The 48,692-nt window shown below is 61.9% G+C and carries 44 protein-coding genes; 17 read left to right on the forward strand and 27 right to left on the reverse strand.

Annotated elements, in window-relative coordinates; all coding sequences use genetic code 11:
- Positions 1–241 precede the first annotated feature (241 nt).
- Positions 242–1,279 (reverse strand): tetraacyldisaccharide 4'-kinase, encoded by a 1,038-nt coding sequence (gene lpxK / locus ASD32_RS00005; RefSeq protein WP_060635872.1) that lies wholly within the window; start codon positions 1,277–1,279, stop codon positions 242–244.
- A gap of 321 nt (positions 1,280–1,600) precedes the next feature.
- Here lpxK and ASD32_RS00010 point away from each other — a divergent pair, with 321 nt between their 5' ends.
- The gene (locus tag ASD32_RS00010; RefSeq protein ID WP_082546569.1) at positions 1,601–2,683 is read left to right on the forward strand and encodes a flagellin; all 1,083 of its coding nucleotides are present in this window, start codon (positions 1,601–1,603) and stop codon (positions 2,681–2,683) included.
- A gap of 15 nt (positions 2,684–2,698) precedes the next feature.
- Here ASD32_RS00010 and ASD32_RS00015 read toward each other — a convergent pair whose 3' ends face one another.
- From ASD32_RS00015 to ASD32_RS00035, 5 genes are all read right to left on the reverse strand, one after another.
- Positions 2,699–3,406 (reverse strand): HAD family hydrolase, encoded by a 708-nt coding sequence (locus tag ASD32_RS00015; RefSeq protein WP_060635874.1) that lies wholly within the window; start codon positions 3,404–3,406, stop codon positions 2,699–2,701.
- 22 nt (positions 3,407–3,428) lie between these two features.
- A complete protein-coding gene (gene waaA, locus ASD32_RS00020; protein WP_060635875.1) occupies positions 3,429–4,742 on the reverse strand; it encodes a lipid IV(A) 3-deoxy-D-manno-octulosonic acid transferase in 1,314 nt (437 codons plus the stop codon).
- Positions 4,743–4,842: 100 nt separating this feature from the next.
- Positions 4,843–5,079, reverse strand: coding sequence for a DUF4170 domain-containing protein (locus ASD32_RS00025; RefSeq protein WP_060636222.1), 237 nt, complete (start codon positions 5,077–5,079; stop codon positions 4,843–4,845).
- Between the two features lie 60 nt (positions 5,080–5,139).
- Complete coding sequence (locus ASD32_RS00030) at positions 5,140–5,949, reverse strand: 3'(2'),5'-bisphosphate nucleotidase CysQ (protein ID WP_060635876.1); 810 nt, start codon at positions 5,947–5,949, stop codon at positions 5,140–5,142.
- A gap of 54 nt (positions 5,950–6,003) precedes the next feature.
- Positions 6,004–7,350, reverse strand: a complete 1,347-nt coding sequence (locus tag ASD32_RS00035) for a TldD/PmbA family protein (protein ID WP_060635877.1) — start codon at positions 7,348–7,350, stop codon at positions 6,004–6,006.
- A 171-nt stretch (positions 7,351–7,521) separates the two neighbouring features.
- Here ASD32_RS00035 and ASD32_RS00040 point away from each other — a divergent pair, with 171 nt between their 5' ends.
- Both ASD32_RS00040 and ASD32_RS00045 read left to right on the forward strand, forming a co-directional pair.
- Complete coding sequence (locus tag ASD32_RS00040) at positions 7,522–9,381, forward strand: monovalent cation:proton antiporter-2 (CPA2) family protein (protein WP_060635878.1); 1,860 nt, start codon at positions 7,522–7,524, stop codon at positions 9,379–9,381.
- Between the two features lie 249 nt (positions 9,382–9,630).
- Positions 9,631–10,824, forward strand: a complete 1,194-nt coding sequence (locus tag ASD32_RS00045; protein ID WP_162252613.1) for an alpha/beta fold hydrolase — start codon at positions 9,631–9,633, stop codon at positions 10,822–10,824.
- 57 nt (positions 10,825–10,881) lie between these two features.
- Here ASD32_RS00045 and ASD32_RS00050 read toward each other — a convergent pair whose 3' ends face one another.
- From ASD32_RS00050 to ASD32_RS00060, 3 genes are read right to left on the reverse strand one after another with little or no spacing between them, the layout of a single operon-like run.
- On the reverse strand, positions 10,882–11,751 hold the full coding sequence (locus tag ASD32_RS00050; protein ID WP_060635880.1) for a patatin-like phospholipase family protein: 870 nt from the start codon (positions 11,749–11,751) through the stop codon (positions 10,882–10,884).
- Between the two features lie 19 nt (positions 11,752–11,770).
- Positions 11,771–12,328, reverse strand: coding sequence for a 16S rRNA (guanine(966)-N(2))-methyltransferase RsmD (rsmD, locus tag ASD32_RS00055; RefSeq protein ID WP_060635881.1), 558 nt, complete (start codon positions 12,326–12,328; stop codon positions 11,771–11,773).
- 6 nt (positions 12,329–12,334) lie between these two features.
- Entirely contained in the window at positions 12,335–14,317 is a 1,983-nt protein-coding gene (locus ASD32_RS00060; protein ID WP_060635882.1) for a pseudouridine synthase, read from the reverse strand.
- A gap of 76 nt (positions 14,318–14,393) precedes the next feature.
- Here ASD32_RS00060 and ASD32_RS00065 point away from each other — a divergent pair, with 76 nt between their 5' ends.
- A complete protein-coding gene (locus ASD32_RS00065; protein WP_060635883.1) occupies positions 14,394–14,843 on the forward strand; it encodes a nucleoside deaminase in 450 nt (149 codons plus the stop codon).
- Between the two features lie 15 nt (positions 14,844–14,858).
- Here the strand turns inward: ASD32_RS00065 and ASD32_RS00070 are convergent, their stop codons facing one another.
- The 7 genes from ASD32_RS00070 to chrA form a co-directional block, all read right to left on the reverse strand.
- A complete protein-coding gene (locus tag ASD32_RS00070) occupies positions 14,859–15,335 on the reverse strand; it encodes a GNAT family N-acetyltransferase (protein WP_060635884.1) in 477 nt (158 codons plus the stop codon).
- 6 nt (positions 15,336–15,341) lie between these two features.
- On the reverse strand, positions 15,342–15,959 hold the full coding sequence (locus ASD32_RS00075; protein ID WP_060635885.1) for a hypothetical protein: 618 nt from the start codon (positions 15,957–15,959) through the stop codon (positions 15,342–15,344).
- Positions 15,960–16,094: 135 nt separating this feature from the next.
- Positions 16,095–19,010: an isoleucine--tRNA ligase gene (gene ileS, locus ASD32_RS00080; RefSeq protein ID WP_060636223.1), complete on the reverse strand. Its 2,916-nt coding sequence runs from the start codon at positions 19,008–19,010 to the stop codon at positions 16,095–16,097.
- Between the two features lie 552 nt (positions 19,011–19,562).
- Positions 19,563–19,802 carry a BrnA antitoxin family protein gene (locus tag ASD32_RS00085; protein ID WP_060636224.1) on the reverse strand — a complete coding sequence of 80 codons (240 nt, stop codon included), beginning with the start codon at positions 19,800–19,802 and terminating at the stop codon, positions 19,563–19,565.
- A gap of 12 nt (positions 19,803–19,814) precedes the next feature.
- Complete coding sequence (locus ASD32_RS00090; protein ID WP_060635886.1) at positions 19,815–20,813, reverse strand: bifunctional riboflavin kinase/FAD synthetase; 999 nt, start codon at positions 20,811–20,813, stop codon at positions 19,815–19,817.
- A 49-nt stretch (positions 20,814–20,862) separates the two neighbouring features.
- Positions 20,863–21,711 carry a TIGR01459 family HAD-type hydrolase gene (locus ASD32_RS00095; RefSeq protein ID WP_060636225.1) on the reverse strand — a complete coding sequence of 283 codons (849 nt, stop codon included), beginning with the start codon at positions 21,709–21,711 and terminating at the stop codon, positions 20,863–20,865.
- A gap of 124 nt (positions 21,712–21,835) precedes the next feature.
- Positions 21,836–23,212: a chromate efflux transporter gene (gene chrA, locus ASD32_RS00100; RefSeq protein WP_060635887.1), complete on the reverse strand. Its 1,377-nt coding sequence runs from the start codon at positions 23,210–23,212 to the stop codon at positions 21,836–21,838.
- Between the two features lie 169 nt (positions 23,213–23,381).
- On the opposite strand from chrA, the gene groES reads away from it, so the two are divergent.
- The 3 genes from groES (at position 23,382) to ASD32_RS00115 (ending at position 26,420) form a co-directional block, all read left to right on the forward strand.
- Positions 23,382–23,678, forward strand: coding sequence for a co-chaperone GroES (groES, locus tag ASD32_RS00105; protein ID WP_060635888.1), 297 nt, complete (start codon positions 23,382–23,384; stop codon positions 23,676–23,678).
- Positions 23,679–23,744: 66 nt separating this feature from the next.
- Complete coding sequence (gene groL / locus ASD32_RS00110) at positions 23,745–25,388, forward strand: chaperonin GroEL (protein WP_060635889.1); 1,644 nt, start codon at positions 23,745–23,747, stop codon at positions 25,386–25,388.
- A gap of 606 nt (positions 25,389–25,994) precedes the next feature.
- Positions 25,995–26,420 carry a hypothetical protein gene (locus ASD32_RS00115; protein ID WP_244490068.1) on the forward strand — a complete coding sequence of 142 codons (426 nt, stop codon included), beginning with the start codon at positions 25,995–25,997 and terminating at the stop codon, positions 26,418–26,420.
- A 15-nt stretch (positions 26,421–26,435) separates the two neighbouring features.
- Here ASD32_RS00115 and ASD32_RS00120 read toward each other — a convergent pair whose 3' ends face one another.
- Together ASD32_RS00120 and ASD32_RS00125 are read right to left on the reverse strand one after the other, a co-directional pair.
- Positions 26,436–27,653 (reverse strand): FAD-dependent oxidoreductase, encoded by a 1,218-nt coding sequence (locus ASD32_RS00120; protein ID WP_060635890.1) that lies wholly within the window; start codon positions 27,651–27,653, stop codon positions 26,436–26,438.
- A 127-nt stretch (positions 27,654–27,780) separates the two neighbouring features.
- On the reverse strand, positions 27,781–28,488 hold the full coding sequence (locus tag ASD32_RS00125; protein ID WP_060635891.1) for a glutathione binding-like protein: 708 nt from the start codon (positions 28,486–28,488) through the stop codon (positions 27,781–27,783).
- A 138-nt stretch (positions 28,489–28,626) separates the two neighbouring features.
- Here ASD32_RS00125 and ASD32_RS00130 point away from each other — a divergent pair, with 138 nt between their 5' ends.
- Together ASD32_RS00130 and ASD32_RS00135 are read left to right on the forward strand one after the other, a co-directional pair.
- Positions 28,627–28,890, forward strand: a complete 264-nt coding sequence (locus tag ASD32_RS00130) for a ribbon-helix-helix domain-containing protein (protein WP_060635892.1) — start codon at positions 28,627–28,629, stop codon at positions 28,888–28,890.
- Positions 28,891–28,895: 5 nt separating this feature from the next.
- Positions 28,896–29,219 (forward strand): type II toxin-antitoxin system RelE/ParE family toxin, encoded by a 324-nt coding sequence (locus ASD32_RS00135; protein ID WP_060636227.1) that lies wholly within the window; start codon positions 28,896–28,898, stop codon positions 29,217–29,219.
- Positions 29,220–29,234: 15 nt separating this feature from the next.
- On the opposite strand, the gene hisG is transcribed toward ASD32_RS00135, so the two are convergent.
- From hisG to hisS, 3 genes are all read right to left on the reverse strand, one after another.
- Entirely contained in the window at positions 29,235–29,933 is a 699-nt protein-coding gene (gene hisG, locus ASD32_RS00140) for an ATP phosphoribosyltransferase (RefSeq protein WP_060635893.1), read from the reverse strand.
- Complete coding sequence (locus ASD32_RS00145; RefSeq protein ID WP_060635894.1) at positions 29,930–31,087, reverse strand: ATP phosphoribosyltransferase regulatory subunit; 1,158 nt, start codon at positions 31,085–31,087, stop codon at positions 29,930–29,932. The genes hisG and ASD32_RS00145 overlap by 4 nt, the downstream gene beginning before the upstream one ends.
- 190 nt (positions 31,088–31,277) lie before the next feature.
- On the reverse strand, positions 31,278–32,888 hold the full coding sequence (hisS, locus tag ASD32_RS00150; protein ID WP_060635895.1) for a histidine--tRNA ligase: 1,611 nt from the start codon (positions 32,886–32,888) through the stop codon (positions 31,278–31,280).
- Positions 32,889–33,470: 582 nt separating this feature from the next.
- Here hisS and ASD32_RS00155 point away from each other — a divergent pair.
- Together ASD32_RS00155 and ASD32_RS00160 are read left to right on the forward strand one after the other, a co-directional pair.
- Positions 33,471–33,872: a hypothetical protein gene (locus ASD32_RS00155; RefSeq protein WP_060635896.1), complete on the forward strand. Its 402-nt coding sequence runs from the start codon at positions 33,471–33,473 to the stop codon at positions 33,870–33,872.
- 140 nt (positions 33,873–34,012) lie between these two features.
- Positions 34,013–34,231: a hypothetical protein gene (locus tag ASD32_RS00160; protein ID WP_060635897.1), complete on the forward strand. Its 219-nt coding sequence runs from the start codon at positions 34,013–34,015 to the stop codon at positions 34,229–34,231.
- 38 nt (positions 34,232–34,269) lie between these two features.
- On the opposite strand, the gene ASD32_RS00165 is transcribed toward ASD32_RS00160, so the two are convergent.
- On the reverse strand, positions 34,270–34,899 hold the full coding sequence (locus ASD32_RS00165; protein WP_060635898.1) for a DNA-3-methyladenine glycosylase I: 630 nt from the start codon (positions 34,897–34,899) through the stop codon (positions 34,270–34,272).
- 293 nt (positions 34,900–35,192) lie between these two features.
- Between ASD32_RS00165 and ASD32_RS00170 the strand changes: the two genes are divergently transcribed.
- Together ASD32_RS00170 and ASD32_RS00175 are read left to right on the forward strand one after the other, a co-directional pair.
- Entirely contained in the window at positions 35,193–35,954 is a 762-nt protein-coding gene (locus ASD32_RS00170; RefSeq protein ID WP_060635899.1) for a L,D-transpeptidase, read from the forward strand.
- A gap of 168 nt (positions 35,955–36,122) precedes the next feature.
- A complete protein-coding gene (locus ASD32_RS00175) occupies positions 36,123–36,812 on the forward strand; it encodes a L,D-transpeptidase (protein WP_060635900.1) in 690 nt (229 codons plus the stop codon).
- A gap of 413 nt (positions 36,813–37,225) precedes the next feature.
- Here the strand turns inward: ASD32_RS00175 and glcF are convergent, their stop codons facing one another.
- The 3 genes from glcF to ASD32_RS00195 form a co-directional block, all read right to left on the reverse strand.
- On the reverse strand, positions 37,226–38,533 hold the full coding sequence (gene glcF / locus ASD32_RS00185; protein WP_060635902.1) for a glycolate oxidase subunit GlcF: 1,308 nt from the start codon (positions 38,531–38,533) through the stop codon (positions 37,226–37,228).
- 223 nt (positions 38,534–38,756) lie between these two features.
- Positions 38,757–39,959, reverse strand: a complete 1,203-nt coding sequence (gene glcE, locus ASD32_RS00190) for a glycolate oxidase subunit GlcE (protein WP_060635903.1) — start codon at positions 39,957–39,959, stop codon at positions 38,757–38,759.
- Positions 39,956–41,395: an FAD-linked oxidase C-terminal domain-containing protein gene (locus tag ASD32_RS00195; protein ID WP_060635904.1), complete on the reverse strand. Its 1,440-nt coding sequence runs from the start codon at positions 41,393–41,395 to the stop codon at positions 39,956–39,958. Before ASD32_RS00195 ends, glcE begins: the two co-directional genes overlap by 4 nt.
- 136 nt (positions 41,396–41,531) lie before the next feature.
- Here ASD32_RS00195 and ASD32_RS00200 point away from each other — a divergent pair, with 136 nt between their 5' ends.
- Positions 41,532–42,428 (forward strand): LysR family transcriptional regulator, encoded by an 897-nt coding sequence (locus tag ASD32_RS00200; protein WP_060635905.1) that lies wholly within the window; start codon positions 41,532–41,534, stop codon positions 42,426–42,428.
- Here ASD32_RS00200 and ASD32_RS00205 read toward each other — a convergent pair.
- Positions 42,413–43,855: a DUF6880 family protein gene (locus ASD32_RS00205; protein ID WP_060635906.1), complete on the reverse strand. Its 1,443-nt coding sequence runs from the start codon at positions 43,853–43,855 to the stop codon at positions 42,413–42,415. The two genes, ASD32_RS00200 and ASD32_RS00205, sit on opposite strands and share 16 nt — an antisense overlap.
- A gap of 40 nt (positions 43,856–43,895) precedes the next feature.
- Positions 43,896–45,179, reverse strand: coding sequence for a DUF3422 family protein (locus ASD32_RS00210; protein WP_060635907.1), 1,284 nt, complete (start codon positions 45,177–45,179; stop codon positions 43,896–43,898).
- 188 nt (positions 45,180–45,367) lie between these two features.
- On the opposite strand from ASD32_RS00210, the gene ASD32_RS00215 reads away from it, so the two are divergent.
- From ASD32_RS00215 to ASD32_RS00225, 3 genes are all read left to right on the forward strand, one after another.
- Positions 45,368–46,156: a FadR/GntR family transcriptional regulator gene (locus ASD32_RS00215; RefSeq protein ID WP_156382978.1), complete on the forward strand. Its 789-nt coding sequence runs from the start codon at positions 45,368–45,370 to the stop codon at positions 46,154–46,156.
- A 283-nt stretch (positions 46,157–46,439) separates the two neighbouring features.
- On the forward strand, positions 46,440–46,949 hold the full coding sequence (locus tag ASD32_RS00220) for an NUDIX hydrolase (protein ID WP_060635908.1): 510 nt from the start codon (positions 46,440–46,442) through the stop codon (positions 46,947–46,949).
- A gap of 105 nt (positions 46,950–47,054) precedes the next feature.
- Positions 47,055–48,560 (forward strand): inorganic phosphate transporter, encoded by a 1,506-nt coding sequence (locus ASD32_RS00225; RefSeq protein ID WP_060635909.1) that lies wholly within the window; start codon positions 47,055–47,057, stop codon positions 48,558–48,560.
- The last annotated feature ends 132 nt before the right edge of the window (positions 48,561–48,692 follow it).

Raw genomic sequence — 48,692 nt, forward strand, 5'->3', positions numbered from 1 at the left:
AGCATGTCTCCGAACACCTGTCAGGGATGTCTCCGGGCTTTACACTTGTGGCGGGGATCCAGTGACCCGACGTCTGTCGGGTCAAAAGACCCTTTCAGCTCAAGGACTTGAGCTGGCTGGATCCCCACCACAAGGGCGGGGATGAGGGGAATTTGGCGATAGGCTCAATTTCCCAAGTGACCTGCAGAGTTATCAGATAATATCTTGTCAGCAGTCTAAAGCCTCGTACGAGGCGCCACATCTATGCAGGCGACTTGCGCAGGTTGCGGGTGCGCGCGGCCTTCACCGCCGCATCGATGATCTTGCCGGGTGAGCCGGGGTCGTCGAAACGGACCTCCACCTCGATCACCCTGCTTTTTTCCATCAGTTCGCCGGCGCGGCCATGCTCCGGTTCCAGCCGCACCATGTCCTTGGCGGTGGTTACCAGCTGGTAGCCCTTGGCAGAGGCATGATCGAGCAGGTCGGCAATTTCGTCGCTGGAAAAATGGTGGTGATCGGGGAAGCTGCGGGTTTCGGCGATCACGGCGCCGGTCTCGCGGATCGTGCGGAAGAATTTCTCCGGATCGGCAATCCCCGCCCAGCCCAGAACCTCCACATCCTTCAGACCGCCATCATCCAGATGCTCGACATTGGCGGCATAGATCTGCTTGCCGGCGCGGGCGCAGCGGCGGATGAGGGCGTCGGCACGATCACCGTTGCCGATCTTCAGGATTGCGGAAGCATGGCGGATCTGCTGGGGGATCGGCGCCCTGACCGGACCGGATGGGATGAGGAAGCCGTTGCCGATACCGCGGCGGCTGTCGATCACCAGAAGGGAAAAATCGAATGTCAGCCGGGCGCTCTGGAACCCATCATCCATGATGATGATATCGGCGCCTTCGGCCACCAGGCGGCGTGCGCCCTCGACGCGCTTGCGGCAGATGACGGCCAGGCCTTCGCGGGCAAGCAGCAGCGGCTCGTCGCCGACGTCGCGGGCGCGGTGATGGGTGGGATCGACCACGGTGGTGACATCGAGCGAGCCGCCATAGCCGCGGCTCAGAAAGCCGGGCTTCAAGCCGCGCCGGCGCGCAGCCCGTGCCAAGGCGATCGCGGTCGGGGTCTTGCCGGCGCCACCGACGGTGAAATTGCCGACGCAGATGACCGGAACCGGCACGGAAGCGCGGCGCGCATGATCCATGCGCGAGCCGGAAATACGTCCATAAATCCAAGAAAAAGGCCAGAGGCCATAGGCGCGCCAATCCGCCTTGGTCCACCAGAATGGCGGTGCATCAGAAACCATCAGTCCTTCCAGGCCTCCCCGCGCCGGCCGGTGTCTCCCGGTTTTCGCAACGTTGCGCGCGGCACATTTTTCGTCCTGCCGAAAACAATTTTTCCGCAGAAAAAACCGTCGCAGCCGGCGACACAAAACGTCAGATTGCCGGCAATTGCAAGCCGCGAGCGCATCGGCTGGCGTCTTTGCCAAGGTGTGCGTCACCGCAAGACGTTACCGGAAGAGCCGTAGCACCCCCCGCGCTATACCGAGTATTAACCAGACTGCGGCACTCTCGGTTAACCAGATCTGGTGTCTTTCCGTTTTTTGTTTTTCGTAGCGGACCTGAAAATGAACATAAGTTTCAACTCGGCGGCCACCGCCGCTTTGGCGGTTCTGCGCCATAATGACAGCACCCATGCCAAGATGCAGGATGTCATTACCACCGGCATGCGCATATCGGAAGCCGCCGACAACGCGGCCTACTGGTCGATCGCCACCGACATGCGCAACACCACCAAGGCCACGAGCACCGTCATCGACGCGCTGGAACTGGGGGCTGCCCTTGTCGATGTGTCCTATCAGGGAATGGAGGACCTCATTTCCATCACGTCCGAGATCAAGACCAAGATCATGGCGATGAAAGAACCGGGTGTGGACCGTTACAAGGTCAGCTCGGAAATCTACGAGCTGGAAAAACAGTTTCTGTCCACCACGCAGTCTTCGTCGTTCAACGGCCGCAACCTGCTGGCGCCAGGCGATCTGCACTATACTGAGAAAAGCTATGTCGATGGCAACGGCAAGACGCTGAACTATATCGAGATGAGCCCTCCCGACACCAATGTCGCCTTTGGCGGCATCGTTGCGAGCTATACCAAGGGCAAGGTCGGCATCATCAACATCTATGGCGACAGCAACCTCAACGTCTTCGGCCCGGCCAGCTACAAGAATGCCGATGGCAGCACCTCGGCGCAGAACGGCTTGGCCGACACGCCACAGGCAGACGGCATGACCGGCGGCGTGCCGCATCCGGATCCGGCCAAGATCACCGCCTGGCTACCGGCCTTCAACGGCCGCACCCAGATCGGGATGGGCACCGACGATATGTTCAGCGCCTCGCATATGGGGGAAGTGCCCGACGATCTCGTCGAAACCGCCACCGATCTGCTGCTGAAGCGCTATGACGATATCCATTCGACCCTGACGGACCGGGCAGCGACGCTCGGATCGCTCAGCATGCGCATCGACATGCAAACGGATTTCAACAGGACGCTGACATCGACGATCCAGAAGGGCATCGGCCGGCTGGTGGATGCCGATATGAACGATGCCTCGACCAAGCTGAAAGCGGTGCAGGCACAGGTGCAGCTGGCCGTCCAGGCGCTGAATATCGCCAACAACGCGCCGTCACTGCTGATGCAGCTATTCCGCTAAGCAACAGCGCGCGCGTTACACCAAAACAGTCTCAAGCTCGGTGATGTCGTTGAGGCAGTGATCGGATGCGGCAGCCAGCGATTGTGGCGAGCCGGTGCCGGTGAGGACCGCAACTGTCAGGCCGGCGCCGGCGTTGCGGCCCATGTGCAGGTCGTGATTGTTGTCGCCGACGACCGCGATCTGGTGGGGCTCAAGCCCGGTCGCCGCGCAGAAACCATGCACCATGCCGGGCTGCGGCTTGGTGCCGAAGCCGCTGTCATAGCCTGCGACATAATGAAGATAACCGTCGAAACCGAAGCGTTTTGCGGTTTCCCGGATCGAGCGTTCGTTGTCGCTGGAGGCAACGCCGAGGCGGTAGCCCTTGGCGTGAAGGCCGGCAAAGAACGTGGCAAGGTCGGTCACCGGCACCGCATAGGCGGCCGAATTGGAAAACAATCCGTCAAGCTTCACCGTCAGCGCCTCGACCGTAAAGGGGGCGCCGGCCGCGACCATGCCGGTGGCGATCTCGATCGTATTGCCTGCGGCCAGCAGGCTGTCGGGCGTGACATGGCCGGTATCGGGATCCATGCCGCCGGCCACCAGCAGGCGTCTTGCCAGAACCGCATCGCCATTGGCCGCGATGCTGGCGACCTCGTAATTGACCGGAACCCAGCTCTTTACGTAATCGAGCAGCGTTCCGTCCTTGTCGAAGAGGATACCGGAAATGGTTCTGTCGGCCGTCATGAATATCTCACCGGAAAAAGTGTCAGTTATCGCCGCGTGGCTGCAGCCGTGCCTTCACCGTCAGCGGGTTGATATAGGGTTCAAGCCCCCGGATCGTCGCCGACAATGCTCCGCGCATTTCATGCACGGTTTCGAGCCCGGCATCGATCATCTTGCGACGCACTTCGTCGTTGACGAGAAGATAATTGACCCCCTTGGCCAGCATCTCGACATCGCGGATGATCTTGGCGCTGCCGTTCTTGGCGAGCATCTGGTAGGTGTCGCGGAAATTCTGGACATTGCCGCCCGACAGGATGGCGCAGCCGAGCATGGCCGGCTCCAGCGGGTTCTGCCCGCCTTCGGCAAACAGCGAGCGGCCGACGAAGGCCACCTCGGTCAAACGCAGGTAGAGCCCCATCTCGCCAATGGTATCGCCCAGGAAAATATCGGTTTCCGGGGTGATCGGATCGTTGCGGGTGCGCCTGGCGACCGTCAGTCCCTTGGAGGTCAGCATCGTCTCGATCGCGTCGCAGCGCTCGGGATGGCGGGGCACGATCACGGTCAGGAGGCCGGTGCGTTCCTTCAGCGCGCGGTGGACGATGCCTGCGGCATTTTCCTCGCCCTCGAATGTGGAAATGGCGGCCCAGGTCTTGCGGTCGCGGATCTGCTGGCGGTAATGTTTCAGCGCGTGATTGTCATACGGCGGCGCATCGGTATCGACCTTCAGATTGCCGGAGACCATCACCGGCAGGGCGCCCAGCGTGCGGAAACGGTCGGCATCGGCGTCGGATTGCGCAATGACCAGCGCCAGGTTTTCAAACAGCGCGTCGGCAAGCCACAGGCGCTTTTTCCAGCGGCCGAAGGTGCGGTCCGACAGGCGGCCATTGACCAGAACCTGCGGAATATGACGGTTCCCGAGCTCCATCATCGTCATCGGCCAGATCTCCGATTCCGCGATGATCGCCAGATCCGGCTCCCAATAATCGAGAAAGCGGCTGACGGCCGGTTTGAAATCGAGCGGCACGTATTGATGGGTGACACGCGCGCCCAGCCGGTCGGCAACGATGCGGGCCGATGTCTTCGTGCCGGTGGTCAGCACCACGGAGATGCCCCGGCGCGAAACTTCATGGATCAAGGGAATGATGGCCGTCGTCTCGCCGACGCTGGCGGCATGGAACCACACCAGCGGCCCATGCGGGCGGGGCGCGCTGGCATGGCCATAGCGCTCCTGGCGGCGGGCGCTGTCTTCCTTGCCCTTGGCGGCGCGGGCAGCCAGATAGCCCCAGACCAGCGGATAGACCGCCGTGCCGATCCAGCGATAGCTTGACAGAGCCAGCCGGGCGAGCATGCGGCTCATAGGGTCAGGTCCTGCGCACAGCAGCCAGCGCAAAAGCCGTCTGTAAAGGCGAAGGCAGCCTCTTCAGCCGCGCGGCCTGCCTGTCCGAAACGCCCTGGCATCAAGCCTGTTCCGGATCCAGAAGCCGGTGCATGTGGACGATGAAATAGCGCATATGCGCATTGTCGACGGTCAGCTGGGCCTTGGATTTCCATGCCGTCAGGGCCGTGTCGTAATCAGGGAAGATGCCGACGACATCGAGCTTTTCGAGATCGCGGAACTGGACGCCGGTGAGTGTCGTCAATTCACCGCCGAACACGAGGTGCAGCCGCTGTTTTACTTCCGAATTCTGAGCCATCAGACCATCCAATTTTCTTGCCGTATTTTGCTTGTGGTTTGCGGCATTCAGCCGGAAAGGTCAATGGCCCTCCAGCCCCTGAGACGCCGCAATCAATGCCGGTAAAGCGGGCCTTGCCGCCGCGCAGAGCACGGTATGACGAACATTGGGGCGATTGTAGGAAAGCGGCTGTCCATCAAGCCCGAAAAGCGCCCCGCCTGCCCGCTCCAGGATCAGGTCGGCGGCTGCCAGGTCCCAATCATGGGAGTTTTTCTTGACGATCGTGCCATCGATCCGGCCATCGGCGATCATCGCAATCCGGTAGGCGAGCGACGGCACATGCGGAATGCGCGACACGCTGGCGCGATACCCCTGTTCCAGCAAGCCGACCGTCTCCTCGGCAAGCGCTATCCGCAGGACGTCCGCACCGGTTGGCCTGACGCTGATCGGCTCACCGTTCTTCAGCGCGTCACCGGTTAAGACCGCCTGAAACAACTCGCCAAGCGCCGGCGCGAAGAGGACGCCCGCCACCGGACGGCCAAGATGCACGACGGCAACGCTGACGCACCAGACATCCTTGCCGGCAATGAAGGCTCTCGTGCCGTCGATGGGATCGACCACGAACACGGTATCGCAGCCGAGCCTTGCTGCATCGTCATCGGTTTCTTCCGACAGCCAGCCGTAATTCGGCCGCGCGGCCAGGAGTTTTTCCTTGAGGATATCGTTGGCGGCGAAATCCGCCTCGCTGACCGGCGAGCGGCCGCCATTCTTCCACTGGACGTCCGGATCCTTGCGGAAATAGGACAGCGCCTTTTCACCCGCAGCGTTCGCCGCCATCGTGATCAGGGTGAGATCGCTGCTCCAGTCATCCGGCGAAAAGCGGGCGTTCATCTTGGTCTTCCATTTCCCGCAGCATCGGCCGCGTTAAAGCTATCCGGACGGGCCTTATTTGCCCGCAAGCGTCATGCCCTCGATGGCAAGCGTCGGGGCAGCGACGCCGAACTTGCGGTCGATATCGTCGGCAAGCGTGATGGCGAAGAACATCTGCTTCAGATTGGAGGCGATCGTGACTTCGGATACCGGGAAGGTCAATTCGCCATTTTCGATCCAGAATCCGGAGGCACCACGGCTATATTCGCCGGTGAGCATATTGACGCCCTGGCCGATCAGTTCGGTGACGTAGAAACCGGTTCCGACGCTGCGGATCAGCTCTTCGCGTGAGATATCGCCGGGTTCCAGCGCAAAATTCGTTGAGGACGGCGAAACGGCCGTGCCGCCACGCGCGCCACGCCCGTTGGTTTCCAGACCAAGTTCGCGTCCGGTCGAAGTGGAGAGGAACCACTGCTGCAGCACACCATCCTCGATCATCGACAATTTCTGCCCGGTGACCCCTTCGCCGTCGAACGGACGCGAGGCGGACCCCCGCACCACCAGCGGATCATCCGTCACGGTGATGCCGGCCTTCATCACCGGCTTTCCCATCATGTCGCGCAGGAACGAGGTCTTGCGGGCAACCGAGGCACCGTTGATCGCACCGGCAATATGGCCGGCAAAACCCCGCGACATGCGCGGATCGAAAATAACCGTGACATTCTTCTGGGTCGGAACCTGGCGTGGACCGATGCGGGCAACCGCCTTTTCGCCGGCGGTGCGGCCGATCTCGGCTGCGGATTTCAGGTCGGCGAAATAGAGGCGGCTGTCGAAATCGTAATCGCGCTCCATCTTGGTGCCGTCGCCGGCAATGGCGCTGACGGAGCGTCCGAACCGGGTGCCCATATAGGCGCCGGAAAAGCCGTGCGACGTGACCAGAACCAGACCGCCCATGCCGGCGGATGCGCCGGCGCCGCTCGAATTGGTGACGCCCTTGACTGCAAGTGCCGCTTCTTCAGCTTCCAGCGCTGCGGCGGTCAGGGTTTCCGTGGAGACCTCCGCCGGATCGTAAAGCTCAAGTTCGGGATAGGAGCGTGCCAGGCGTTCGCTGTCGGCGAGGCTGGCATAGGGGTCCTCGGGCGAGGCCTTGGCCATCGCCACGGCACGCTCGGCCAGAACCTTCAGGTCAAAGCCCGGATTGGCCGAAACGCTGGCGACACGGCGGCCGACGAAAACCCGCAGTGAAAAATCATCGCTTTCCGAGGCGTCGGTACCCTCGACCTTGCCAAGCCGCACGGAAACGGAGCGGGAGCGGCCCCGCACGACCACGGCATCGGCCTGATCGGCACCCGCCTTCAGCGCCAAATCGATGAGCGCGGCCGCCCTTGTCTGCAGAACACCGGAATCGATAATATCGGACATGATTTAGCCTTTCATTCCCGCTCCATTTATTGTGCAGTAGGACCGGCATCAAGGGCATATCCTGATTCTTGACCGCCGCCCCCGACCAAATGCCAAATTTAGGGCAAACTCCTGCCCAGCCAGACACGCCAGAGCTGCAACCCTGCGGCTGCGCGCCAGGAAAGAACTGTTATGTCGACGTCACCCGCTCTTACATCACAGGCTCTGCTTCTGCTCGGTGGCGCTGTCGTCGCAGCGCCGATCTTCAAGAAGCTCGGGCTCGGCACCGTCCTTGGCTATCTGGCGGCCGGCGTCATCATCGGCCCGCTGCTGCACCAGATCAGCGACGGCGAACAGATCCTCGGTTTTGCGGAACTGGGCGTCGTATTCCTGCTGTTCGTCATTGGCCTGGAGCTGAAGCCCTCGCGCCTGTGGCAGATGCGGCGCGACATTTTCGGTCTCGGCAGCGCGCAGGTGCTGGTAACAGGCGCTTTGATCTCCGCCATCGTTTTCTTCGCCGGGCTGCTCGACTGGAGCGGCAGCGTCATCACCGGTTTCGGCCTGGCGCTGTCCTCGACCGCCTTTGCGCTGCAGATCCTCGATGAGAATGGCGACACCAATACGCGCCATGGCCAGCGCGCCTTCTCGGTGCTGCTGCTGCAGGATCTGGCGATTGTGCCGCTTCTGGCGCTGATCCCGCTGGTTGCCCTGCAGGCGCCGGAAGATACGACGCCGCCGCTGCAGGATTTTTCCGTGGCCGTCGGCGCCATCCTGATCATGGTGGTCGCCGGGCGCTATCTGCTCAATCCGCTGTTCCAGGTGATCTCCCGCACGGGCGCGCGCGAGGTGATGATCGCCGCCGCCCTGTTCATCGTTCTGGGCGCCGCCACGCTGATGCAGCTGGCCGGACTTTCCATGGCGATGGGGGCGTTTCTGGCCGGCGTGCTTCTGGCGGAATCGTCCTACCGGCATGAACTGGAGGCGGATATCGAGCCGTTCCGCGGGCTTCTGCTTGCCCTGTTCTTCATGGCGGTCGGACTGTCGCTCGATCTCAAGGTCATCGTCGACAACTACGTGCTGATCCTGATCGCGGTCCCCTCGCTGATGCTGCTCAAGGCTCTGGTGATCTACACCATCTGCCGGCTGACCGGCTCGCCGCACAATGATGCTGTGCGCATCGGCCTGCTTCTGCCGCAGGGTGGCGAATTCGGTTTCGTGCTGTTTACGGCAGCAGCCAGCGCCGGCGTGTTTCCCGATAGCTGGGCATCGCTTCTCATCGTCATCGTCACCCTGTCCATGGCGCTGACGCCGGCAGCCTCCGCGCTTTCAGGGCTTCTCATGCAGGAGCAGGACGAGGCGACCGAAGAGATGGAAGAGGATTTTGAAGGGGCTGGCGCCGACGTGCTGATGATCGGGTTTTCCCGCTTCGGCCAGATCGCCTCGCAGATCCTGCTCGCCGGTGGCCGCGAAGTGACAATCATCGATCATTCCGCCGCGCGTGTGCGCCAGGCTGCGACCTTCGGGTTCCGCATCTATTTCGGCGATGGGACGCGGCTGGACGTGCTGCGCGCCGCCGGCATCGAGCGCGCCAAGATCGTTGCCATCTGCACGCAGAAGCAGGAGATCACCGACCGGATCGTCGATATGGTGCAGGCGGAATATCCCAATGCCCGGATTTTCGCGCGCGCCTATGACCGGCTGCACACGCTGTCGCTGCGCGCTCGCGGCGTCGATTACGAGCTGCGCGAGACCTTCGAGTCCGGCCTCGTCTTCGGACGCAAGACGCTGGAAGGATTGGGGATTGCCGATAACGAGGCTGAGGCCATCATGAACGATATCCGCCGCCGCGACGAGGCCCGCCTGGTGGTGCAGGAAGCCGAGGGAATCAGCGCCGGACGCGACATGCTGCATTTCGAACCGGTAAAGCCGGAGCCGCTGATCAAGCCCCGGCGCGAGACGGCACCCTCGCTTGCCGCCGACGACGATATCCTGCCGTCAGCCCCGCCGGTAAAGCCGAAACCGGCAGCCGAGGTTCTTGCCAAGGCGGATTGATAAAACAGGGGCCCGCGACAGCCAGCCTCGGGAGAATGATCGCCGCCGTCTCATATTATATACAACTTTAAAATGGTATTCGCAGGGAGCACCTTGCGGCACTGAAAGTGTTGCAAATGCGGCTGATACCGTAATTGACAAACTCTTTTCAACCCGTATTTCTTTTCCCGCATTGCAACCATGGGAGGAGATTCGGTGCATATAAAGATGGGAAAACGTTCAAAAACCGGCGCAATTTCGAAAATGGTCATGGCCGCAGCTCTGGCCTGTCCATTGACGGTGCGAGCAGCAGACCCGCCGAAATTTCCGCAGACGCTTGCGCAGGCGATCGAAGCCGAGAAGCGCAACGAGATGCCGCCGACCGGTTTTTACGACCAGCCCGTTGCGCTTGAAGCCGGACGGGCGGGCGCGCTTCTCGCCAAGGAAAGCGTCACGGGTTACGCATTGCCGCCTGGCACCGGTGCGACCCGCATTCTCTATCAATCCCTCCAGGGCGGCAAGGATGCGGTGACCTCTGGCGTGGTGCTGACCCCGGCTGGCACACCGCCTGCCGGAGGCTGGCCGGTCATCGCCTGGGCGCATGGCACAAGCGGCATGGCGCGCCAATGTGCGCCCTCGGCGATGAAGGACGTCTATTACGGCGCAAAAGGCCTGACCGACATGCTCGCCGCCGGATTTGCCGTCGTCGCCACCGACTATTCCGGGCTCGGGGCGCCGGGTGCGCATCCCTATATGAACAAGGCCGATCACGCCGAAGACATCATCAACGCGCTTCCGGCGGCACAGGCGGCTGTCCCGGCCCTTGGTAAAAAATGGGTGGTTTCCGGCCATTCGCAGGGCGGGCTTGCCGCATGGGGTGTTGCCGAAGCGCTGAGGGTGAAGCCGGACGAAAACTATCTGGGCGCCGTATCGATCGCGGCCGCAACGCATCTTGGCTGGTTTCTCGATCATCCGGAGGCGACCAAGGGCGCGGGGTTCTATCTCGGCTGGCACGCCTACGGCGTGGCGCAGCGTTATCCCGGCGACTTCAAGCCTGCCGACATGCTGTCGCAGACCGGTCAATCGCATTACAAGGACATCACCGAAAACGGCTGCCTGTACTATGCGGCCCTCACCTATGCCGGCGTCGAGGCACCGCAGATGCTTAAGCCGGAATGGCGTGAGAACGGCCCGGTGCGAAAATTCTTCCTTGAAAACTCCGCCGGGGAAACGCCGATTGCAGGACCGATCCTGGTCATTGCCGGCGAAGGCGACAATGCCGTGCCGGTGGAGGCCACCCGCGACGCGGTCAAGAAAGCCTGCGCGCTGAAACCGGAGCTGGAATATCGCAGCTTTCCCGACCTCGACCATCTCGCCGCAATGACCAAAACCACCAGCGTCCAGATCGACTGGATCAAGGACCGGTTTGCCGGAAAGGCAGCGCCCAGCAATTGCGAGGGCTGATCAGCGATCTCGTTTTCCCGGCCGCCATGGAGGGGGCCGGGAAAATGCGGCAAGCGCTTACAGCTTCATCCGGGCTTCGATGGCGTGGCCGAGCGCCGTCTTCAGCTGATCCTTGACGGCGGCCGTTGCCGTCAGCACTTCCTGTGCCCTGAGAAAATCCATGACCCGGAAGCGGTTGACCTCCGGGCGCAACAGGATATCCGGCGGGTGTGCCTTCATTTTCATGGCGATGATTGACTGCATCATCAGCTGGCTGGCGCCGAACAGGCTGTCGATCCGGCTTGGCATGGTTTCGCCGTCGCCGTCCGGTCCGCCGACCACATCGACGGCGATGACGATATCGGCGAGCCCTTTTAGAAGATCGAACGGCACGGGATTGCAGATGCCGCCGTCGATCATCACGCGGCCGCCGATGCGCACCGGCATGAACATGGCCGGGATTGCCGCCGATGCGGCAAGCGCCTGATGCAGGTCGCCGCTTTTGCAGACATGCTCTGACTGACCGTAATAATCGGTCGCGGTGACCTGCAGCGGGATGGCGAGACCGGCAAATTCTTTTGGGATTGCCGGCGGCAGGAAGGCAGGCAGGATGCGTTCGAGATTGAACTGGCCGAAGCGGAAACCGCCCACGACCGCCTGTTTGAAACTGGCCGGGCGCACGCTCCAGAGCCGGTTGACGATCTCCTTGCGGCGGCCAACCGTGGCAAGCGTATGCTCACGGATCTCAGCGCCGCTGATGCTTGCCGCCATGGCTGCGCCCATGATGGCGCCGATCGACGAGCCGGCGATCACGGTGGGACGGATGCCGAGTTCGTCCAGCGCCTCGATCACATGAATATGGGCAAGCCCGCGCGCACCGCCGCCGCCGAAGGCGATGGCGACGGTCGGGTCCGCCGGTTTTTTCGATGTTTCGAGGCCTTGCGTCATGCTCAGCGTCTTTCCGGTGTCACACGGCGCGGTAACGGTAGAAATGCATCCGGGTTTCTCCGAACTGGCGGTCTTCGACCAGTTCGAAACCGTCCTGAAGGACCGGCGAAATATCGGCCCGCTCTTCCAGGATCGCCAGCGCCCCCGGCACCAGCCAGCCGCCCGCTGCCGCCGATGCCAGCGCCTTTTCGCCGAGACCCTTGGCGTAGGGCGGATCGGCAAACAGGAACTGGAACGGCTCGACGGTGCCGGCGGCACCGAGATCGGTGGCATCGCGGCGGAAGACGCGCGCCCGGCCGGTCAGGTCGAACGCTTCGATATTGGTGCGCAGCAGGCCCCTGCCCTCGGTGCCCATTTCAACGAACAGGGCGTGACGGCAGCCGCGCGACAGGGCTTCCAGCCCCACCGCGCCGGTGCCTGCAAACAGATCGAGAACCCGGCCCTCAAGCGCATCCGGATAGGCATGGCTTAAAATATTGAACAGGCTTTCGCGTGTCCGGTCGGTGGTCGGCCGGATGTCGTTGGAGCTCGGCGTTGCCAGCCCGCGACCGCGAAATTCGCCAGCAACGATCCGCACCGGCGCTTAGTTCCCGCGTCCGCGTGGCTTGCCGCCGGCCGGGCGTCCGCCCGCAGGCTTTCCACCGCCGCCACCCGGCTTGCGGGGACCACCGGTCTTTGCGCCGAACGGCTTTGCGCCACCCGGCTTGCCGCCGAAGGATTTGCCGCCGGCCGGCCGGTCACCCGAAGGCTTGCCGCCGAACGGACGGTCACCCTGCGGGCGGTCGGAACGCGGCGGACGATCACCGAAATCCCGTGGCTTGCGGTCGCCATCCTCACGCGAGAACGACTTTTCGCCGAAGGGCTTGCGCGGGCGCTCGCCTGCCGGACGGTCGCCTGCAGGCCGGTCGCTTCTCGGCCGGTCGGAGAACGACCGTGCGCCTTCAGTGCGCGGCTTGCGGTCACCGAACGGCTTGTCGCCACCTTCGCGGCGCGGCGGGCGATCTCCCTGAGGCCGGTCGCCACGCGGAGCGCGGTCACCGAAGCTGCGGGCGCCACGATCGTCGCCGCCCGAACGCTTGCGGTCGCCGCCCCGGCCTTCGTCGCGGCTCGGCTCGTCGGTGGCGCGGATCCAGTCATTGTCGTCTGCGTCACGCGTGACGATCACGCGCGGGCCGCGATCGGGACGATCGTAAACGGAGGCCTTCTTGCGGTCCGGATCGAACTTCCGGTTGGATTTCGTCGCCAGGCCGTCCTTGGTCTTGCCATACCGCTTGACCGCCGGTGCGCCTTCCGGACGCTCACGGCGCACGGGCTTTTCAGCGGTGTCGGCAGCCTGCGCGTCCTTGGCTTTCTTTTCCGGCAGAGGCCGGGCGCCCGGCGCCATCCAGACATTGGCCTTGCGGGCGCGGAAACCCGGTTCGCGCTTCGGGCCGTCGAATTTTGCCTCGGGCGCATCGCGGCCGCCACGGTCATTGCGCTCTGGGCGGGCGGAGCCGCGATCGTCGCGCCGGGTCGTGTCCAGGCGCGACAAGGCACGCTCGCGCTTGTCGCCGGCCTTTTCCTTGAAGGCGCCGCGCTCGCGGGCTTCCGGCTTTCCGGCCGCCCATTCGTTCTTCTGCGGCTTTTCCTCTTCGGCGGCTGCAGCATCGAAGATCGGCGCATCGAAATTCGCCTTGGCATCTTCGATCAGGCGCGGACCGAGCTGGTCGCGCAGCGTGCGGCCACGGATTTCCTGCGCCTGGCCTTCCGGCAGTTCGCCGAGCTGGAACGGGCCGTAGGAAATGCGGATCAGCCGGTTCACGTCGAGGCCGAGCGCGCCCATGACGTTCTTGATTTCGCGGTTCTTGCCTTCGCGCAGGCCCATGGTGATCCAGACATTGGACCCTTGAACCTTGTCGAGCGTCGCGTCGATCGCGCCATAGAGCACGCCATCAACGGCGATGCCGTCCTTCAGCTTGTCGAGCGCTGCCTGGTCGATCGTGCCGTGGGCGCGGACGCGGTAGCGGCGCAGCCAGCCGGTGGCGGGCAGTTCCAGCACGCGGGCGAGACCACCGTCATTGGTGAGCAGCAGCAGGCCTTCGGTGTTGATGTCGAGGCGGCCGATGGACAGGACGCGCGGCAATTCTTCCGGCAGATTGTCGAAAACCGTCGGGCGGCCTTCCGGATCGGAATTGGTGGTCACCAGGCCGGACGGCTTGTGATAGAGCCAGAGGCGGGTGCGCTCGATGCCGCGGATCGGCTGGCCGTCCACTTCGATGTGATCGGCAAGCGTTGCGTTGACGACCGGGCTGTCGAGCAGCTTGCCGTTCAGCGAAACGCGGCCTTCCATGATCATGCGCTCGATATCGCGGCGCGAGGCGACGCCTGCGCGCGCCATGATCTTGGAAATGCGCTGCGGCACATCGGCGCCGACGGTTTCGGTTGCTGCCGGCCGTGGCTTGCGCGGCTTTTCCGTATCGGTGCTATCAACCGCCGAATGATCGGCAGCGGTCTTGCGCGCGCCGGGCTTCTTGTCGGACCGTGCGGGTTTGCCGCCAGGCCGCTGGGGCTTGTCTTTGAATGTCATTTGTGTTGCCTGCCTTTTGGGCTGTCCTATCAGGTCACGGCCCTTGGGTTAAGAGAAATTATCATGGGTCGCAACGATGGCTGAAACGAGCCGGTTTATGGATTTGGCCTTGGACGAGGCCAGAATGGCAGCCGCCCGCGGCGAAGTGCCTGTGGGCGCAGTTCTTGTCTTAAACGGCACGATCATCGCCAGTGCCGGTAACCGCACGCGCGAGCGCAACGATGTTACCGCGCATGCCGAAATCGAAGTGATCCGCGCGGCATCCAGCATGATCGGTGCCGAGCGGCTGAACGGCGCCGACCTCTACGTGACGCTGGAACCCTGCACCATGTGCGCGGCCGCCATTTCGTTTGCCCGGCTGCGCCGGCTTTACTATGGAGCGGAAGATCCAAAGGGCGGCGGCGTCGATAACGGCGTCCGCTTTTTCAGCCAGCCGACCTGCCATCACGCACCCGATGTCTATTCCGGACTGTCCGGACAAAGTGCTGCGGATATCCTCAAGGAATTCTTTGCCGGGCGGCGCTGAGGGTCACCTCAATTTCTACCCGGCGGCAAAGCTTTCAAGCGCTTCTCCGGACAGACGGTACCGCGTCCATTCCGACAGGGGCTCGGCGCCGATCGCCTCATAGGCCTTGATGGCCGGCTCGTTCCAGTCGAGCACGCTCCACTCGAAGCGGCCGCATCCCTTTTCAACCGCGATCCGTGCCAGATAACGCAGCATCGTGCGTCCGGCGCCTGATCCGCGCTGGTCCGGTGTGATGTAGAGATCTTCGAGATAAAGGCCGTTGCGCGCCAGCCATGTGGAATAGCTGAAGAACCAGACGGCGAAACCGACGGGCACGCCATCGCGCTCGCAGATGGCCGCATGCGACACGGAATGTTCGCCAAACAGCGAGGAGGTCACCGTCTGAACGGTCGCCTCGACCTCATGGCCTGCCTTTTCGTAGACGGCCAGTTCGCTGATGAAACGCAGGATGGTCTCTGCGTCCTTGGGGGTAGCCTTGCGAATTTCAAACATCGAACATCAGAAAATATCGTACCACTTCTTGCCGCTGCCCTTGACGGCGGCTTCCTTCTTGCGGCGGCGTTCCTTGACCTGTTCCGGCTCGCCCAGATCCGCCGTCGCCTCTTCCGGCAGCTTGCGGTATTCGAGCGGCGGGTCGCTAAGGAAGCGGCGCTTGTCGGCATAGGCGCCCATCTGGATCTTGCGGGCTTCGCGATAGGCCTTGGTCTGTTCAGCCGTCGTCAGATTGCGGCCATTGGCGCTGGATTTGGCCAGAGGCGAGACGTACCCAATCGTATCGGCATTGGCATCGGCCTCCGCGCGCAGACGCTGGCGCGTGTCTTCCGGCGATTCAACCCATTGCGGATTGTCCTTGCTGGCGAGATTCTGCTGCGGCTGAACCAATTGCGCGGCTTCGCCCGATGGCGGCAGAACCAGGCCGGGACGCGGCTGATACTTGACGGTATTGGGCTTGGCGCTCCCCAGGCTCACCGAGCTGCCAAGGTCGTCCATCAGATGTTCGCCGGCCGTCTTTTCGGTACCATAGGTCGGGCCGCCAATGCAGCCGGTCAGCACGACGCTGCCTGCCACAACGGCAAACAGACCAGCATACACTCGAAACTCTCGCGTCATTCCCATGAAAACCCTTCCAGCGGTGCCGGCACGATCGATACTTGAGCGGCATTGCTGCGCCCATGACGGATAAATCCGCCGATTTTCAGGCAGGTTTACCGGATGAAGGCCAATTACGCAATTCACCCGGTAAACAATCCCTTAAGAAGCGTAGCCAAGTTCACGCAGCGCCAGCGCATCGCGCGCCGACACATCGGGGAACGCTGCATCGGAGCCGACATCGGCGGTGATGCGCCAGGACCGGGCGCATTTGACGCCTTCTGCCAGAACCGGCTCGACGCTGACGGCGGCGACATCGTCAAGCTTGAAGGCTTGCTCCGGGCCCGTACCGGCAACGATCGTCACACCGGACGTGATGCAGATTTCCGCCAGATCCTCACCGTCCAGGGCCGCGAGCAGATCGGCATCGCCGATGTGAACCACGGGGGCGGCTTCGAGCGACGAGCCGATCCGCTTGTCGCGGCGTTCCACTTCCAGCGCGCCGGTCACCACCTTGCGCACCGTGCGGATCTTCTTCCACTTCTCGGCCAGCGCCTCGTCGCGCCATTCGGCGGGCACGGCCGGGAACTGTTCGAGATGGACGGAGACCGCCTGGGGATCACGCGACAGCCAGGCTTCTTCCGTGGTGAACGGCAGAACCGGCGCAAGCCAGGTGACGAGGCAGTCAAACAGCTTGCGGATGACCACAAGGCTCGCACGGCGGCGCAAGCTCGACGGCGCGTCGCAATAGAGCGCGTCCTTGCGGATGTCGAAATAGAAGGCCGACAGCTCGATATTGGAGAAATCGATCAGGGCACGGGCGATGCGCTTGAAATCGAAGGCGTCGTAACCTTCGCGCACCAGCTGGTCGAGTTCCGACAGGCGGTGCAGCATCAGGCGCTCGAGTTCCGGCATATCGGCAAAGGCGACATCATCGCCGCCTTCTGCGCCCTTGTCATGCGCCAGCGTGCCGAGCATCCAGCGGATCGTGTTGCGCAGCTTGCGATAGCTGTCGATATTGGTCTGGATGATCGCCTTGCCGAGCCGCTGATCTTCCCAGTAATCGGTGGTGGCGACCCACAGGCGCAGGATATCGGCGCCCGATTCCTTCATCACGTCCTGTGGGGCAACGACATTGCCCTTGGACTTCGACTGCTTCTCGCCCTTCTCATCCATCGTGAACCCATGGGTGACGACGGCATTGTACGGCGCACGGCCACGCGTCGCGCAGCTTTCGAGCAGCGACGAATGGAACCAGCCGCGATGCTGGTCGGAGCCTTCGAGATAGACATCGGCCGGCCATTTCAGGTCGGGGCGGTCTTCGAGCGTGAAAGTGTGGGTGCAGCCTGAATCGAACCAGACGTCGAGGATGTCCATGACCTGGATCCACTTTTCATGGTCATGATCCTTGCCGAGGAACCGGTCCTTGGCACTTTCGGCAAACCAGGCGTCCGCACCCTCGGCCTCGAAAGCCTCGATGATGCGGGCATTGACGGCTTCATCCACCAGAACTTCGCCGTCAACGTCGGCAAAGACAGCGATCGGCACGCCCCAGGCGCGCTGGCGCGACAGGACCCAATCCGGGCGGTTTTCGATCATCGCGCGCAGGCGGTTCTGGCCGGCGGCGGGCACGAAGCGGGTATTGTCGATGGCCGAGAGCGCGCGGTTGCGCAGCGTCGTGCCGTCGGCAAGGTCCTTGTCCATATAGACGAACCATTGCGGCGTGTTGCGGAAGATGATCGGCTTCTTCGAACGCCAGGAATGCGGATAGCTGTGCTTCAGGCGGCCGCGGGCAAACAGGGTCTTTGTTTCGATCAGCGCCTTGATGACGAGATCGTTGGCATTGCCCTTCTTGCCGTTGTCATCCATGACGCGGCCGGCGCCACCGTCGCGATCCGGGCCGAAACCGGGCGCATCGGCGGTGTAGAAACCGGCATCATCGACGGTGAAGGGGATTTTCGGCGAAATGCCGCGCGCTTCCAGAGCCCGGGCGTTGTCCATCCAGGCCTCGAAGTCATCGGCACCGTGTCCGGGCGCGGTATGGACGAAACCGGTACCGGCCTCATCGGTGACGTGGTCGCCGGCGAGCAGCGGGACCTTGAAGGTGTAACCAAGATGCGCCAGCGGATGGGCGCAGGTGATCGCGGCCAGTTCGTCGGCCGAAACCTCACGGACCAGTTTCAGCGTCACCTTGGCCTTGGGGGCGCACTCTTCAGCTAGGCGCGTTGCGAAGATCAGCTTTTCACCCGGCTGCGGGCCAAAGTCGTTTTCGGCACTTTCGACTTCGAACAGGCCGTAGGGATAGCGCGCCGAATAGGCGATGGCGCGGTTGCCCGGGATGGTCCAGGGGGTCGTCGTCCAGATGACGACGAAAGCGTCCGAGAGGCTTTCAGGCCCTTCCAGCACCGGAAACTTCACCCAGATCGTGTCGCTCTCGATATCGGCATATTCGACCTCGGCTTCCGCCAGCGCCGTTCGCTCGACGACCGACCACATGATCGGCTTGGAGCCGCGATAGAGCTGGCCGGACTTGGCGATCTTGAGGAGTTCGCCGGCGATGCGGGCCTCGGAGTGGAAGGCCATGGTCGTATAGGGATTGTCGAAATCGCCCTCGATGCCCAGGCGCTTGAACTCGGCCGACTGGATCTTGATCCAGTTGGCGGCGAAGTCGCGGCATTCCTGGCGGAATTCGTTGACGGGAACCTCGTCCTTGTTCTTGCCCTTGGCGCGATAGGCTTCCTCGATCTTCCATTCGATCGGCAGGCCGTGGCAATCCCAGCCCGGAACATAGTTGGAATCAAAGCCGCGCATCTGGAACGAGCGGGTGATGATATCCTTCAGGATCTTGTTGAGCGCATGGCCGATATGGATATTGCCGTTGGCATAGGGCGGGCCGTCATGCAGCACGAATTTTTCGCGGCCGGCGGCAGAGGCGCGCAGTTGTCTGTAGAGGCCCATTTCCTGCCAGCGGGCAACGGTTTCCGGCTCCTTCTGCGGCAGGCCGGCGCGCATCGGGAATTCGGTTTCGGGCAGATAGAGCGTCTTGGAATAATCGAGTGTTTCTGAGGTCACGGTCATGGTTTTTGCAATCACTTGTGAGCGCGTGTCGCCGCGCATGCGGACGGGATGTCTTCAAAGGGGATAACGGTGGCGCTCAGAGCGAACGCCGAAAACCCGGACCTTCCGGCGGCAATCAAAGCGCTGGGAAGGCCGGGCCAATAATTCGCTGATCACGTATCAATCGACGATATCGGGTCATGGTGGCGGTTGTTTAAGCGGTTTTTACGCGAAAAGGAAGATGACAACGGCAAAGTTTCAAAGAACGATACGCGGATGGCGATGGAATGGGGATTTGGCGGCTTTTCGACCATCACGGATGACTGAGATCGGGGACGCCCACCCCCCTCTGTCGGCGACGCCGACATCTCCCCCTCAAGTGGGGAGATCAGCCACCAGCCCTTGAGCGCTTAAGAGGAAAGAACGATCTCCCCCCTTGAGGGGGAGATGTCACGCAGTGACAGAGGGGGGTGCTTCGGCAACCTCTGAGCTTTGCGGAAGTGGCCTTCGGCCCCCCTCATCCGGCCCTTCGGGCCACCTTCTCCCCGCTGGGGAGATGAGGGAAAAGTCCCCTTAATCCTTCGGGTTCGCCAGCATCACGGTGCGTAGCGCGTCGTTGATGCGGTCCTGCCAGCCGGGGCCGTCGTCCTGGAAATAGTGGAGGACGGCGCTGTCGAGCTTGATCGACACGAGTTCCCTGGTTTCGGGCAAGGCGCGTTTTTCGGCGGCGGGTGCCGGTGCCTTCTTGACCGGCTTGAACAGGGCTTCGGCGGCATCCATGGCGCTGACGGGGCGGCGGGGCGTGGTGGCCATCGGGATCATCCTTTAAGAATTTGCATCCGCAGCGAATGCGATTTTTCTGTCGATCATACTGAGCGGCCTGACGCCGGATAGCAATGCGCGCGCTTCGGCATCGTCCTTTTTCATCTGCACCACCAGCGGATCGAGACCGTCGAATTTCAGCTCGTCGCGCAGATGGCCGAAGAAGGAGACCGAACAGACTTCGCCGTAGAGATCGCCGGAAAAGTCGAAGACGAAGGTTTCGAGCAGGGCAATGCCGTTGCTGGCGACCGTCGGGCGCTTGCCGAAGCTGGCAACGCCATCGTGAATGCTGCCGTCGGCGCGGCGGAAGCGCACGGCGTAGATGCCGTTTCTCAGTTCGACTTCCGGCGGAAGCTGCATGTTGGCGGTCGGATAGCCCAGCGTGCGGCCGAGCTTCTTGCCGTCGATGACTTCCGATTCCACCGTATAGCGGTAGCCGAGCAGGCCGGCCGCCTGCGATACGTCACCCTCGCCCAGCAGCGAACGGATGTGGCTGGAGGAAATCACTGCGGCACTTTCGTCGCGGAAAGCATCGACCAGCATCACGCCAAAGCCGTTTTCGCCGCCAGCGGCCATCAGGAAGGCCGGGCCGCCTTCCCTGCCCTTGCCGAAATGGAAATCGAACCCGGTGACCACATGGCTGGCATGCAGCCAGTCCATCAGGATCGAGCGGATGAAATCGGATGCGGACAGCTGCGAAAACGTCCGGTCAAACGGATATTCGATGACGGCTGCAAAGCCCATGCCTTCGAGGACGCGGGCCTTGAGCGGCGCTGGCGTCAGGCGGAACACCGGCTGGTCGGGGCGAAAGACGCTGCGGGGATGCGGCTCGAAGGTCAGCACCAGGGCGGGCACGCCGCGCTTTTGCGCTTCCTCCAGCGCCCTGTCGAGCACCGACTGATGGCCGCGATGCACGCCGTCGAAATTGCCGATCGCGATGACCCCGCCGCGCAGGGCTTCCGGAAGGGGTTCGCGGGTTTCGTTGCGATGAAAAACCGTCATGTCCGTGCGCCAGTCATCTCTTCAGTCAAAGTCGATCACGCCAAATCCGTCACGCGAGCCTGGGCATCCACCATTTCGGCGTGGCACCCTCGCTTTTCAGGAATGCCGTCAATTTGGCCTCATCGGTCTTTTCGCCGATCATATATTCGGCGGCATGAATACCGGCGCTGATATAAAGCAGGTCAAGGCCGAAATCCTGGGCGCCCTTGACGTCCGTCGGCATGCCGTCGCCGACAGCGATCACCCGTGTCAGGTCGAGCCCGCCGCGCACGGCCTTGGCTTCCGACAGGGACGCGCGGTAGATTGGCACATAGGGTTTGCCGGAAATCCGGGTTTCGCCGCCCAGTTCCTCATAGACCTTGGCGATGGCACCGGCGCAGGGGATCAGCTTGTGGCCACGCTCGACGACGAGATCAGGATTGGCGCAAATGAACGGAACCTTGCGTTTGGCAAGACTGGAGAGCGTAGCGCGGTAGTCTTCGGCCGTCTCGTTTTCGTCATCGAAAAAGCCGGCGCAGACGACGATCTCGGCTTCCTCGGACGAAACCAGGTTGACGCCGAGGCCTTCGAGCAGCGGCAGGTCCCGTTCGGCGCCGATGAAATAGACCTTCTTCGGCCCAGCCGAAATCAGCGCGCGGGTGACATCGCCTGATGTGACGATGCGGTCATAGGCGCTATCGGGCACGCCAAGGCCGCGGATCTGGACGATGACGCCGGGATGCGGGCGCGGCGAATTGGTGATGAGGACGACGGTCAGACCCTTGGCGCGCGCTTCGGTCAGCGCCTCGCAGGCCCCCTTGAAAGCCTCCACGCCATTGTGCAGCACGCCCCAGACATCGCACAGCACGACATCATAGCGGCTGGCAATGTCGCGAAAACTGTTGATCCGAACGGCCATGCTGGCTTCCCGCAGAAAAGAAATGGTCGGGCTGACATCGCAGGCAGGCGGTAAAAACACAAGTCTTCATCGGGAAAATGGCGGCGGAATTCCAAGGTTTCCGGCGTCAGACTGGTCCTGGACGCTAAAATCCGCGCACCAGCCAACAGGCAACCGCGCAGATGGCCAGCGTCAGCACGACGCCGCGCTTGAAGAAAAACAACAGCACGGCAGCCAGAAGCGCGAGGCAGAAGGACGCCGGCTGGAACGTGTCCCAGACGGGGAGCGGCATGGAAACCGGGCCGATCTCCAAACGCCGCACGCCGGAAAAAACGACGTGCAGGCCAAACCAGACGGCCAGATTGAGGATGACGCCGGTGACTGCCGCCGAGATTGCCGACAGCGCGCCCGACAGCGCCCTGTTGCTGCGCAGGGTCTCGACATAGGGGGCGCCGAGAAAGATCCAGAGGAAACAGGGAACGAACGTTACCCAGGTCGCCAGTGCCGCGCCGAGCATGCCCGACAGCAGCGGCTCAAAACCAAGCGGCGCGCGAAACGCGGCCATAAAGCCGACGAAGGACAAAACCAGCACCAGCGGTCCGGGCGTGGTTTCTGCCAGCGCCAGGCCATCGAGCATTTCGCCGGGTTTCAGCCAATGATAGGTCTCCACCGCCTGCTGCGCCACATAGGCCAGCACCGCATAGGCGCCGCCAAAGGTGACCACCGCCATTTTCGAGAAGAACAGTCCGATATCGGTGTAGACGGTAGAGAAGCCGAGCGCTGCGCCGATGACGAGGAACGGCGCGATCCACAGGAGAAGCCAGGTGGCGAGAACCTGGAATGTGCGCGTCCAGCTTGCGGCACCTCCTTGAAAACTGCCGTCGATGACCGATGGACGGTCGGCAAGCGCCTGTTTTGCCGCCGCCGCAACGGCCTTTTCGCCCGTTGCCGGCTGCAGGCGCGTGGCGACGTATCCGGCGATGCCGGCAACCAGGACGACCAGCGGAAACGGCAGATTGAAAAAGAACAGCGCGGCAAAGGCGAGCACGGCCACGAGGAGCGCGAACCGCGTTTTCAACGCCCGGCGGCCGACGCGGATGACGGCCTCGATGACGATGGCCAGCACCGCCGCCTTCAGGCCGAAGAACAGGCCGGTCAGCCAGTCCGTCTGCTGAAACAGCCCATAGGCCGACGACAGGCCGAGTATGACGAAAAAGCCGGGCAAGACGAAAAGCAGTCCCGCGACGATACCGCCGCGCGTGCCATGCAGCAGCCAGCCGATATAGGTGGCGAGCTGCTGGGCTTCCGGCCCCGGCAACAGCATGCAGAAATTCAGCGCATGTAAAAACCGGCTTTCCGAAATCCAGCGGCGTTCCTCCACCAGTTCGCGGTGCATCAGGGCGATCTGGCCTGCCGGGCCGCCGAAACTCAAAACACCGATCCGCGCCCAGACTTTTGCAGCTTCAGTGAAGGACGGATGGGCGGGTGTCACATTCAGGTCGTGTTGTTGGGGCAAGAGCATGCCGGTCAGATAACCATGATCGATGAAATATTTTCGACAGGCCGTTCTTGACTCATCTCGCGGCCGTCCTTATCTCCAAGCCGCTAGCACTCAGACAAGAGGAGTGCTAACATCCATCCATCGGATCGCAAAGACGATCCGTGAAGTCATTTGATCGAGGGATTAGACAATGACAAGCACCAATTTCCGCCCGCTGCATGACCGCGTCGTCGTACGCCGTGTCGAGTCTGAAGCAAAGACCAAGGGCGGCATCATCATTCCAGATACCGCCAAGGAAAAGCCGCAGGAAGGCGAAATCGTCGCCGTCGGCACCGGCACCCGTGACGACAAGGGCACGCTCGTCGCGCTCGACGTCAAGGCTGGCGACCGCGTTCTGTTCGGCAAGTGGTCGGGCACCGAAGTCAAGCTCAACGGCGAAGACCTTCTGATCATGAAGGAAGCCGACATCATGGGCATCATCGGCTGATCCAGCCGGTTTCCACCCGTTTACTTTCCATAAAACCAATTGGGCACCAGCCCGGGAGTTTTTAACATGGCAGCCAAAGAAATTAAGTTCGGCCGTACCGCGCGCGAAAAGATGCTGCGCGGCGTCGACATCCTCGCAGACGCAGTGAAGGTCACGCTCGGTCCGAAGGGCCGTAACGTCATCATCGACAAGTCCTTCGGCGCACCGCGCATCACCAAGGACGGCGTTTCCGTCGCCAAGGAAATCGAACTCGAAGACAAGTTCGAAAACATGGGCGCCCAGATGGTCCGCGAAGTTGCTTCGAAGACCAACGACATCGCCGGTGACGGCACGACGACGGCGACCGTTCTTGCCCAGGCCATCGTTCGCGAAGGCGGCAAGGCCGTTGCAGCCGGCATGAACCCGATGGACCTGAAGCGCGGCATCGACCTCGCTGTCGCAGCCATCGTCAAGGACCTCGTTGCCAAGGCCAAGAAGATCAACACTTCGGAAGAAGTGGCCCAGGTCGGCACGATCTCCGCCAATGGCGAAAAGGAAATCGGCCAGTACATCGCTGAAGCGATGCAGAAGGTCGGCAATGAAGGCGTCATCACGGTTGAAGAAGCCAAGACCGCCGAAACCGAACTCGAAGTCGTCGAAGGCATGCAGTTCGACCGCGGCTATCTCTCGCCTTACTTCGTGACCAACCCTGAAAAGATGGTTGCCGAGCTGGAAGACGCTTACATCCTTCTCCATGAGAAGAAGCTCTCCAACCTGCAGGCCATGCTTCCGGTTCTCGAAGCCGTCGTTCAGACCGGCAAGCCGCTCCTGATCATCTCGGAAGACGTCGAAGGCGAAGCGCTTGCGACGCTCGTCGTCAACAAGCTGCGTGGCGGCCTGAAGATTGCTGCCGTCAAGGCTCCGGGCTTCGGCGATCGCCGCAAGGCCATGCTCGAAGACATCGCGATCCTAACCGGTGGCCAGGTTATCTCCGAAGACATCGGCATCAAGCTGGAAAACGTCACGCTCGAAATGCTCGGCCGTGCGAAGAAGGTTTCGATCTCCAAGGAAAACACCACCATCGTTGATGGCGCTGGCAAGAAGGCCGAAATCGAAGGCCGCGTTGCTCAGATCAAGGGCCAGATCGAAGAAACCACATCCGATTACGACCGCGAAAAGCTGCAGGAACGTCTTGCCAAGCTCGCTGGCGGCGTTGCCGTTATCCGCGTCGGCGGTGCGACTGAAATCGAAGTGAAGGAAAAGAAGGACCGTATCGACGACGCGCTGAACGCAACGCGCGCTGCCGTTCAGGAAGGTATCGTTCCTGGTGGTGGTACGGCTCTGCTGCGTGCCTCGATCGTTCTCGACCTCAAGGGCGCAAACGACGATCAGACGGCCGGTATCTCCATCATCCGCAAGGCACTTCAGTCGCTGGTTCGCCAGATCGCTGAAAACGCAGGCGACGAAGGTTCGATCATCGTTGGCAAGATCCTCGAAAGCAACACCGACAACTTCGGCTACAATGCCCAGACCGGCGAATTCGGCGACATGATCGCCATGGGTATCGTCGATCCGGTCAAGGTTGTCCGCACAGCCCTGCAGAACGCAGCTTCGGTTGCTTCGCTGCTGATCACCACGGAAGCCATGATTGCCGAACTGCCGAAGAAGGAATCGGCTGGCGGCGGCATGCCTGACATGGGCGGCATGGGTGGCATGGGCGGCATGATGTAATCAGGCGTCAGCCTGTTACGAAGCCATCTTCCGGACATCCGGAACGGGAAAGGGCGAGCCGCAAGGTTCGCCCTTTTTTTGCGCGCTTGATGGCGGCAAAGACGCAGCCTCATCCTCTGGTCGCTCCCCCCTTCGCGGAGCATTTTCTGATTGAACCGGGGATCATAGCTGCAATCTCCAATCTTTCTCCAGGACTGCAAAATATTTGTCACAAGCCCATTGAAGCGGCTGAAAAAGCAATTATAACAGCGCACCAAGTGAACCACAGAGTCACGAGGGGTCTAAAAGACCGGAAGAATTGAAGACACACTATATCAATTTTTCCGTATTAACTGTTTACCCAACATTCCTTTGATCCCAGACCGCAAAGCCTATAGATTTTCCTCGCGTACAATTTGTTTTGTCTTGCTGCACCCTGGCAGGACCTTAAAGTTGAGCTTTCCTTTTTCTGTCGCAGGCCTGCCCCGGATTTCTACTGAAATTGCCGTATGGTTATGCTGCAAACTGGAAATTGTTTCTTGAAAACCCTTTATGGGAAGAGACGAATGAATTTCGGATTTTGTGAATATTCCGGGGCCTGCCTTGTTTAAAATTGCAAGAACAGGTCTGTCACAGCCGCCGGGCGCGGAGTCCTTTGCGCATGGCGAAAGCGGGCTGGAAGCGCTCGGTCAATTCTGCTTTTCCGAAGCCTGGTCGGGCGACCTGTCGAACGGGCTCTTTCGTCTCGGCGACAGCGCTGCTGCCATGCACGGCCTCAGCCATTCGGAATGCGGCCTGCTCAACCTGGTGCGCTGCTATGACAGCGCCGACCGCAATCATGTTCTGGCGCTGTTCGAACAGGCGGCGACGACCTCCTCGTCCTTCTGCTTTTCGACGACGATCATTCTCTCATCCGGCCAGAAGCAGCCGGTTTTCTGCATCGGCGAATCCACCGGTCTGGAACAGCGCTATTCCGGCGCGATCACCGGCGTGTTCTTCTTTCCACGCTTCCAGCTGGAAGCGCGCAGACATGTTTTCACCCGCCATCAATAGGACAATCGCCAGCCGTTACGGCAGCAGCGTCTTCAAATCCGTCTGGGGATCTTCCAGACGGGCGCGGTCGGGCGTTAGGCCGAGGTCGAGCAGCTTCTTGCCGGTGACATAGGCCTTGGCATCGTTGAGCGCATCGACGGCAACCAGCTTGCCGGCCGTGAAATACCAGACGGAAACACTGCCCTCGCGCTGTCCCTTGCGCACCACCGTCTCGTCATGCCCGTGGCCGAAACCGGCGATCTGCAGCTTGACGTCATACTGATCCGACCAGAACCAGGGTTTTGGATCATAGGGCGCTTCGCCACCGGCGAGCAGAGCAGCCACGGCCTCGGCCTGATCGACCGCATTCTGCACCGATTCCAGCCGGATGCGCATGTCCTTCCACGGTAGAACGGCGCAATCGCCCATCGCATGGATCGAAGGGTCGGATGTGCGGCCGAAACCATCGACGATGATGCCATTGGCGACGTCGAGACCCGCAGCCTGCGCCAGCGCATCATTGGCGGTGACGCCGATGCCGACGATGACGAGATCGACCGGGATGGTGGACCCATCTGTCAGTTCCGCTGATGTTACCCGGCCATCGGTGCCGACCAGCCGGACAAGGCCCGTGCCTTCGCGGATATCGACGCCGCGCGAGGTATGGATATCCTTGACGAGATAGGATGTGGCAACGGATGCGACGCGCTGCAAAATGCGGTCGGCCATTTCGATGACGGTGACATCCAGCCCGCTCGAGCGCGCCACCGCCGCTGCCTCCAGCCCGATATAGCCGCCGCCGATGATCAGCGCATGCTTGCCGGGCTGCATTTCGCCGGCAAGCCGGTCGGCATCGGTGAAATCGCGCACCACGAAAACGCCCTCGAGGTCGCCGCCGAGACTGGCCGGCAGCTTGCGCGGCGTCGAGCCGGTGGCGAGCGCCAGCACGTCATAGTTCAGTGTCGCACCGTCGCTGAGGGTGACCGTCTTGGCCAGACGATCGATCGCCGTCACCGACGTGGAGAGGTGGATGTCGATATTATGCTCGGCGTACCAGCTTTCCGGCCGGTAGAGCAGCCGGTCCAGGTCCATCTCGCGCAGAAGGTATTTCTTTGACAGCGGCGGCCGCTGATAGGGGTGGCTGGCTTCCGCCGCCACGATCGTGATCGGGCGCTCGTCCTTCAGGGCCCGCAGCTTCGCCACCAACGCAAAAGCGGCCTGACCGCCGCCCACCACAACAAGTCTGCCTGTCACGTTTGTTCCACCCGTCGAGAATGCTTCTTTTCCTCAGACGTAGCCTGTCCGCCCGAGTGCCGTCAACTCGGGCGGACAATGTGTAGATTGGGGTGTGGATTGGGTGTGGATCGGGGCATGCGCGCGATCAGTCGCGCTTGGGAATTTCCATGCCCTTCTGGACAGCCGGCCGGGCAAGCGCACGATCGACCCAGGCCATAACGTTCGGGAAGCTCGCATATTCCAGCACATCGGCTGCGCCATAGAATTTGCGGGCACCCTCGATCCAGGAATAGGTGGTGATGTCGGCGATGGTATATTGATCCCCCATCAACCATGTGCGTCCTTCAAGGCGGCCTTCCAGCACACCCAAAAGCCGCTTGGCTTCATCCCGGTAGCGTTCCATCGGATAGGAATTATTGGCGACCTTGTCGGCGGCGAATTTGAAGAAATGGCCGAACTGGCCGAACATCGGCCCGACGCCGCCCATCTGGAACATCACCCATGCCAGCGTCTCGTAGCGCCCGGCCGCATCGGCAGGAATAAGCTTGCCGGTCTTTTCGGCGAGGTAGACGAGGATGGCGCCGGATTCGAACAGGCCGATCGGCTTTCCGTCCGGGCCATTCGGATCGATGATCGCGGGAATGCGGCCGTTGGGGTTGAGCGACAGGAATTCCGGCGTTTTCTGGTCATTGGTGCCAAAGGAGATCAGGTGCGGCTCATAGGCCAGACCGAGTTCTTCCAGCGCGATCGAAACCTTCACGCCATTTGGCGTCGGCAGCGAATAGAGCTGGATAATATCAGGATTTTTGGCAGGCCAGCGGGTGGTGATCGGGAAGGAACTGAGATCGGCCATGAGGAACTCCTTGAGGTGGGAATTCGAATATAAGACAGTCGTGTCCAAAATGTCAGGGTGAGGTTTTGGAAATTTTGGAGGTTTGCTCCAGGGGGATTTTATCCTACTCTGCCACCCAGCAAACTTTGGAGCTGCCTTATGGTGGAGAAACTGAGCATCACGCTTCCCTCCGAAATGGTCGATGCGATCAAAAGCCGCGTCGAAGCCGGGTCCCACGCCTCGACCAGCGAGGTCATTCGCGAGGCAATGCGGACCTGGCTGCGCCTTGAAGAAGAGCATGAAAAGCGTCTGGAAGTATTGCGGGCCCGGGTAAAACATTCACTCGAAGACTCCCGGCCGAACCTGACCGGTCAACAGGTGCGCGCGCGGCTCGACGCGCTTTATGCAAAACACAATGGTTGAGCACAGTGCAGCGGCTTCCGGTCGAGTATCGCACCGATGCGGTTGAAGATATCGAGCGGCTGTTCGACGACGTCCTTCAAGCCAGCTCCGATGCGGTGACGGCCGCCCGGTTCACCGACCGGGTGTTCGAGCGCTGCGAGAAAATTGGCGATGCGCCCTTTGGCGGTGTCTCAAGAGACGATCTGGGTCCGAGCATCCGCATCGTACCCTTCGAGCGCAAGGCCGTTATTCTCTACGTCGTTGAAAACCAGGTAGTCTGGATCACAAATGTCTTCTGGGGCCGCCGTGACTATGCTGCGGTGCTAGGTCAGACTTTAAAGGATGAGTGACGGCAAGCGGTTGGGCTAAGCGACCGCCGCCTGCACCGCCTCGATAATCCTTGTCACGGCCGGGTCGTCCGCATGGCCGGCCTTGCGGGCCCGCACCAGGCAGGCCTGCGACCGCAGCATGATGCCGTCAGACAGGATCTTCAGGTGGTTGGCCTTCAGGGTCGAGCCGGTCGAGGTGATATCGACGATGATATCGGCGGAGCCGGAGGCCGGCGCGCCTTCGGTGGCGCCCAGGCTTTCGACGATGCGGTAAAGCTGGATGCCATGCTGGGAGGAGAAGAACTGCTGGGTCAGGCGCCAGTATTTGGTGGCGATTGCCAGTCTGCGGCCGTGACGGGCGCGGAAATCGGCGGCAACGTCGCCGAGATCGGCCATCGTATCCACATCGAGCCAGATTTCCGGGACGGCGACCACGACATCGGCATGGCCGAAACCGAGCCGGGCGCAGAATTCGACGCGGGCATCGGCTTCCGACAGTCCCTCGCGGATCAGGTCTTCACCGGTGACGCCGAAATCGATCGAGCCTGCGCCGATTTCGCGCGAGATTTCCGATGCGGACAGAAACGCGATCTCGACATCGTCGAGACCTTCGACGCGGCCGCGATAGGACCGTTCATTGCCGACGGCGACGATTTTCAGGCCTGCCTTTTCGAAAATAGCGGAGGCATCGTCCTTCATCCGGCCCTTGGAGGGCAGCGCGATGGTGATGGTCATTGTGCGGCCTCCGGTTTGCGCGTGGCGACGCCGTGCGGCTTGGCAAGCGCCTGTTCCATCCGGTCGAGCCAGAGCGCGAAGCCAACGGCCGGAATGCGTTCCTTGGCGCCCAACAGCGTCATCAGCCGGTCGAAACGGCCGCCACCGGCCAGCACCGCCGGGGAGCCCTCGATGGCGATCTCGAACACCATGCCGGTATAATAATCGAGCGGGCGGCCAAAGGCGGCGCGGTAGGCGAGCGCTTTTGCATCGACACCGGCATTGCCGAGTGCTGCGACGCGGGCATCGAACCGCGACAGGGCGCCATCGAGCGTCAGGCCGGATTTTTCCGCAAATGCAAACAAAGCTGCCGGCGCATCGGCAAGCGGCATGTTGAGAGAGAGGAATTCGCGTAGGACGGCGAGCGTCCGGCCATCGAGCGCGGTCTTTTCGAGCGCCCGCTTTTCCTTCAGCCGCGCTGCGATTTCCTTCGGGCTGCGGCTGGCATTGGTGGAATAGCCGGTCGCCTCCATCGTCTCGTCCAGATGGGCAATCAGAGTGGCCTCATCGCCGGACGACAGCAGCGCCTCGATCTCGGCGCTCAGCCCCGTTACCGGCTGCGGGCGTGAAAGCCGCGTCAACAGCGTGTCGATCTGGGCGGGATTGCCGAAGGCATGGATCAGCCGCTTCTGCCAGCCGGCGGGCAGGCCGCAGGCGGCAACGACTGCCTCGAACACCGATTGATCGCCCAGCGTCACGTCGAGCTTTTTGCCCGGCAGGCGCGCAGTCAGGATCGCGATGGCATCGCTGATGGCGCGGGCATCCGCACTTGCCACATCCGTTTCGCCGAGATCCTCGATGCCGGCCTGGTAGAATTCATTAGCCCCTTCCCGCCGCTGGCGGAAAATCTCGCCGAGATAGGAGTAACGCTGCGGCGTGCCGGTGGCGGTCTCGATATGGCGCAGGCAGACGGGAATGGTGAATTCCGGCCGCAGGCACAGGCTCTTGCCGGTCTCGCTTTCGGTCATGAAAATACGGCGGCGCAGGTCCTCGCCGGCCATATCGAGGAACGGCTCGGCCGGCTGGATGACCGGCGTATCGACACGCAGGGTGCCCAGCCGCTCGAAATCCGCGAGAAGATCAGCGGCAAAGGCTGGAAGGTTGATCAGGGGCATGGGGAATAGACCTTACAATTGAGGCAGGCATACCCCCCTCTGTCACTCCGTGACATCTCCCCCTCAAGGGGGGAGATTGGCCGCATGTTTTGTGCCTCCCTTGCAAGAGGCGTAAGGGAAAAGAACACTCTCCCCCCTTGAGGGGGAGATGTCAGCAACGCTGACAGAGGGGGGTTCACGCGCCTCACGTTCAAATGTCCTTGCTGGCCCGCGCCCGGTCTTCCGCCTGCCCGGCCAGCATTTCGCGCACCTTGGCAACGAGGTCTGTCTCCGGCACCGAGACCTGGGCGACGCGGGCTTCGCGCCATGCCGTGTTGTCCTCGATCTCGCCGGACAGGCGCTTGCCCTCGATCAGGTCCTTGATCTGCACCAATCCCTGCGCGCGTTCGTCGCCGCCCTGAATGATGGCGAGCGGCGAGCCGCGGCGGTCGGCATATTTCAGCTGGTCGCCAAAGTTCTTCTTGTTGCCCTGGTACATTTCGGCGCGGATACCGGCATGGCGCAGCGCCTGGGTGAACTGCTGGTATTTGCCGAGGCTCTCAATATCGCGGTCCATGACGCAGACGACGACCGGGGCGATCACCTCTTCCATGCCGAGCTTGCCGAGGTTCTTCAGCGCCGTCATCAGGCGCGAGACGCCGATGGAAAAGCCCGTTGCCGGAACCGGCTGGCCCATGAAGCGCGAGACCAGGCCATCATAACGGCCACCGCCGCCGACCGAGCCGAACACGACCTTTTCGCCCTTTTCGTTGGTAACGGCAAACAAAAGTTCAGCCTCATAAACGGGACCTGTGTAATATTCGAGCCCACGAATAACAGAGGGGTCCAGCTTTATTCTTTCAACATTACGCGAGCCATTTTTTACATACCCCGCAAACGCAGCGAGCTTGTGAATAGTAATAAGTTCTTCCACACCCTCCGACAAAGCCGAATTAGTCCCTAAAGCAGCGAATCCTTGCCGCACTTGGTCATATTGTGCTTCAGCAATATCAGGCCTTAAAGATAAGAACCGTGCAGCGTCCGGAAAATATGCTTCAGCGATCCTGATTGCAAACTCGTGAAATCGCCCCAAATCATGAATTTGGCTGTCTGAAAGTTGAGCGCCTTTTGTGAAGTCACCACTTTCATCCTTGCGGCCGTTACCTAGCAATTTGGCGACATCTTCCCAAGAAAACTTATCGAGCTTATCTAAAGAACGGAGTACGATCACGCGGCGTCCCGCATTCTCATCCCCACCAAGGCCGATGGCCTCGAGCACGCCGTCGAGGACCTTGCGGTTATTGACCCGGATCACATAATCCCCACGCGCAATGCCGAGCGCTTCCATCGTATCGGCCATCATCATGCACATTTCGGCGTCCGCCTGGACGCCGGCAGCGCCGACCGTATCGGCGTCGAACTGCATGAACTGGCGGAAGCGGCCGGGGCCGGGCTTTTCGTTGCGGAAGACATAGCCGGCGCGGTAGGTGCGGTAGGGCAGCTGGATATCGTTGAAATTTTCCGCGACATGACGGGCAAGCGGCGCCGTCAGGTCGTAGCGGGCGCTCATCCACTGCTCGTCATCGTCCTGCAGCGAAAACACGCCTTCGTTAGGGCGGTCGCTGTCGGGCAGGAATTTTCCGAGCGCATCGGTATATTCGAACAGCGGCGTTTCGACAGGATCGAAACCGTAGCGCTCGTAGACTTCGCGGATCTTTGCGGTCATCTCGTCGACGGCGCGGATATCGGCGGCGGAGCGATCGACGAAACCGCGCGGCAGGCGGGCTTTGAGCTTCTGTGGCTTCTTCTTTTTGTCGTTCATGGCAACAGCACTTTCAGCGTCGACCGGTCCTGCCGATCCGTCATGGGAATTGGCGCTTTCCCTATCCGATCAAGGCCAAGGCGGCAAGTCTTTGCGCCGCTGGCAGCCTATCCAGGCCCTTAGCCAAGCCATGAATAATGACGCCCCCGACCACCATTGCCTCTGACGCGGGAACGGGAGCGCGGGATGCCGCCAACCAACGCCCCTGCCCCGGATGGGAAACAGCCGCGCCCGGTTCCTCTATGTCATGCACCGGCCCGCCTGACATTGCCGGTCTGGCTCGACCGGAAATAGCACTTGAACACGTTTTTTCATGAAATCAGGAGTTGTACATGGCAATTTTTATGGGTTAAAGAAAGGACCGATATTCTCCCGCCGCCGTTTGTGCGACGGCATTGCCAGACTATTTTCTTGACGACGATGAAGACCAATTTCGACCGCCTGCATAATGGCGGCAAATCCGTCATCCGGCGCATGTCCACCTGCCGGCAAGGCCCTCTTTGATGGTGGCCCGAAACGCGCAATGGACCTGTCTCAGACCTGAAAATTCCGCGCGCAGGCGGCCATTGAAGATGGAAGAGCATGCTCAGATTCGTGAAACCCGGCTTCGGTACGATCCTTCCCGAGGACGCGCGCGCCCATGAGGAATGGGTCGCCGAACTGACGGCGCATGACTATGTAATGGAGAGCTGGCACTGCGATCTCTCCAGCGGCATTTTCCGGCTCGGCAAGATCGGCCAGCGTGTTCATGCGCTGGAACACAGCGTTTGCGGACTGTTGGACATCATCCGCGCCTATGCGGACAACCACCGCAAAATCGTGCTCAGCATTCTGGAAGAGGCAACGTCGTCCGCCTCATCCTTTTGTTATTGCACGCAGAGTTCCAAAGGCCCGCTGTACTGCATCGGTACATCCTCGATCAACGCAGCCGATGCCAGCGGGCGGATGCAGGGGGTTTTCGCGTTTTCAAACGCGGCAATCTGACGGCGAGACGCTGATGGCGCGCATTGCGGGTCATGAGAGCGCTGGAACCGGTCTGCAACAGCAAAAACCCATGCTTTTGAGGGATGTTGACCGCAGGCGGCCTTGGGCACATAATTTCCTCCAGTGCGTGGGAGGACGTCATGAAGGTATTCAAGAATATCGCAGGCATCGTCATCATCTTGCTTGGCGGGTTGTGGATCCTGCAAGGGTCCAACATCATTCCCGGCATGGCCATGTCCGGCAGCGGCGAATGGCTGGTGATCGGCGCCATGCTGGTGATCTTCGCCATCGGGCTGCTCTACCAGAACAACCGTCCGAAAACCCGGATACACGGCATGCCGGGCGACGATCTGTTGTAAAGACAGTCAACCGCCGGGGCGCCGTTGCACAGCACCCGTCAGGGCCGCACGAACGCGCGGCGCAGGTCCTCGATGCGGCTGCGGCAGTAGCAGCCTTCGATATGGTCGTTGACAAGGCCCATTGCCTGCATGAAAGCGTAGATCGTGGTCGGACCGACGAAGGTCCAGCCGCGCTTTTTCAGGTCCTTGGAGATCGCGGTCGAGGTCGGCGTGGTCGGGTTGGCGGCGATCGCTTCCCAGGTGACAGTTTTGGGCCGCTCATTGCCACCCGGCTCATAGCTCCAGAAATAGCGCGCCAGCGACCCGAACTCGGCTTTCAGTGCCTGCGCCCGTCTGGCATTGTTGATGGTCGAGACGATCTTGCCGCGATGGCGCACGATCCCGGCATCGCCCAGGCAACGGGCGATATCCTCTTCGCCAAACCCTGCCACCACATCGAAATCAAACCCGGCAAAGGCTGAGCGAAACGCTTCGCGCTTGCGCAGGATGGTGAGCCAGGAGAGGCCGGACTGGAAGCCTTCCAGGCAGATCTTCTCAAACAGCCTGATATCATCGGCCATCGGCTTGCCCCATTCCTCGTCATGGTAGCGCTGATAATCCGCCAGATTGGCATGCCAGGCGCAGCGATCCCTGCCGTCCTCCCCGGTGATGATGCCCTTTGCCGTCACGCGTTTCTCCCTGAGTTCTTTCGATACCCACAACAACACGGCCCGCCGTGAACGCGCCGCACTGCGGTTTACCAATTGCCAACCATAGTCCTAAAGCCCGCGATAACCCTACCCAAAGCTTTATCCGGCCAAGCGGCCTTTCATGAACCGGCATTTACCATTCGGTTGCTGCCGGATGCCACGATCTTTCCATTCCGCCAGTTCTTTTATTGGCGTCCGCAAGGCTCGTCACCCGCATATCCTGCGGACGGCGAAGCCATGAGATAGTCCGGCGAAAGGTAGTGAACCGTCCGATGTTGAAGAAAACCCTGATCCTTGCCACATCCGTGCTGGTCGCGCTCACCAGTCTTGCCGAGGCGCAGGACCGGTACCAGAACCGGCCGCCCGTTGTCATCAGCCCGGACCTTACCGCCCCCTGGGTGACCCAGCTCGGCGGCACGCCCGATCGTGTCGTCTATCGCCAGCAGCGGCCTATCGCAGTGGAGCCGCAGGGCGCCACCCGAAAACAATATCTGTTCCAGAGGCGCGTGCAGCGCTCCGGCGCAGGCGTCGCGCAGCCCGTCGCAATGACGCGCGCCCAGCGTCCGGTGCGCCAGATGGATCCGCAATTCCTGCCACAGACCGTTGCCTATGACAGCAAGGAAAAGGCCGGCACGATCGTCATCGATACAAACAACCGCTTCCTCTACCTGGTCACCGGCAATGGCGAGGCCCGGCGCTACGGCGTCGGCGTCGGCAAGCCCGGTTTCGAATGGGCCGGCGCCCATAAGGTGACCCGCAAGGCCGAGTGGCCGAACTGGACGCCGCCTGCCGAAATGCGGGCGCGCGAAGCGGCCAAGGGGCATTTCCTGCCGGTGAGCATGAGCGGCGGCCCGGAAAATCCGCTGGGTGCGCGCGCCATGTATCTGGGCTCGACGCTCTACCGCATCCACGGCACCAATGCGCCCTGGACAATCGGTTATGCCGTTTCGTCGGGCTGCATCCGCATGCGCAACGAGGATGTCACCGACCTCTACGAGCGCGTGAAGGTCGGCACCAAGGTCATCGTCATCTAAGCCAAAGCTTACCTGCCGGAGGGCCACAACGTGGCCTTTCGGCAACAGCGGTTCCCTGGGTGACAGCCCGATCGATCACAATTGCCCTAACCTGAACCCATAAGACTTGCGTAATACGCGATATTGAATAGCGTTTCGCAGCTTGGGACCGGATGAGGGATATTGCCTATGAACTCTACGTTTAACACATTGGCCGCGATCGGACTTGCGGCTGCGGTTGCTTTTGGTGCCTCCAGCGCATCGGCTTTCATGCCGGGCGAGCCCGCCGCAAAGCCGGGCTCCGATGTCACGATGGTGGCGATGGAACGCAAGCCCGCGCAGAAATTCTGGCGCACCAAGGTGCGGCTGAGCACGGATGAGGCGCCCGGCACCATCATCGTCGATACCAACAACAAGTATCTCTATTATATCGAAGGCCCGAACCGGGCGACCCGCTACGGCATCGGCGTCGGCCGCGAAGGCTTCGGCTGGTCCGGCGTCGTCAAGGTGCAGCGCAAGGCGGAATGGCCGGGCTGGACGCCGCCGAAGGAAATGATCGCCCGCGAGCGCAAGAAGGGCCATATTCTTCCGGCCTACCAGGAAGGCGGCATCGACAACCCGCTCGGCGCCCGCGCGCTCTATCTCTACAAGGGCGGCAACGATTCCGGCTTCCGCATCCACGGCACCAACCAGCCCTGGACGATCGGCCTCAACATGTCGTCGGGCTGCATCCGCATGATGAACAAGGATGTCGAGCACCTCTACCAGCGCGCCTCGATCGGCACCAAGGTCATCGTCGTCGGCCCCGGCAACAAGCAGGGCGCCGTCTCCTTCGACGACCGCGGCCTCGATCTGCTGCGGACGATTTTTGGCGGTTGAGGGGACCGCGGTCTTGCCTGCCGTGAGGGATATGTTCCGGTAGAAACGGAGCGTGCCGCCCCCTCATCCGGCCCTACGGGCCACCTTCTCCCCGCTGGGGAGAAGAGGGAATTCCACCTCCCCCTTGAGGGGGGAGGTCGCGACATCGTCGCGGGTGGGGGTGACACACCGCGAGTGCCATTGGTCATTGTATAGGCCGTGGATCACCCCACCCCGGCGCTTTGCGCCGACCCTCCCCCTCAAGGCGAGGGTGTCAAAAGCCTGCCGAAAAGCTGACGGCCGGTCTCCCACCTCCCCCTTGAGGGGGGAGGTCGCGGCGCAGTCGCGGGTGGGGGTGACACACCGCGAGTGCCAGTGGTCATTGTATATGCCGTGGGTCACCCCACCCCGGCGCTTTGCGCCGACCCTCCCCCTCAAGGGGCGGGTGGAATTTCTGTAGGGCGTTCGCCGCCGTAGGCCCAGTCTAAAAGTTCTACCGTGTGCAGGATCGGCATGGTGGTGCCGGTGGCGATCTGGGTGATGCAGCCGATATTGCCGGTGGCGATGATGTCGGCTTTGGTGGCCTCGATATTTTTCACCTTGCGGGCCTTTAGCGTTGCCGAGATTTCCGGTTGCAGGATGTTGTAGGTGCCGGCCGAGCCGCAGCAGAGATGGCCCTCGGCCGGATCGCGGACGGTGAAGCCTGCATTGCGCAACAGGAGTTTCGGCGCCATCGTGATCTTCTGGCCGTGCTGCATCGAGCAGGCGGAATGATAGGCGACGGTCAGGGTTTTCGGCTCCAGGCGCGGCAGCTCGAGCGTTGCCAGATATTCGGTGATATCCTTGGCAAACGCCGAGACCCGCGCAGCCTTGTCCGCATAGGCCGGATCGAGCCTCAGCATATGGCCGTAATCCTTGATGGTGGTGCCGCAGCCCGATGCGGTGATGATGATGGCATCAAGCCCGCCCGTGTCGGCAGCCTTGATCCAGACATCGACATTGCGGCGCGCAGCCGCAAGCGCCTGTTCCTCGCGGCCCATATGATGCACCAGCGCGCCGCAACACCCCTCGCCGTCCGGCACCACGACCTCGACGCCAAGCCGCGTCAACAGCCGGATGGCCGCCTCGTTGATACCGGGCTTCAGCACCGGCTGGGCGCAGCCCGTCAGGATCGCGACCCGGCCGCGCTTTTCGCTTTGGGCGGCACGGATGCCGGGCGCGGACGCGGTGGAGGCAGATGCGATCTCCGATGGTGCCAGATCGAGCATGACGCCGAAGGTCTTGAAAAACGGCACGCGCTTCATCGCGGCCGCAAGCGGCCGTCCCAGCCGTGCCGCCTTCAAGGCCAGCCGGAACCTTGCCGGATAGGGCAGAACCGCCGCGAGCACGCTGCGCACCAGACGGTCTTTCAAGGGACGCTTGTAGGTCTGCTCGATATGGACGCGGGCGTGGTCGACCAGATGCATGTAATTGACGCCGGACGGACAGGTGGTCATGCAGGCAAGGCAGGACAGGCAGCGGTCGATATGGGTGACCACTTCCTCATCGGCCGGGCGGCCGTTTTCCAGCATGTCCTTGATCAGGTAAATCCGGCCGCGCGGGCTGTCGAGTTCGTTGCCGAGCGTCACATAGGTCGGACAGGTCGCGGTGCAGAAGCCGCAATGCACGCATTTGCGCAGGATCCCCTCGGATTCAGCGACATGCGGATCGGTGAGCTGGGCGGGGGTGAAGTTGGTCTGCATCAGGTGGCATGCTCCGGATTTGGGCCTTCGTTCGGCCCGGAATTTTCGGACGCATACCCCCCTCTGTCCCTCCGGGACATCTCCCCCTCAAGGGGGGAGATTGGCCGACAGCCCCAGGCCCGCCTCACCATGTAGCCAAATTGGGAAAAGAATGATCTCCCCCCTTGAGGGGGAGATGTCCCGGAGGGACAGAGGGGGGTGGGCCGCATATGCATCATCTCCATCACCCCATTTTCCCCGGATTGAAGATTCCCCTGGGGTCGAACTTTTCCTTGAGCCGTGCAGACAACGCCGCAACAGGCGGGGCCTCCGGTTCAAATGCCGGTGTGGCCGCGCGAACGGCACCGGACGCGCGCACCAGCGTTGCGTGACCGCCGCCGATGCCCTTGATGAAACGGCGCAGCATCTCGGCTTCCGCGTCGGCCTCCATGCGCAGCCAGACGAGGCCGCCCTGCCAATCGTAGAAGGCATCGACGCCAGTCTGCAGCCGCAGCGCCGCGACCAGCTGATGACCGGCAGTTGGCGCCACGGAGACGCGCCAAAGCGGCTTTTGCGTGCCGTCGGCGTAAGGTTTGACGTCGCGGATATCGCGCCAGAGCTTTTCCGTCGCCTCGTGATCGAGCACGGTTGCGGGCGCAACCTTGGCGAAGGCGGCTTTGAGTTTTTCGGCCCGCACCGTCACCGAGGCCGGCAGGCCCTCAAGCCGAAGGACGGTGGCGGCGCCTTCCGGATGGCTGCTGCCGATGAAACGGTAGCGCACGCTTTCCGTCAGATGTGCGGCGCCGGAGACTTCGACCGGCATGGACAGCGCATGCGCCATGGCAGCAGCGGCCTGCGCATCGTCGAGACCGAACGCCACGATGGTGACGCTAGCAGGCGGCTGGGGCAGGACCTTGAAGGTAACTTCGGTCAAAAGGCCCAGCGTCCCGTGCGAGCCGCAGAGCAGCTTGACCAGATCGAGCCCGGTGACGTTTTTCATCACCCGGCCACCGGATTTGATCGCTTCGCCCGACCCGTTCACAAAGCGGATGCCGAGCAGATGGTCGCGCGCGGCACCGGCCGTGATGCGGCGCGGGCCCGACACATTGGCTGCAAACACGCCGCCGATGGTCGGCTCGCCGCTGGTGCCCATGACGCCGCGGTGATCCATCGGCTCGAAGGCGAGCATCTGGCGATTTTGGGCAAGCGCTGCGTCGATCTCGGCCATCGGCGTTCCCGCCTTGGCGCTCATGGTCATCTCGGCCGGATTGTAGCTGACGATGCCGGAAAGTTTGCGGGCCGAGAGGACATGATCAGCCGCCACGCGGTTTCCAAAGCCGGACCGCGTGCCGCCGCCGGTGATCGCCAGCGGCGTCGCCTGTGCGGCGGCCTCAAGGATGATACCGGCCGCTTCCGTTTCCGATGCCGGTTCGAAGGCGATGCTCATGCGGGGATACGTCCTTCCAGCGGAAAGACCTTTGAGGGGTTCATGATCCAGTGCGGATCGAAGGCGGCGCGTGCGGCCATCTGCTGGTTGAGATCGACCTGATCAAACTGGTGCAGCATCAGGTCGCGTTTCTCGATGCCGACGCCATGTTCGCCGGTCAGGCAGCCACCGGCGTCAACACAGAGTCTGAGAATATCATTGCCGGCGGCTTCGGCGCGCGCGGCGTCTTCCGGATCGTTGATATTGTAGAGGATCAGCGGATGCATGTTGCCGTCGCCGGCATGAAAGACATTGGCGACGCGCAGGCCGTAGCCGTCGATGATCTCGCCTGTCTTCTTCAGCACATAAGACAGCTGGCTGAGCGGCACCGTGCCATCCATGCAGATGTAATCGGCGATGCGGCCGGTGGCGCCGAAGGCGGATTTGCGGCCTTTCCAGATCAGCGCCGCTTCCGTTGCCGATTGGCTTTCGCGGATGGTGGCGACGCCGTGGCGGCGGGCGATGTCGATGATGCTGGCGAGCATTGCCTCCATCTCGGCCTCCGACCCCTCCACCTCGACGATCAAAAGCGCCTCGACATCCATCGGATAGCCGGCCTGCGCGAAGGCTTCGCAGATGCCGATGGCCGGTCTGTCCATGAATTCGATGGCGACGGGGATGATGCCGGAACCGATGACTTCAGCGACGCAGGACCCCGCCTCTTCCGACGACATGAACCCGAACAGCACCGGCCGCGTCCCTTCAGGCTTGGCCAGCAGCCGGACCGTCGCTTCTGTGACGATGCCGAGCTGGCCTTCCGAGCCGCAGACAAGGCCGAGCAGATCATAGCCCGGCGCATCCAGCGCCTTGCCGCCCAGCTCGATTATTGTGCCGTCGAACAGCACCATCTTCACGCCGAGCAGGTTGTTGGTGGTGACGCCATATTTCAGGCAATGGGCGCCGCCGGAATTCATGCCGATATTGCCGCCGATGGTACAGGCCAGCTGCGAGCTTGGATCCGGCGCATAGAAGAAGCCACTGGCCGAGACCGCTTCGGAAATATTGATATTGGTGACCCCCGCCTGCACCGTGGCTGTGCGGTTGGCAAAATCGATATCGAGAATGCGCGACATCTTCGACAGGCCGATGACCACGGCGTCCGATTGCGGGATGGCGCCGCCGGACAGGGACGTGCCGGCCCCGCGCGGCACGACGGGAATGCCGTAGCGGCTGCAATATTTCAAAACGGCTGCCACCTGCGCCGTGGTTTCCGGCAGGGCGACAGCCAGGGGCACCTGGCGGTAGGCGATGAAGGCATCGGTTTCGAACGGGACCAAGCCGCGCTTCTCGCTGATCAGGCAGCCGTCCGGAAGGATATCGGCGAGATCCTCGACGATCTGATGGCGGCGCGCGAGCACGGATGGTTTCGGCTCCAGAAAGGCAATCGTCTCCGGCATATCAGCCTCCCGGCACATTTGCATTCGGCCATGATCCGGCCAACGCCGCATGATTGGTATTTTTTCTTTACCACTTTCACCATGGCGCAGCAAATGCTAATCAGTTTTTCTGTTTTCGAAACAATGGTCAAGATTGATGACAAATCTGGGCGATCTTGAGGTGTTTACGCGCGTCGTATCCACCGGCAGTATGTCGGCGGCAGGGCGGGCATTGGGGTTTTCCCCAGCTGTTATTTCCAAACGCATCAAACGGCTGGAAGACCGGCTCGGCACCCGGCTGTTCCAGCGGACCACGCGGCAGATTTCGCTGACCGAAGCCGGACAGGGATTTTACGACCGGGTGCTGGGGATCATGGCCGGCATCGAGGAAGCCGAGGCTTTTGCCTCCGGCCGCTCCGGCCAGCCGCAGGGCACGCTGCGCATCACCGCTCCCACCTCCTTCGGCCGCATGCATGTGGCGCCGCATCTTGCCCGCTTCATCGAGGCGCATCCGGACCTCATTCTCAATATCGTGCTCTCGGACGAATTTACCGATATCGTCGCCGAGGGTTTCGACATCGCCATCCGCATTGGAGACCTCAGCGATTCGACGCTGGTTGCGCGCAAGCTGGTGCCGGTGCGGCGGATTCTGTGTGCCTCGCCCACCTATATCGCGCGCTACGGCATGCCGGACACGATCGACGATCTCGCCGATCACATCTGCCTTCGCCAGCACAATCACGACACCTGGAAGCTGGAAAGCGCTGCGGGCGCAATGAGCTACAAGCCGCAGGGCCGGTTGATCACCAATTCGTCGGAAGTGGTGCGCGAAGCCGTGCTGTCGGGTGCCGGCATCGCCTTGCGCTCGACCTGGGATGTCGGCAGCGACCTTGCATCGGGAAAGCTGGTGCAGGTCCTGCCCGCCTGGGAAGGCTCGCGCAACCTGTTTGTCTCCGCACTTTACCCCAGCCGCCAGTTCCTGCCGGCCAAAGTGCGGCTGTTCATCGATTATCTCGCCGGGCTTTATGGACCCGACCCCTATTGGGAACGGTAGGCTTCCGGCTTGATGCGATTCCAGAAACCGTGGCGGCGGATATGATGCCGGTGCAAATCCGCCAGATAATCGGCATGTGACATCAGGCCATCATTGCCGCCGGGGCGCTTGGCGAGCGCCGCGAGCCTTTCGAGATAATCCGCACCATCCTCGTAATAATCGGACAGGCCGCGGCTGACGATGCGGTCGAGCAGCGCGCGGTAGAGGGCTGTCGCCGCCGCCGGATATTCGCCAGCGTCGAAGGCTTCGGCGGCGGGTAAAAGAAACTCGTAGAATTCGCCTTCCCAGACACCCCAGCGGGCAACGACATAGCGCGCCGCAAGATCCAGCCGTGGCCAGGCGAGATAGAAGCGCAAGGCCGCATGCGGTTCGCGGTGATGCTCGACAAAGGCGAAGGCCTTGTCCAGCGCCTCGAATTCCTCGAAGTCACCGGCCTTGGCGATATATTCGCGCAGTATCCCGGCATCGAGCCCCTGTTCGAAAATCTTCCAGCGCACGGCCTGCGAGGCGGCGCGATCCTTCATGCCATCGAGAATGGCGGCCTCCAGCCTGTCCTTGTCCGGCGGTGCCTGCATCCCGCCGGTGAGGATATCGACGCGGCGGGCAAAGCCGAGCCGGGACTTTCGGGGCTTGCGCACCCAGGTCAGCGCTTCCTCATTGCGGCCTGCGGCATGCAGCCGCTCGGCAACCACGACCGGCTCGCGCAGCGCGTCCGGCAGGCTTTCCTCGATCGCCACATAGGCATCGAGGTCGCCGCGCGCATCGGCAATGGCGCGGCGCACATGCACGATCGCCGGCAGAATGGTGGTGCTGGCCGGTATCTTCATGGCTGCGGCCAGCCCTGCGTCCCAGGCCTTCAGCACATCCGGCGACAGCGCCGCCGCGATGCGAACCGAAAGCAGCGTGCGGATGCCGTGATAATCGATGCCGTGCAGGCCGGGGGTCAGCAAAGGTGGAATGCGCGCCTGCTGATCGGCGGGCACGAGTGGCGCAAGCCGGCCTGCGGCCTCGCAGGCCTGGACATAAATGCCGGCGATGCGGCCACTGGAATCGTTGACGCGCTCGGAAATTCCCTCATAACCGAAGACGAAACGGATCAGCCGCTCCAGCGCCATGCCCGGATCGACCGCGCCGAACTCCTTGGTAATGCTGGCCGCGATGCTGTCGAGATCGTTGCCGAAGGCGCGTTCCTTCTGCCAACGGATGCGCGTGCCCGATTTTTCGAGCGCGGTCAGGCGGCTGTCGATCAGCTTGGCGACGCCGGCAGCACCGCCGATCCCGGCCAGTGCTGCGCTGAGCCGCTTCTTGAAAGACGGGTTGAGCGCCGCCTCATCCAACGCGATCTCGATCAGCCGCTCCAGGCCAAGCGCTGTCAGGCCGTCACGGTCGAGTTTTGCCTTCTTCGGCGCTTTTGCAACTTTTGCCATATATGTGCCGGGTCGATTCGTTTCGAATATCCCCCAAGACTTAGAGGCTTTCGCGGTCCTCGTCAGCATGATGCTTGCGGATGCGCCGGACGACCAGCCACATGGCAAGAACCGCAACCGGCACGAAGAAACCGGTCAGCACGCTCGACTTGATCGGAATGCCCTCGCTTTCCAGAGCCTTGGCGATGTAGCCGAACAGGCCGACGACATAATAGGAGATGGCGGCGACCGAGAGGCCTTCGACTGTCTGCTGCAGGCGCAGCTGCAGCTTGGCGCGGCGGTCCATCGAATTGAGCAGCACGCTGTTTTGCCGCTCGAGTTCGACATCGACCCAGCTTCTGAGCAGGGCGGTGGCGCGGGTGAGCTTGCGCGACAGGTTGGCCTGGCGCTCTTCCACCGACTGGCAGGTGCGCATTGCCGGCGCCAGGCGCCGCTCCAGGAAGGTGCCGAGCGTTTCATAGCCCGGCACGCCGGTTTCGATCAGCGAGCGAATGCGCTCCTGAACGATGCCGTAATAGGCGCGGCTGGCACCGAAACGGTAGAGGCTGAGCGCGGCTCCTGCCTCCAGTTCGGCCGCAAGAAGGGTGATCTCGGCCAGCATTTCGTCGGCATGTTCGCGGGCGCTGGTGCGCATCCGCTGGGTGACGCCGGTCAGCCCATCCTCGATTCGGCGGATATCCGGCGACAGCGACTGCGCCAAAGGCAGGCCGAGCATTGCCAGCGTGCGATAGGTCTCGATATCGAGCAGCCGCTGCACGAGCGCCCCCGTCCCGGCCTCCGTCATGCCGCGATCGATGACGAGGATCTGCGTCAGGCCGTCGCCATTCTGGCGGAAATCGGTGAGCACCACCGACTGGCCGTTCTTGATATCGCTGTAACAGAGGCTGGTCGGGTCGAACGCGCTCATCGCCGCGCGGGTCTCTTCCGTGTCCGGCCGGATTTCCAGCCGGATGCCGGAAATCAGCGTGCCCGGCGGCGAAAAGCCATCGCCGAACGGATGCGTGGTCACGTCGCCGCCGAACTGCTCGGGAATGACGCCATCCCAGAAATAGGTCGAGAATTCGGTATGGCGCTCCCACCGCAGCGTGCCCTGCCCCCAGGAGATCGCATGATGGCTGGCCTCGCGGCTCGGCGGCGAGACGCCGCGGGCGCGCGACAATTCCGACAGAACCGCATGATCGACGGCGGCCCCGCCATCGGTCATGAAGGCAAGCTGGAAAATCACGCGCGGCGACGTGACCAGCGCATACGGACGCGCATGGATCTCGCCCAGCGCCTGGGCGCGGGCCGGAGCCGACGGAAATGCGAAACTGCGTTTGGCCATGAAGCGTTTTCCCCTCTCACGCATCAATCAGAACTGTCTTATCAACAGGATGAGCAAAAGGGAAAGGACGCTTTGACGCAGGCCCGTGTTTGCCGTGGACAGACTCGTGAGGGCTGAGCTTTGCAAAGTGGCTAAAGAAATTGACCACTTTCAAGCGGGTGACTAAGTTGACGCCAAGGAGAGCCGCCGTGACCGACGACACTATCGATGCCTTTGCCCGCATCCCGCACAGCCGGACCTCCGGTGAGATCATCCAGCAGATCGAGCTGCTCATTCTCGAAGGCGTGCTGCGCGACAGCGAGCGGCTGCCGAGCGAACGGGATCTGTCGGGCCGGTTCGACGTGTCGCGGCCGATCCTGCGCGAGGCGTTGAAGGAGCTGGAGGCGCGCGGCCTGCTTGTGAGCCATCACGGCGGCGGCACCTTCGTGGCGGATGTCATCGGGCAGGTATTTTCCAAGCCGGTCATCGACCTGATTTCGCGCCATCAGAAGGCAACGCAGGATTATCTCGAATATCGCCGCGAACTGGAAGGCATGACCGCAGAGTTCGCCGCGCGCCGCGCCACCCGGTTCGACCGGGACATGCTGACCCGGATCATGGAGGAAATGCGGGCGGCCCATCTGTCCGGCTCGGCCGAAGGCGGGCTGAAGACCGATGTGGAGCTGCACAGCGCGATCGGCGAATGCGCCCATAACATAATTCTCTTGCACACGTTGCGCGCCTGTTACCGGCTGTTGAGCGGCGGCATCTTCTTCAGCCGCGAAGTGCTGTTTGCAGCGCCCGGCGCCGGCGACATGCTGCTTGCCCAGCATGAGGCAATCTACGAGGCGATCATGGCGGGCAATCCGGCGCAGGCGCGCGAGGCAGCCCAGGCTCATATCGACTTCATCATCACCGCCACGCGGGACGCCGAACGCTCAGGCGAATGGGCGCGGATTTCGCAGCTGAGAATGCAGCAGCGCGACCGGCAAGGGTAAGCCCTCTCCCTCGGCCGGCAACACAAAAGTCACGGGCCGGGAAAATTGCCGCGCCTGTCTCACCAATGCCGCAAACATGCTCTATAAGGCCGCTATCGGCACATTTTGCTGGCGCAATCCCTTTAAGTTGCCTGTCTTTCGCGTTGCCGCGCCCTTTATACGGAGCGCCGCGATAACTATATGTGCTTCACCAAATCTGCTCGTTTACAGGCTGCGGAAAGCGCGCATATTAAAGCAATATTGCAGATTAAAATGATTCGCTTTTTGAAAGGACGCCCCGACGTTGAATATCTTGAATCGCCTTGTCACGGATGTACGCCTGATGTTCCGCAGACCCGTGCGGATGCAATGTGCTGCGCTGTGTTACCGGTTCAAGAAGAAAAGCGCGGCGCCCGAGATGCTTTTGATCACCAGTCGTGACACCGGCCGCTGGGTCATTCCCAAGGGATGGCCGATGGAAGGCAAGATGTGTCATCAGGCTGCTGCGCAGGAGGCCTATGAAGAGGCTGGCGTCAAGGGTGAGGCCGGCGCCGAGCGGATCGGCTTTTACATGTACGACAAGGGCATGGACCAGGGCCTCAAGGTTCAGTGCATGGTTCAGGTCTATCCGCTGGTCGTCCTGGATATGCTCAAGAGCTTTCCGGAAAAGGGCAGCCGGAAGATGGAATGGGTGAGCTTTCGCGAAGGCGCCAAGCGCGTCGCCGAGCCGATGCTGAAGGACCTCATCCTGAGCTTCGAACAGCGGCTGCTGGCCACCATGAACCCGGTGGTCCAAAAAACTGCAGCGCAATAACGCCGGAACAGACGTGATCATGGCAACATGAAACATGTGCGGCGCAGCTGCGCAGACCGGGCGCCTGTCCTATCCGGGCAGGCTGTCTGAATTGGAGAACAGACGGTGACAAAACCGCGCCCGAGCCTCGAAAAACCGACACTCGACAAATACCTGGACAAGGTGACATTGAACGAGGAAGCGACACATCATGTGTTGCGGCCCTGGGCCGGCATCGGTCTTGGCTTTCTGTTCCTCCTGGTCAGCGTGATTTTCGCGGCCGCCTATGTCTCCGAAGAACCCAAATACCTGATCATTCTCGCCGCCGCTGCCGTTGCCGGTTATATGGCGATGAATATCGGCGCCAATGACGTGACCAACAATGTCGGCGCTGCCGTGGGATCGAAGGCGATCACCATGACGACGGCGCTGATCATCGCCGCCATCTTCGAAGTCGCCGGCGCCGTGTTTGCCGGCGGGCGCGTGGTTTCGACCATCGAGGCGGGCATTGTCGATGCGGCGCAGATGCCATCGGGCGAGGCCTTCGTCTGGGTAATGATGGCCGCCCTGATTTCGGCCGCGGTGTGGATCAACATCGCCACCTGGTCGGGCGCGCCGATCTCCACCACCCACTCGATCGTCGGCAGTATTCTCGGATCCGGCGTTGCGGCAGCCGGGTTTTCCTCGATCCACTGGGCATCGCTTGCCGGCATAACGGCGAGCTGGACAATATCGCCGCTGCTTGGTGGTGGCGTCGCCGCGCTGCTTCTGGCGTTCATCAAGACGTTCATCATCTACCGCGAAGACAAGATCACGGCGGCGATCTTCTGGACGCCGATCCTGCTCGCCGTCATGACGGGCGCTTTCGCCACCTATTTTGCCGTGATCGGCATCGAGAAGGTGGCGCATATTCCCATGACACAAGGCATCCTGATCGGCCTTGCCGTGGCGGCGCTGACCATACTTGCGGCGAGGCCCTGGATCGCGCGCCAGGCTGCCGGGCTCGATAACCGCAACCAGTCGCTGCGCAAGCTGTTCCAGCTGCCGCTCATTCTTTCGGCCGCCCTTCTCTCCTTCGCCCATGGCGCCAACGACGTGTCCAATGCCGTCGGACCGCTGGCGGCGATCGTTGCCAACGTCAATGGGCTTGCGATCGTCTCGACCACCTATGTACCGCTCTGGGTGATGCTGATCGGGGCTTTCGGCATTTCCTGCGGCCTGCTTCTGTTTGGTCCCAAGCTCATCCGCGTCGTCGGCGAGGAGATCACCAAGCTCAATCCGATGCGCGCCTATTGCGTCGCCCTCGCAACAGCGATCACCGTGATCATCGCCACCTCGCTCGGCCTGCCCGTCTCGACCACGCATACCGCCGTCGGCGCCGTCTTCGGCATCGGCTTTTTCCGCGAATGGTACACCCGCAATTCCAAGCGGCGGCTGGAATATGTGCGCCAGAAGACCGGGCAAATGGATTTCGAGCGCCGGATCGAGCATAGCCCGGAAGAATCGCACCGGCGGCGCCTGGTGCGGCGCTCGCATTTCATGACAATCGTCGCGGCCTGGGTTATCACCGTTCCCGTTTCGGCGCTGTTATCGGCGGCGGTCTACACGGTTTTTGCGGCTCTCTTTATCTAGAGCCTCGTACGATAAATGAGGCTCATTCTGTTGCCTCAAATCGGCCGATCCACCAGAAGGATGGCTTGTGCGATGCCGCTCCATCGCACAAGCCATCCGACGCCGTGGGCGGCCGATTTCAGGCAACCCGAA

This window comes from Rhizobium sp. Root483D2, assembly GCF_001426685.1.
GTDB lineage: Bacteria > Pseudomonadota > Alphaproteobacteria > Rhizobiales > Rhizobiaceae > Pararhizobium > Pararhizobium qamdonense.

Bases quoted from the DNA above. Each gene is read 5' to 3' on its own strand.
- lpxK (WP_060635872.1), bottom strand. From the start codon at position 1,279: ATGGTTTCTGATGCACCGCCATTCTGGTGGACCAAGGCGGATTGGCGC.
- ASD32_RS00010 (WP_082546569.1), top strand. From the start codon at position 1,601: ATGAACATAAGTTTCAACTCGGCGGCCACCGCCGCTTTGGCGGTTCTG.
- ASD32_RS00015 (WP_060635874.1), bottom strand. From the start codon at position 3,406: ATGACGGCCGACAGAACCATTTCCGGTATCCTCTTCGACAAGGACGGA.
- waaA (WP_060635875.1), bottom strand. From the start codon at position 4,742: ATGAGCCGCATGCTCGCCCGGCTGGCTCTGTCAAGCTATCGCTGGATC.
- ASD32_RS00025 (WP_060636222.1), bottom strand. From the start codon at position 5,079: ATGGCTCAGAATTCGGAAGTAAAACAGCGGCTGCACCTCGTGTTCGGC.
- ASD32_RS00030 (WP_060635876.1), bottom strand. From the start codon at position 5,949: ATGAACGCCCGCTTTTCGCCGGATGACTGGAGCAGCGATCTCACCCTG.
- ASD32_RS00035 (WP_060635877.1), bottom strand. From the start codon at position 7,350: ATGTCCGATATTATCGATTCCGGTGTTCTGCAGACAAGGGCGGCCGCG.
- ASD32_RS00040 (WP_060635878.1), top strand. From the start codon at position 7,522: ATGTCGACGTCACCCGCTCTTACATCACAGGCTCTGCTTCTGCTCGGT.
- ASD32_RS00045 (WP_162252613.1), top strand. From the start codon at position 9,631: ATGGCCGCAGCTCTGGCCTGTCCATTGACGGTGCGAGCAGCAGACCCG.
- ASD32_RS00050 (WP_060635880.1), bottom strand. From the start codon at position 11,751: ATGACGCAAGGCCTCGAAACATCGAAAAAACCGGCGGACCCGACCGTC.
- ASD32_RS00060 (WP_060635882.1), bottom strand. From the start codon at position 14,317: ATGACATTCAAAGACAAGCCCCAGCGGCCTGGCGGCAAACCCGCACGG.
- ASD32_RS00065 (WP_060635883.1), top strand. From the start codon at position 14,394: ATGGCTGAAACGAGCCGGTTTATGGATTTGGCCTTGGACGAGGCCAGA.
- ASD32_RS00070 (WP_060635884.1), bottom strand. From the start codon at position 15,335: ATGTTTGAAATTCGCAAGGCTACCCCCAAGGACGCAGAGACCATCCTG.
- ASD32_RS00075 (WP_060635885.1), bottom strand. From the start codon at position 15,959: ATGGGAATGACGCGAGAGTTTCGAGTGTATGCTGGTCTGTTTGCCGTT.
- ileS (WP_060636223.1), bottom strand. From the start codon at position 19,010: ATGACCGTGACCTCAGAAACACTCGATTATTCCAAGACGCTCTATCTG.
- ASD32_RS00085 (WP_060636224.1), bottom strand. From the start codon at position 19,802: ATGGCCACCACGCCCCGCCGCCCCGTCAGCGCCATGGATGCCGCCGAA.
- ASD32_RS00090 (WP_060635886.1), bottom strand. From the start codon at position 20,813: ATGACGGTTTTTCATCGCAACGAAACCCGCGAACCCCTTCCGGAAGCC.
- ASD32_RS00095 (WP_060636225.1), bottom strand. From the start codon at position 21,711: ATGGCCGTTCGGATCAACAGTTTTCGCGACATTGCCAGCCGCTATGAT.
- chrA (WP_060635887.1), bottom strand. From the start codon at position 23,212: ATGCTCTTGCCCCAACAACACGACCTGAATGTGACACCCGCCCATCCG.
- groES (WP_060635888.1), top strand. From the start codon at position 23,382: ATGACAAGCACCAATTTCCGCCCGCTGCATGACCGCGTCGTCGTACGC.
- groL (WP_060635889.1), top strand. From the start codon at position 23,745: ATGGCAGCCAAAGAAATTAAGTTCGGCCGTACCGCGCGCGAAAAGATG.
- ASD32_RS00125 (WP_060635891.1), bottom strand. From the start codon at position 28,488: ATGGCCGATCTCAGTTCCTTCCCGATCACCACCCGCTGGCCTGCCAAA.
- ASD32_RS00130 (WP_060635892.1), top strand. From the start codon at position 28,627: ATGGTGGAGAAACTGAGCATCACGCTTCCCTCCGAAATGGTCGATGCG.
- hisG (WP_060635893.1), bottom strand. From the start codon at position 29,933: ATGACCATCACCATCGCGCTGCCCTCCAAGGGCCGGATGAAGGACGAT.
- ASD32_RS00145 (WP_060635894.1), bottom strand. From the start codon at position 31,087: ATGCCCCTGATCAACCTTCCAGCCTTTGCCGCTGATCTTCTCGCGGAT.
- hisS (WP_060635895.1), bottom strand. From the start codon at position 32,888: ATGAACGACAAAAAGAAGAAGCCACAGAAGCTCAAAGCCCGCCTGCCG.
- ASD32_RS00155 (WP_060635896.1), top strand. From the start codon at position 33,471: ATGCTCAGATTCGTGAAACCCGGCTTCGGTACGATCCTTCCCGAGGAC.
- ASD32_RS00160 (WP_060635897.1), top strand. From the start codon at position 34,013: ATGAAGGTATTCAAGAATATCGCAGGCATCGTCATCATCTTGCTTGGC.
- ASD32_RS00170 (WP_060635899.1), top strand. From the start codon at position 35,193: ATGTTGAAGAAAACCCTGATCCTTGCCACATCCGTGCTGGTCGCGCTC.
- ASD32_RS00175 (WP_060635900.1), top strand. From the start codon at position 36,123: ATGAACTCTACGTTTAACACATTGGCCGCGATCGGACTTGCGGCTGCG.
- glcF (WP_060635902.1), bottom strand. From the start codon at position 38,533: ATGCAGACCAACTTCACCCCCGCCCAGCTCACCGATCCGCATGTCGCT.
- glcE (WP_060635903.1), bottom strand. From the start codon at position 39,959: ATGAGCATCGCCTTCGAACCGGCATCGGAAACGGAAGCGGCCGGTATC.
- ASD32_RS00195 (WP_060635904.1), bottom strand. From the start codon at position 41,395: ATGCCGGAGACGATTGCCTTTCTGGAGCCGAAACCATCCGTGCTCGCG.
- ASD32_RS00200 (WP_060635905.1), top strand. From the start codon at position 41,532: ATGACAAATCTGGGCGATCTTGAGGTGTTTACGCGCGTCGTATCCACC.
- ASD32_RS00205 (WP_060635906.1), bottom strand. From the start codon at position 43,855: ATGGCAAAAGTTGCAAAAGCGCCGAAGAAGGCAAAACTCGACCGTGAC.
- ASD32_RS00210 (WP_060635907.1), bottom strand. From the start codon at position 45,179: ATGGCCAAACGCAGTTTCGCATTTCCGTCGGCTCCGGCCCGCGCCCAG.